Source organism: Brevibacillus sp. B_LB10_24, assembly GCF_046036945.1.
Taxonomy (GTDB): domain Bacteria; phylum Bacillota; class Bacilli; order Brevibacillales; family Brevibacillaceae; genus Brevibacillus_C.
The window spans coordinates 1-57671 of sequence record NZ_JBJQOQ010000005.1; the positions used below are offsets into that span (position 1 = coordinate 1).

Consider the following 57671-nt stretch of genomic DNA (forward strand, 5'->3'; position numbering starts at 1 on the left):
CTTCCTTGCGGCCGATCAGGTTGCCGAAGGAATCTTGCCGAACCGTCATTCCCGCTTCCTGCATCCAGCCGGCGACGAGCTTTTGCGCCTGTTTGTCTTCCGCTGACAAGGCCAGCCGATGGACGCCGTTTTCCGCTGTTTTCCCGATTTCCCCCAACTCGGCAAGGCGTGCTTCCATTCGATTTCCGTTCACTTTGCAAACTTTGTTCATGGTGACCTCCATTGTCTGTCTGTTATGGCTTGTTCCACTTTACTGTCAAGTTAAAGCCAAGCGGCTGGATTTGTCAAACAGAAAATCTCAGTCCGCTTCCCCCGCTTCCAGCCATTGCTCATACAGGCTGTCCAGGAGCTTCCTAAGCCTTTCGCGTTCGGCGGTAAGCTTGCTTTGCTCTTGCTCCGCCGCATCTGACAGACTTTCCTCCAACTGCCGGATGTGCCTTTCCGTCTCAAGGATTTTTCGTTCCCACTGTTGCGCAGGTGACAGGTGGGTTGATTTCTTCGCAGCCTTCCCTTGATCCGCCTTAGGCGCTTCAACTGCCGCCTCTGCCGCCCCTGATGCCTGTGCATGGAGCTTCTCGCGGCACTCATCGTAGTTCCCGTGATGGACAGACAGTTCCCCTTTATTCAACGCCCAGATCTTGCGGGCAACCCGATTGATAAAGTAACGGTCGTGCGAGATGGCCAGCAGCGTTCCGGGGAACGACTCCAGGGCTTCCTCCAAAGCTTCCCTCGATTCAATGTCCAGGTGGTTGGTCGGTTCGTCGAGCAGCAGCAGGTTTGGCATACGGAACATGAGGACAGCCAGGCGCAAGCGGCTCCACTCTCCGCCGGACAGCTGGGATACCCGCTTGAAGACATCGGATCCGAAAAAGAGAAACCGGGCCAGCTGTCCTCTCGCCTCTCCTTCCTCCATTGACAGCTCGTCTTGAAAGTAACGAACCACCGTTTTATCATCTGTCGGCCGGGGTTCGTCCTGGGCCAGATATCCGACCTCCACCCGCGAACCGATGCGGATCTCACCTTCGTCCAGATCGAGCTGGCCGATCATCATTTTCATCAACGTGCTCTTCCCCGATCCGTTCTCCCCGAGAAGAGCGACACGTTCCCCGTAAACGAGCAGCGCGTTGACCCGGTTCAAAAGCCTGCGATTTCCATAAACCTTCCCGACCTGATCGAGCAGAATCACCTGCTGGCCGGACCGGTCCTCCTGCTCAAGCTTCAAAGCGATCGTCTGCCGCTCAAGCAGCGGCCGCTTCAGCTTCACCATCCGGTCCAGCGCCTTCTGCATGGAAGCGGCCCGCCGGTGAAATGTCGGATTGGGCGGCTTTGCGCGGTTTCCCCAGTCTTTCAGCTGTTTGATCGTCTCCTGCATTTTTTTGATCTTCTTTTGCTGTTCCTGATAATCGGCAAACTGCTGCAGCAAGCGCTCCTCTTTTTCCTTTTGATATCCGCTGTAGTTCGTATGGTAGACATGTGCTTCCCCGTCCTCAATTTCGATGGTCTTGCCTGCCACCTTGTCGAGGAAGCAGCGATCGTGCGAGACGACGATGACGGTACCCGGATAGGCGGCAAGATAAGCTTCCAGCCATTCGATTGCGCTCATATCCAGGTGGTTGGTCGGCTCGTCAAGAAGCAGCAGTTCCGGCTGTTTCAATAAAAGCGCCGCCAGCCCGACTTTCGTCTTCTCTCCTCCCGACAGGGAAGAAAAGAGCCTGTCATACTGCTGGGCAGAAATCCCCAATCCCGACGCCACACGGTTGATCGAAGAGGCGATCTCGTAACCGCCCGCCCGCTCGAATCGCTCAAGCAAGTGGCCGTACTTTTCCGCCAGTGCGCTCCATTGCCGTTCGTCCGCTGCAATCGCAGGTTCAGCCATCTGCCGCTCCAATTCCTTCATCTGGCGTTCCCATTCATTTGCTTCCCGGAAGCTTGCCGACAGTACGTCATAAACGGTCCATCCGTCATGCCCCGCCGGCACCTGGGCCAACAAGCCGACACGGGTCCCCTTGCGGATGAAAATTTGTCCCTGATCGGGCAAGATCGCTTTGTCGAGCAGTTGAAAAATGGTCGTTTTTCCCGCTCCGTTGCGGCCGATCAGGCCGACTTTCTCACCCTCCCCGACTTCAAACGAAACATCTGCGAGCACAAGGTTCGCACCGTAGTATTTTTGTACTTGTTGAAAGCTGATGATCATGGAAATCCTCCTAGAGGCATCAGACCTCCCGGACCCGAATCAACTGATGAGACAAAAAAAGGCTGCAGGGAAAAGATCCCCGCAGCCTTAATGAGCATTACCCGTCAGGTCAAGGCAGGAGAGTCTGTTCGCCGTATTGTCTGATTCGTATAAGCGAAAATGGACATACGTATCCCGTTGACCGCTTCAGCATGGGTAATGCCAAATAATGCCATTGGCAATTGGCTAATACGAAAAAGGGCAACACTGCGATTCATCTCCTGCCTCACCTCCTGTTCAGCTCTTGCGATAAGAGCGATTTTGTTCCTACTATTATATACCACTCTAGCGAAAATACAATTATTTTCGTCTTCTTACTCTGCCCCCTGGTCCAACACTTGCTTCACCAGACGCTTCGGCGCCGCCCGCAAATACGCTTCCTTTAGCAATGAGCCAAGCTCGTTCCAATCCAATGGCTCGTCCTTTTTGGTCGAGACCCAGCCGTGTTGGCCGATGTACGGCGTCTTCAAGTACCGGCCCTGCTGCAGCAGAATTTCTTGATTTTCCCGGTCCGACTTGAAGGATAAACCAGGGCTGCCATCGGATTCGCCCATCATGATAAACGATTTACCGCGAACCTTGAAGGTTGTATGTCCGAATCCGTCGATGATTTCCTCCACTTCCGGGAGGGAATTGCAAATCTTGCGGACACGTTCCAACATCTCGGTCCCCTGCTTCGATTTGATGCGTCTATCGTGTTCCAAAAGCCAGTGCCCCTTCCTTTCTATTTCGATCACCTCCTTTTCAGTTTCTCCTTCAAGCGGGAAAATCCTTTCCCCTCCTTCTCAACAATATTCACTCTGAAGGATGCCCATATGGACGATGTCATGCCATGTCCCGTCTCGAAACAGGGCTTGACGGGCTCTTCCCTCGTGCTTGAACCCTATCTTTTCATATAGCTTGATCGCATTTTGATTAAAGGAAAAGACGCGCAGGGAGACTCTGTGCAGGTTCAATTCACGAAAGGCGTAATCCAGCAATAAACGCAGTGATTCTGTACCGTACCCTCTTCCCCAATACTCTTTTTCTCCGATGTCGATGATGCATTCGGCATTGCGATTTTTATAGTCGATGTTGACCAATGAGGTAATCCCGATCGGTTGATCCGACTCCCTGGCATGGATGATGTAGCTTTTAGCGGAGTCGGAACCCAGGATGACGTGCTGGACAAAATCCCTCGTCGCTTCGAAGTGATAGATATCTAAAGCAGGACTTGTCGATCGCATGACTTCCAGATCGTTTCTCCAGCGGTGGTACAGCTCGGCATCATCCGCCGTCATTTTTCGAAACCATACTCGTGAAGATTCAAACAACATCAAGATCGCCTCCTAAAAATGATGACTTGCCTATTCTTCCGTTGCCGGAGCCAACATTGCTTCCAAGGAAACAAGCAGAACCGCAAGCTGCTCGCCCACCTTCGTCTTTTCCGGCCCCAGCTGAAAGGTGTTTAACATCAACCCATCGATAAACGAAACAAAGTAGAGCGCAATGGCTTCGGGGGACATGCGGGGCCGAAATTCGCCTTGTTCCGCTCCTTTCTGGATCAACCGCGCGATGGCGTCTGCTACTCTTTGGTAACGCTCTGCAATATAAGGAAAGTGTGCTTTATTCACCAGGTAATGAGCAGAGAGAAAAAACTCCGCCATCGCGTGCAACAGGGATTGATGAATCTCTTCAATGCTTTTTTGCTGCCCTCTCACCCAGTCAGCCAACTGGCGCCATAGCGATGTTTGGTCATCGGGTTCAAAAATATGGAGCACTTTCTGGTCTTCTTGCCGAAGAACCTCGATAAAAGCGTGCTCAATGTTCTCAAAATAGGAGTAGAGTGCCCCCCTTGACACCCCGGCTTCATCCATGATGTCCTGCATCGTTGCATCCGTGTAGCCTTTTCTGATGAATACGCGCTTGGCCGCCCGCAGCAATTCAAGCTTTTTTTGCGTTCGATACTCCTCGCTTACTTTCGGTGCCACTTACTGTTCAACTCCTTGATGATAAGGATTATATTTTTGTTTAAATAGACACTTATGTCATTTTTATGTTCTTGTTATTATAAACGACATGAATGTCGTTTTTCAAGCAAAAAAAGGACCCCTTAAGAGGAGTCCCATCCATGCGCTTAACCAAATACGCGTATGGCCATGTATTCGATAGTGGCGATCCTGTCGACGTCGTGAAACGGTCTGTAAAAAAAAGCCGGCTCACTTTCAGAGCCAGCTTGTACAAGACGGGTCAACCTTTTACAGCGTCCCTTCCCCTTTATCTGGTGCCGGGGTTGTCGCTACCCGTCTGACGAAAAAGGCGAGAATCAACGCGATCAGCGAGAGGGCAAAGCCAAATGTAAAAGAATGCTCCACCCCTGCAGCCAGAGCAGCAGTCTTCTCAGCCTGACTCGGTTGAGCGATCCCTGCCAAGAACTTTTGTTCGCCCATCGTCATGATGGTGATAAACAGTGCAGTTCCAATCGCCCCGGACACTTGCATCAGGGTATTGGCAATCGCTGCGCCGTGCGGGTACAAATGCGGCGGCAGCTGATTGAGGCCATTCGTTTGGGCCGGCATCATCACCATCGCGACAGAGACCATGAGCAGCGAATGCAAGATGATGATCGTCACCGGTGTCGCCCCTGAGTCGAGCGAGCGGAACAAGAAAACCGTCAGCGTCATCATGACGATTCCGGGAAGCAGCAGCCAGCGGGGGCCGAACTTGTCAAACAAGTACCCCATGACAGGCGAAATCGCCCCGTTGATCAGCCCGCCCGGCAGCATCACCAATCCTACTGTAACCGCGCTAAAGGCGAGAACGTTCAACAGGAACATCGGCATGACGATCATCGTGGCAAACATCGTCATCATCACGATCATCATCAAGACGATAGCCAAGCTAAACATCGGATAAGCGAAGACCCGCATATCAAGCATTGGCGTTTCCAAATGGCGCTGGCGAATAACAAACCACAGGAGCGCGACGAACCCGACGGCGATCGTCGTGAATACGATCGGGTCGGTCCAGCCTCCCGAGCCTTCGCCCGCCGAACTGAAACCGAAAACGATTCCGCCAAATCCCAAGGTGGACAGCACCATCGAGAGCAAATCGATTTTGGGATTCGTCACTTCGGTGACATTTTTTAGCGAAACAATTCCATACCAAATAGAGATGATCGCAATCGGAATCACAAAAAGGAACAGCCACCGCCACGACAGATAGTCGATAATCAGCCCGGAGACGGTCGGCCCGATCGCCGGAGCGAACATGATGACCAGGCCCAGCACTCCCATTACCCGTCCTCTGCGCTCAGGCGGGATGACCGCCAATATCACGTTCATCAACAGCGGGATCAGGATCCCGGTGCCAGCCGCCTGGATTATTCGCCCGAGGAGCAAAAAAGCAAAGACAGGTGCAAATCCCGCAATGGCCGTCCCGATTCCGAACAAACTCATCGATGCGATAAATAGCTGCCTGGTCGTATATCGCTGAATGAGAAAGGCGCTCACGGGCACCAACACCGCGACGACAAGCAAATAACCTGTCGTCAGCCACTGTGCCGTACTTGCCTCTACTCCAAAAGCTTTCATAATCGGTAAAATCGCGACATTCAGCAGCGTCTCGTTTAATATCGCTACAAATGCTCCAGAAAGCAGGACAGCAAGCAGCGGTACGACCTTTATCTTTTGGATTTCGTCTGTCGCTATCGTTTGATCTTGTTCTTTCCGCATATGATGTCCTCCTCTCTTTTTTGTCTATTAAAAATGGATGCCGTACGACGCAAACTCTCCGAACAAAAAACTCCTGGCCGAAGGGTCAGGAGTAGCGTCTCTATCACAAAAAAACAAGATACATCACGTCGAAACGACATATCGATTTTTTGGGAATAGAAAATGCCACACTAATCCTGTCCCGAGACATACGTTCGGTTTCATAGCATACAGGATTAGAGGATCATCTTATCTACACCCTTCCTTTAAATCGATAGTTACTAAAGTAGCAAAAAGCCGTAGCGGTGTCAACCGTAAAATGAAATCAAAAAGAAGATATTGCTCAAGCAAATCTTTTGCTTACGATACATCCTTCGGCCATGCCGCTTCAAGTTGAATGCCATTATTATCCAAGAATATAAAATTACGAATACTTTTCTGGTCGTATATGTCTGTTACCACTACTCCGTGTTCTAGCAATTTTGCACGCAGGGCAAGCCCTTCCTCCTCTCCCGGCAAGGCAAAGGCAATATGTTGCAGGGCCCCCGGCAAAAATTGAAACATGACGGCTGAATCCGGTTCTACCGCCAGACGTTTCAGCTCTTCTGAACTTTGAAAGATCTGTGCGCTTGGATGTTCAAAAAAGTGGATTCCCCACGTTTCGGAGTCACCCGGTTTGATAAAACAGTGCCTGCCCCGCCGTCCTGCAGCCGGCAGTACTTGTCCTGCCTGCATCCCCAGCAAGTTTTGGTAAAAATCCACCGTTTCATCCAAATTCGGCGTTGTCAGGGCAATATGGTGGAACCCTTGCCAATGTGTCAATACCGTTTGCTGCCGATTCTGTGGTTTTGTCATCGTACATATCACTCCTTTTTTGAGTATGTTTTGTACCCTGTCCACACAATTAGAATTCTAACTATATTTCCGAAAAAATCACGATTTCATCAGGAACGTTACTTAAACAGGCCAATCATTTTTTTAAGCAGTTTCTTAAGTGTTTCGAATTCTTCCGGCGTCATTCCTTCCCTCACCCGGCGATCCACTATGTTTGAAAGATCCTGCGTTTGGATGGCCAACTTCGTCCCTTCGTCCGTCAAAAAGATCTGCTTGTACCGTCCGTCAGTGGGATGATCCCGGCGAATAGCCCATCCGTTTTTAACTAAACCGTTTATCAGGCTGGTCACGCTGGGACGTTCAATCAAAAGAATTTGCTCCAGTTCTGATGACGTAATTCCAGGAAAATAGTGGATGATCCCTAGTACACTCCACTGTGTATGCGTAATTCCTATCGGTTTTAATTGAGCTTCGACCTCGCGGCGCAGCGTGACATAGGCCACCTTTACCGTCCGGCCGATCGGTCCCGAGTTCCATTCCCAGGTTAAATGATCAGAATTGTCGTTGTCCACTTTTACACTCACCCTTAAGCAGTTAGAATTCTAATTATCAAATTACCCCGTTTTTTTAAATCTGTCAATCCACACTTGATACATTATTTAGATTCCTTTTGCCAATTACTTACTCTTGTGATAAGATCAGTATGAATTTCAGGAACGGAGGGTTACGTGTGGCGACTCATTATATCCGAGTTAGAACTTTGTGCAACGAATGAAATCGTACAAAGACTCTGCCTGTGCGTGCAGAGGACTCGGGATTGGTCTGCCCATTTTTCGTGATACCTCCAGCTACTATCATATCTGATGAATAACCGTTTGTTGCTCTACAGATGAAGGTGTTATTGTCTGTTGAGTAACTCATTCGTGTATGTCATCCTATGGAAGACCAACGATCCGACCGGTAAGGAACCTCGTTCCTTGCGGTCTTTTGGTGTCCTCTTCCAAGCGAAAACACAGGCAGCATTTAGCCTGTGTTTTTTTTTATTGCTTGCTCATTAGGGACGGAGGGTCACGTGTGGTAGATCAGCATATCTGAGTTCAAACTTTGTGCAACGGATGAAAACTTGCCAAAGGGCTCTGTCTGTGTGCAGAGGACTCAGGATTGGTCTGCCCATTTTTCGAGTTAAGGAATGAATTTCTACCCGCTCATCCCTTCCTTAACCACCTAAAGAAATGCAACGGTCTAAAAAAGTCAATCCGTTTCTTCTTACTTGCAGATCATCTGATGTCCTTTCCGATTAACGAACATACAGCGGCAGCCCAAAAGTATTTTCTATTTTGCCGATAACGGAGGGACTCATATGCAAAGACAAGATAAACGGCGTAAAAAAGGACGGAAGCTTGCAGAAGAGGAAAATTTCAGCGGTCAGCATTTACTGCGTAATAAACGCATTGTTCAGGCAATCATTGGAAAAGCCAGCGTCCATTCCACCGATACCATTGTGGATCTCGGGGCCGGAAAAGGCGCTTTGACTTTTCGCTTGGCAGAAAAAGCCGGTAAAGTCCTGGCGATCGAAAACGATCCCGCATTTGCGCAAAAGCTTAGACGTATGGCGGAAGGGTACTCGAATATCACCATTATCGAAAAAGATATTCTAAAGGCACGTCTTCCGGTAGAGCCCTTCAGCGTCGTGGCCAACATCCCTTTTTCCATCACAACTCCCATTCTGAAGAAACTTCTTGATCCGCCAACGTCTTCATTTCAAAAAGCGATACTCATTGTAGAAAAAGGCGCGGCCAAACGATTTACTGCCCCCTTGATGCGAAATCCGCTCATTTTGAAGTGGCGTATGTGGTTTGACATGGAATTGGTGCAGGTCGTCTCGAAATACAGCTTTTCGCCCCCGCCAAGCGTAGAATCGGCTATCTTCCGGATCACCAGGAAAGAAAATGCCTATGTTACACCCCGTCACCATGATACTTTCGTCGGTTTTGCTGAATACGGACTGAGGTATCCCGACCTGCCGATCTCCGAAGTGCTAAAGGGAATTTTCACGCCGCCGCAACTGAGACATTTGGTTAAAGCCTTGGGAGTTGATCGGCACGCGTCCATTTGCACGTTAAACGAACTTCAATGGGGGATTGTTTTCCATACGATGTTGGAGCGGGTTGAAGCGTTTCGTTGGCCCAAAAGGCGCAGAAGGTAATAAACTGGAAATAGATTTTTGTGAAAACAATCATAAAGGATGGCAGTCTGGAACTTTACCGTTCGGACTGCCATCCTTGCTGTATGTAGTCAAGGCAAGACCGGCAATCTTTCCGCCTCACCTAGTCTCCGATTGAAAATTCAAATGCAGCCAGCGCCAGCTTGTATTCGCGCTCGGCTGCCGGACAACCTGCCTTGGCTTTGTACCAAGCTTCTTCCGCCTGTTCTCGTTCTAGAGGCGTCACGCTACCTTTTTTATATGGCTCGATCGCGGCAGCATAGCTTTCCTCAGCCCGCTGCAGTTCTTCATTCATTTGCGTTTTATTCTCGATCGCCGCCTTCAGTTTCTTGTATTTTTGCGTCATATCCTTTTTCGCTACAGCTTGTAATTTTAACAGCTCCAGTTCTGCTTTTCTTGCTTCACTCCTGGCCATCTGTCCCTTGTACGTTACAAGAGAAGAATACTGGTGCACCAGGTTCACTTTTACTTCCGCCCATTTCAATTCCGCCTGCTTTTTAAGCATTTCAGGACGTTGTCGGTACCCTTTTTCAATCACTTCATCCAGAGGAGGAAGTACATACTCCGTATGGTTATGTCGAAAACCATGCTCACCGTACAGGCTGCAGCCCCTCATTCTTCACTATCTGCCACAGCGAAAGTGAGAATAATTCTCAACACATTAAATGATAAAGATTATCATTAATTGCCAATACTTCCTTTAACGTTGCCATTGCACGAAACATGTATGACCGAAACATTGGTTGAAATTTTCCTACAGTCTGAAAAAAAGGACAGGTCCTCATTATCAAGCGAAGAATCAACCCTTGACCGTTTTCTGTAAAGATCAGGTAAAATAGAAATTAGCAAAACATTCTGCTTATCCTTTGCCCCTGACACTGATGAAAGGTGGAATTGACGTGTTACCCACTTTCTCTACCGAGCGACTGATTATCCGCCCGCGTGAGTTAGCCGATCTCGAAGCCTGCCTCAAGATGGACCGCGACCCGGAAGTGGTTCGCTTTATTAGCGGGCCATGGACAGATGAAGCCAAACACAAGGAATTTGTCTTATCGCGCATGAAAGCCGATTATCCGGAGGGACTCGGATACTGGACCGTTTTGAAGAAGGAAGACAACGCTTTTCTCGGCTGGATCATGCTGATCCCCGTCGATGCTCGCGGCCCGGAAATCGAGATTGGCTGGCGCCTGATCCGCGATGCCTGGGGAAAAGGATACGCTACCGAGGCGGCGAAGCCGATCCTAAGGTATGGCTTTGAGACTGTAGGTATAGACGAAGCCATTGCCGAAATTCACCCCGATAATCTCGGTTCCATGCGGGTCTCCGAGAAGATCGGCCTGCGGGATAGGGGGATCCGGCGAAACGGTGAAGAGAGCGTACGCCGCTACTCCCTGACCCGGATGGAGTACGCGGCGATGAACCATACATAACAGACGACAAAGGCCCTCAAAAATCGATCAGATCTTTAAGGGCCCATATCTATATGTTTTTACCTTCCCGGATTACTTGCGATTCAATCGGTACTGCTCCACAACTAGCTGCGCAATCCCCATCCGCTCCAGCCGGTCGACGGGCACAAGGAAGGTGACGGTGACTACGCCCGGGTGGCGGCCGATCTGGATGGAGCCGGTAATCGTCGCCCGGTTCATCACTTCCGGAACGGTCATGCCCAACAGTTTTGCCGCCCGCTCCATCCCGTTGGTCGTCGCGTCATTCAGATTGGCACCCGTTCCGACGAAGGAGACCGGGGCTGTGTCTTCCAGCTGCTCAAGACCCCACTTGCGGGCGATTTGCAGCGCTCTTGCTTTTTCTTCTTGGGTATACGGACGGGCCAGATACGGCAGGTCCTCTTCTACCGGCAGCAGGATCGGCCCATCCAAGCGGAGCCCTTTGATCACGTGGACCTGAAGGGTCACGATCCCAGCGACATCCGTGGTATGTCCGGCAATCTCGCCGTCTCCTTGCATGGCGTGCATATCGCCCAGGTAGACTCCTCCGCCGGGGACTTTCACGGGGCAGATCAGCACGGCATTCTCGCGGACGCGGTTGATATCCATGTGCCCGTCTGTCCGCTCTTCCAGTTGTTCTGCCGTGAGGGCGTACTCGTGCGGGGCGCCGATCAAAAAGGAACCGAAATCGCCGGCGTTGTGGGAGTCGGGGAACGGACGGGACGGAGTCGTACCCAACTGCCCCAGAAAAGGCCTAACCCTGGCGATGGCGCCGACGATATCGTGGGGAGCGAAAGTAACGATCGGATTTTGGCAGGATCCGCCCGGCGTCGCCATGTACCGCCGGCCGTCGAGGGCGATCCGTTCAGCCGCCTCCTGATGCAGCGTAACGCCAAAGTCATGCTGTTCGTCAAACCCCATCGTATAGGCATTGGTGAAGACAAAGGGAGTCACGTCTGCCCCGCATGTTGTGCAGCGGATGGCCTCCGGGCCGATTCCTTCTATCCGGGTCTCGGGATGCATCGTGCCGCAGTTCGGGCATTTCGCTGCGACGAACGGATCGCCTAAGAACCGCCCTTCAATCGTCCGGTCATTGCCCGATGCCGTAGCCATTGAGGTGACGCGAATCGACTTGATCCGGATGGCGATCGCATCACCTACCTCTGCCCCTTCCAGGTAAACAGGCTGGGTGACTTCATGACCGCCGCGAAGCCGCGGCGTAATCATCGGCCCCCAACATCCGGGGGTCGTATTGGCTACGATGTGCCCCCCATCCCGCACCGGCCCCAGCATCGGCTGGGACGGGTCCAATACGCCATTGGTAAAAGTGTTGACGTAGACGGTTTCTTGCGCTGCATGCTGTTCCATTTTGCTTCCCTCCTGCCCGTATTTTTCCTGATTGCTTCCTATCAGTACAGCCGTTTGGTATAGCTTTCCGCCAATCCCTCCGCCACTTGTTTTTCCGTGACGCCGGGCAGTTTGACGTGATCAGCGAGAATCCGGGCTGCTGATGGCAACTCCTCCTTGGCCGGCCATGTAGCCTCCTGTCACAATCCGGAACGCTTGAAGGCTTTGGCGCAGTGCATAAAACACTCTTCTACTTCTACTCCGATGCCTAAAAGCGGAACGCGGCCGTTTACCTGCATTTGCTCCAAGTACTTCTCATCGCGAATCACACAAGCACGGCCGTTCACGCGCAAGGTTTCTTCCATGCCGGGAATGAGGAAGATCAGACCGACTCTCGGGTTAGACAAAATGTTGCGCAGCGAATCCGTTCTTTTGTTGCCAGGCCGCTCCGGGATGATGAGGTGCTTCTCGTCGACGACCAGCACGAATCCCGGTGAATCTCCGCGGGGCGAGGCATCACAAGCACCGCTGGCATCAGATGTAGCTACCACGAGAAACGGAGATTGTGCGATAAAGCCGCGGCAATGTTGATCCAGATGTTGAATCGCTTTGCGGGAGACGAGTTCGCTCGGCTCGCCAAGCAAGGAACGCAGATCCTCTTCGGATGAAATAACATCATCAAAAAGCTCAAAACTACCCATACGACCACTCCCTCATGGACACTGATCTCTCCGAAAAATCCGACATCAGTGTGAGCTCTATATTGCTTCTCTTCATACTGATTCTATTCTGGCCGGGTCACGGTTTTCCTTCTCTGCCTGGTGTCTATTGAAAAAACAGATTGTCCCGAAAGGATTCTGGCCTTCCGGGACAACTTTGGTTCCAATTAAAGTACCTGATCAAACTGCAGTTAACACTTTCTTCCATTCCTCCGTCAGCAGGGGAATGACTTCAAACAGATCCCCGACGATGCCGTAGTCGGCAATTTGGAAAATGGGCGCTTCCGGGTCCTTGTTGATCGCCACGATGATGCGGGAATTGGACATTCCGGCCACGTGCTGGATGGCTCCCGAAATGCCGGCGGCGATGTACAATTCCGGAGTGACGACCTTGCCTGTTTGGCCAATCTGCAGCGAGTAATCACAGTAGCCGGCATCACAGGCGCCGCGGGATGCTCCGACGGCACCGCCCAACAAGTCAGCTAATTCCTGCAAAGGAGCAAAGCCTTCTGCCGACTTCACTCCGCGTCCGCCGGAGACAATCACTTTTGCTTCCGTCAAGTCGACGCGTCCTGCCATTTTTTGGACGACGTCTTTCACGACGGTGCGCAAATCCTTGCATGACGCGGTAAACGGCAAAACCTCGGCAGACGTGGAGCCGCTCGCATCAATCGGCAGGTTGTTGGGGCGTATCGTGGCAAACATCGTTCCTGCCGTTACCGCACGTTGTTCAAACGCCTTCCCGGCGTAGATCGGACGCGTAAAGACAACCTGTCCGTCCCGAACCTCCACGTCGACGACGTCGGAGATCAGACCGACCCCCAGGCGGGCGGCAATTCTTGGTGCCAAATCCTTCCCGATCGCGGTATGCGGCATGAACACTGCATCCGGATTTACTTCCTGAATCACTTGATAAAGCGCCTGAAAATAAGCATCCGTGGTGTACGTGTCCAACTCGGGGTTGGTGACGGCGTACACCCGGGACGCTCCGTGTGCTCCCAGACTTTCCGCGTAACCGGGTGAGTCACTGCCCAAGGCAACAGCGGTGATCACTCCGCCGTCCGCCACCCGTTTGGCCGCTGTCAGCACTTCATACGAAACATTCCGCAAGCTGCCGCCCCTTGATTCTGCAACAACCAGTATATTTCTGCTCATCTTCCCATCCCCTTACATCACTTTTACTTCGTTGCCAAGGATGTTTACCAGTTCTTTCACCTGTTCGGCGGCACCGCCTTCGATCATTCGGCAGGCTGCTTTTTTCTGCGGCAAATAACGGTTGATCACAGCCGATTTGCTTTCCACTTCATCCTCCTGTACAGACAGATCGGCGATCGTCAATCGTTCCAGCGGTTTTTTCTTGGCTTTCATAATGTTGGGCAATGACGGATAACGCGGTTCGTTCAATCCCTGCTGGGCCGTGACCAAGAGCGGCAATGGCGCTTCGATCACTTCAATATTTCCCTCGACGTCGCGTTCTGCTACCGCCTTGCCGTCCTGCACATCCAGCTTGGTGATCGTCGTGATCTGCGGGATCTGCAGAAGTTCGGCTACGCGGGGTCCGATCTGACCGGAGCCGTTGTCGATGGACATGTTGCCGGCAAGGATCAGGTCATACTCGCGTCCCTGGATCGCAGCGGCGAGAATTTTGGCTGTTCCGTACTCATCGCCGGCCGCTCCCTCATCGTCGATCAACACCGCCTTATCGGCCCCCATCGCCAGCGCTGTCCGCAGCGCGCTTTCCGAGCGATCGGGTCCTACCGTGATGACGGTGACTTCCCCGCCCTGCTCTTCCCGAATTTTCAGCGCTTCTTCGATGGCGTATTCATCGTACGGATTGATGATGAATTCAACCCCGTCTTCGCGAATGTCATTGTTTTCCAAAGAAATTTTTTCTTCGGTGTCAAAGGTCTGCTTCATGAGCACGATCAAGTTCATCGGCTTCCCCCGTCTCCTTTCCGATATTAACCTAGTTTTTTCTTTAACGTATCACAGATGCTGCTGCCAACCTCTTCGGTGGTTGCCCGGCCGCCGAGGTCAGGGGTGACCACCCGTCCTTCCTCCAGTACATCCTGCATCGCTTCCATGATCGCTGCTGCCGCTTTTTCCTCGCCGAAGTGCTCCAACATCATGCTGGCACACCAGATGGCCGCGATCGGATTGGCGATGCCCTTTCCGGCGATGTCCGGCGCCGAACCGTGCACCGGCTCAAACATGGAGGGAAAATTCTTTTCCGGATTGATGTTTGCCGAAGGGGCGATCCCCATACCGCCGACGATAGCCGCACCCAGGTCAGTCAAGATGTCGCCGAACAGGTTGGAAGCGACGACGACGTCGAAGACATCCGGCTTGGATACGAAGAAGGCGCAAAGGGCATCGATATGGACGATGTTGGTCTCGATCTCCGGGAATTCCTGATGGATCTTGTGGACGTATTCATCCCAAAACGGCATGGTGTGGTTGATCCCGTTTGATTTGGTCGCCGCCGTCAGCCGCTTCCGCTTTCCCTTCTCCTGGGCCAGCTTGAAGGCGTAGCGCAGCACCCTCTCCACCCCGGTGCGGGTAAACACGCTGTTCTGGATGGCCATATCCAGGTTGGTGCCTTCGTAGATGCGGCCGCCCATGTTGGAGTATTCCCCTTCGTTGTTTTCGCGAATGACGATAAAATCGAGGTCGCTGGCATCGCGGTTGGCCAGCGGTGACTTGATCCCTCGCAGCAGTTTGACCGGACGGATGTTGATGTACTGCTGGAAGGAACGGCGGATCGGCAAAAGCAGTCCCCACAGCGACACGTGGTCAGGGACGCCAGGATAGCCGACTGCCCCTAAGTAGATGGAATCAAAGCCTTTCAACAGCTCCAGGCCGTTGTCCGGCATCATTTTTCCGTGTTTGGCGTAGTACTCGCAGCTCCAGTCAAAGGTCTCGTAGGTCAGCGAAAAACCGCCGTCGAGCTCACAGATCGTATCCAGCACTTTTTTTCCTTCCCGAATGACATCGACACCGATCCCGTCACCGGGAATTAAAGCGATTGAGTAATGTTTCATCTCTTTCTTCTCCTGTCTTTAGAATCGAGCTTCCAGTACTTCGGGATTGGCGATGTGCTGTGGCCGTTCGCCGGCCAATACCCGCAGCACATTGGTCGCCACCGTCGTCGCGCTGATGTAGTTGCACTCTACCGTTGTGCCGCCGACGTGCGGGGTCACGATCACATTCGGCAGGGACAAGAGCGGCAGGTCGGCTGCGGGCGGCTCCGGATCGAAGACGTCCAGACCGGCGCCGGCGATCGCTCCAGTTTTCAGCGCCTCGTATAAATCATCTTGGTTGACCACTCCGCCGCGAGCCGTGTTGACGAGGTACGCCGTCGGCTTCATCAGTGAAAAATGGCGGCGGTTGATGCTGCCGCTGGTCTCTTGGGTGAGCGGGATGTGCAGCGAGACGAAGTCTGACTCCGCAAAGAGATGGTCCAGGTCGGTGGTGACTTTCAGCCCTAACTCTTCTGCCAGCCCGTGCTTGGCCTTGTCGTACGATCGAACCCAGACCGTGACATCCATGTCCAGACCCAGTTTGAGCCGTTTTGCCACTTCCTTGGCGATCGCGCCAAAACCGACGATGCCGACCGTCTTGCCCTTCAATTCATTTGTTTTCAGTACGGTGCGGGAAGCGTAGTTGCCCTGGCTCATCTCCTGGTGAAAGCCGATAAGCGACTTGCCGAGCGCCATGATCAGCGTCACCGCGTGCTCCGCCGTAGAAACCCCGTTGACAGATGGCGCGTGCAGGACCGGGATCTTTTTCTCAGTCGCGTACCCAACGTCAATATTGTCCAAGCCAACACCCGCACCAGAAATGACCTTCAGCGATGGGGCCGCGTCAATGATTTGCCTGGTTATCTTTGCCGGAGCACGCAGGACAATCCCGTCCACATCGCGGGCCAGTGCGCAGAGATGATCCGGGTCGTACACGTCGGTGCGGATTACCTCGGCCCCCTCTTGTAAAATCGCCTCTCCTGCCTCATGGTACATGGACAAGATTTGCAGGATTTTGGGTTTATTCATAATAGACTCCTTTTTACACGCGCAGATTTTCCACGATGGTCGTCAGTCCCTGGCCTCCGCCGATACACAGGGTTACCAGTCCGTACCGGCTGCCGCGCCGCTCCATTTCATGCATCAGCTTGGTCATCAGGATCGCTCCCGTACCGCCGAGCGGGTGGCCAAGCGCGATCGCCCCGCCGTTGACATTCAGCTTCTGCTGATCGATGTTCAGTTCTTTTACGACAGCCAGGGTCTGCGCCGCGAACGCTTCGTTCAACTCGATCAGATCAATATCATCAAGCGTCAGGCCGGCCTGTTTCAATGCTTTGATCGTCGACGGTACCGGCCCGATTCCCATAATTTCGGGAGATACCCCGGATGCCGCCTGGGCGATAATCCGCAGGCGCGGCTTGATGCCCCGTTTTACCGCTTCTTCCTCCGCCATCACGATGAGGGCAGAGGCCCCGTCGTTACGTCCGCTGGCATTCCCTGCCGTAACGGTGCCGCCCTGTTTGAATACCGGCTTGAGCGCAGCCAGCTTTTCCAAGGAGGTAGGGCGCGGATGCTCATCCGTGTCGAACAGAATCGTCTCTTTCCGCTTCTTGAGTTCATACGGGACGATCTCGCCGGCAAATTTGCCGTCCCGGATCGCGGCTGAAGCCTTCTCCTGGCTGCCGAGTGCAAACTCGTCCTGTTCCTCCCGGCTGATGTCGTACTTTTCTGCCAGGTTCTCCGCCGTCAAGCCCATCGTCAAGTGGCCGTAGACTTCAATCGGCTGGGCCCGCGGCTGGCTTTCCGTGTTGGGGTCGACGAGCTCGGCGTTGCCGGCTTCATACCCGTAACGGGCTTTGCGCAGATAGTAGGGCGCGTTGCTCATGCTCTCCGCTCCCCCCGCAAGCACGATGTCGGCATAGCCGCACATGATCTGCTGGGCTGCGTTGTTGATCGCCTGCAGACCGGAGGCGCACTGCCGATGCACCGTGTAGCCAGGAACCTCGATCGGCAGGCCGGCGCGCAGAGCGGCGAGCCTGGCAAGGTTGGGCTGATCGGAGCTCTGCTTCGCATTGCCCCAGATCACTTCGTCCACATCTTTGCCTTCGATCGCGTTTCGCTGCAATACTTCACTCATCACCCGTGCAGACAGATAATCCACCTCGACGTCTTTGAGCGTCCCGCCCATTCGGCCAATCGCCGTTCTGACTCCATCCACAATCACGACATTTCTCAATGGAAATCACCTCACTGTTTTTTCCGCATAGGAAAGGATCACTTTCCTATCGGCATAAAAAGCTTCCTCTAGGGAAGAACCCGCTCCTTTGAGTAGGCTTCGATTGTAGCTTTTTTTATTTGGAGAACTCTCGTTTCAATTCCGAGGCAATGATATTTTTCTGAATCTGTGTCGTACCCTCGTAGATCTTGGTGATCCGCGCATCCCGGTAATAGCGCTCGATCGGATAGTCCCGCATGTACCCGATGCCGCCGTGAATCTGAACGGCAAGATCGGCGACTTTATTGTAAACCTCCGAGCCGTACAATTTGGCAATTGCAGCCTCCTTTACAACGCGCATGCCCTCGTCGGTCATCCACGCTGTCCGGTACGTCATCGCTCTCAGCACTTCGATCTCCATGGAGATCTCCGCCAACATGTGCTGTACGGCCTGCTGCTCAAAGATCGGCTTGCCAAACTGGACCCGCTGCATCGCATAGTCCATGCAGTGCTCCAGCAGTTTTTCGCAAGAACCCAGGTTTCGTGCGGCAAGTCCGGCCCGTCCGTTGGCGAGGATTTTCAGCGCATTCACATAGCCGTTGCCTTCCTCGCCCAGGACGTTCTCGACCGGCACTTCCATGTCGTCGAAGAACAGCTCGGCGGAATGCGAACCGCGCAGACCCATTTTCCGTTCGACGGCACCCACTTTAAAGCCGGGGAAGTCCTTTTCGACGATGAAGGAAGTAATCCCTTTCGCCCCTTTACTCGGGTCGGTGACCGCCATCACCGTAAAGATTTGCCCGCAAACGGCGTTGGTGATGTAGTGCTTGGAGCCGTTGATGATGTACCGGTCTCCCTTTTTGACCGCCGTCGTTTTCAGATTGGCCGCATTTGATCCAGCGCTCGGCTCTGTCAAGGCAAACGCGCCGATCCATTCGCCCGTCGCCATTTTCGGCAGGTACTTTCGCTTCTGTTCCTCCGTCCCCAGCTCCACGATCCCGACGCTGCCGATGCCGGTATGGGCGCCGATCAATGTGGTAAAGCCGTTGTGCGTCTTGCCCAGTTCTTCATAAATCGCGCACTTCCCGACCATATCCAGTCCCAGCCCGCCGTACTCCTCGGGAATGCTGAGTCCGAACAAGCCCATCTCCTTGGACATCTCGACGATGTGTTCCGGGATTTCGTCGTTCTCTTCGATCTCCATGGCCACCTTTTCTACCTCGGTCTGGACGAATTCCCGCACTGCTTTTCGCAAAACTTCAATGTCTTCTGAAAAACGAAAATCCATGTCAACCACTCCTTCGTCAGTGTGTACGATTATTTTCCTTTAAATTGCGGCGTGCGTTTCTCCAAAAAGGCCAGCGTCCCTTCCCATTTGTCTTCCGAACCGATGAGGATGGTTTGGGCCAGCTTTTCCAGGAAGAGGGCCGTCTCCATCTCCGTATCGGCTCCGTGGTTGACTACCGCTTTGGCCAATCTCACCGCCAACGGACCTTTGGACGCGATCTTCGCGGCGTATTCTTTCGCCGTCGTCAGCAGTTCCGCAAGAGATACGACTTTGTTTACCAGGCCGATTCGCTCCGCCTTCTCGGCCGTGATGATATCTCCAGTCAGGATCATCTCCATCGCCCGGCCCTTTCCGACGATTCTGGAGAGCCGCTGCGTACCGCCCGCTCCCGGCATGATCCCCAGATTTACTTCCGGCAGCCCGACCTTGGCGTGCTCCGCTGCAATGCGAATGTCACAGGCCAGCGCCAGCTCCAGGCCGCCACCGAGGGCGTAGCCGTTGATCGCAGCAATGGTCGGTATCTCGTATTCTTCAATCTTGCGGTAGACTGCCGTCATATTCGGCCGAAGCGCTTCGATCATCGTCCTTTTATGCAGCTGGGAGATGTCTGCCCCTGCGGCAAATGATTTTTCCCCTGAACCTGTAAAAACCAACACCCGTACCTCTTGGTTCTCTCTTGTCTCCTCCAAAGCCTGGACAATCTCTTGCAGCGTCTCCGCACTCAAGGCGTTTCTCACTTCGGGCCGGTTGATCGTGATGATCCCGATTCCCTCTGCAACTTCGACAAGTATGTTGTTGTACACCGCATCCGCACTCCTTCCCGTCATCAAGAATACGATGGCATCCGCTTCAAATCTTCCGCTACCTCATAGCGGGCCTCGGTCATTTCCCTGACTTCTTCCAGGCTGGTATCCTCGGCGATCTCACGCAGCGTCATTCTGCCATTTTCGACAGTAAATACGGCCTTCTCCGTGACGATCATCTCTACCTGACGGATGCCGCTCGTCGGATAAGTCAGCTCCCGCACCAGCTTGGGTTTTCCCTCTTTGGTCACATGGGTAATGGCGACGATGATCTTTTTGGCGCCGGGAACCAGGTCCATCGCCCCGCCGACACCGAGGATGTCTTCTCCAGGCACCGCCCAATTGGCGATCTCCCCGGTTTCGCTCACCTGCAGGGCCCCGAGGACAGCGACGTCAACATGTCCGCCGCGGATCATGACAAAAGAGTCGGCACTGGAGAACAGCGAGGCTCCTGGTCCCAGAGTGACCGGGTGTTTGCTGGCGCTGATCAGATCCATATCGATCTCGTCGGGCGGCGGGGTTGGTCCCATGCCGAGCAGGCCGTTTTCCGACTGGAGAAAAACCTCCTGGTCCGGCTCCAGATAGTCGGGAATCAAGGTAGGAATTCCTACGCCGAGATTGACGACCGACCCTTTTTTCAATTCTTTGGCAATTCGCTTGGCGATGCGAATGCGGAATGGGTCACTGTTTTTCAACGTAGACACCCCCTCTCTTTTCGTACCGGTTCATCACCACGACATCGACGTAGATGTGCGGAGTTACGATGCTTTCCGCATCCAGCTCTCCGACTTCGACGATCTCGTCCACTTCGGCGATCACCAGGTCGGCCGCTGTGGCCATCATCGGATTGAAATTGCGGGCGGTTCGCGAGTAGACGAGATTGCCCAGGGTGTCCGCTTTCAGCGCTTTGATCAAGGCGACCCTGGCGCGAATTGCTTCCACCAGGATGTACCGCTCGCCGTTGAATACTCTTTCTTCTTTTCCTTCTGCCAGCTTGGTCCCGACCGCTGTCTTGATGTAAAACCCGGCAATTCCCGCCCCGCCGGCCCGGACCGCCTCAGCGATCGTTCCCTGCGGAATCAGCTCGATTTCCAACTCGCCGTTTTTCCACGCTTTGACCGCATCACGGTTGGTCGTAAAGTAGGAGCCTACCGCCTTTTTCAAATGCCCCGTAAGCAGCAGCTTGCCCAAGCCCTTGCCGGGTTCGCCGAGGTTGTTGCTGATCACTGTGAGATTGCGGGCCTCATCCTGCTCGGCGATCGCATCGATCATCGTAAACGGCGTACCGCAGAGGCCGAAGCCGCCGACCAGGATCGAATCCCCATCCTTGATCAGCGAGACCGCTTCTTCCGGCGTGCGCAATTTCGGGATATCCAGTACATGGTCCATCCGAGTTCCCCCTTTCACAACCCTGATTTGTTTCAATTATTGAAACGTCATTTCACTAATAGAACTATTTTTTAATCCTATCTGCATGAAATAGGATCATGGTGCATAGCCGCAGCGGCGTGAGATTTCCTCCGCGGTTTCTTTCAGCCTGACGATGAAAAGCTGGATCCGCTCTTCGGGAAAGTGATCACCGGGTACCGCGATCGTCAGCGAGGCGACCACGCTTCCGGAATGGTCGCGGATCGGGGTGGATACGCCCAGTGTCCCGGCGACATTTTCCCCAAAGCTGATCGCGTAACCTCTTTCGCGGATTTCCGCCAAAACACGCTGCAATTTGTCGATCTCGGTTATCGTTTCATCGGTAAACCTCTCCAGCTTGATCTGCTGCAGCAGCGCCTCTCTCTCCGGCTCTGGAGTATACGCAAGCAGCAAACGCGGGGCTGACCCTACGTGCAGCGGCGTCCGCAGACCGATTCGCGTAAACAGCCGCATCGGCCGGTCCGTTACTACCCGTTCCACATAGACGGCTTCGCTGCGTTCACGAATGACCAGATGAACGACTTCATTCAGCTCGTCGCGCAGCCGCTCCATGTATGGCAGAGCAATTTTTCTAACCTCCAGCTGTTCTGCGACCAGGTTGCCCAGCTCCAGTAATCTCAAGCCGAGCTGGTACTGTTTGTCGCCGTGGTCCACTTGGTTTCGAACCAGGAAACCCTCCTCCTCAAGCGCCTTCAGCAAACGGTAGGCTGTGGGCTTTGACAAACCGGAACTTCTCGCGACATCTGCCAGGGAAAGCCTGGAGCGTTCTGCCGTAAATAATCCCAATAACTTTAACGCCTTCCCTACGCTTTGATTCATCTTCCTCTCCTTACCCCCGCTTTTTGTCCAGCACCTGAACCGGATGTATCAGTCTTGATGATACTCGTAAAATCCGCTTCCCGATTTACGGCCCAGCCGGCCCGCTTTCACGTACTTGATCAACAGCGGACATGGACGATACTTCTCACCCAATGTTTGGTAGAGGTATTCCATATTCCGCAGCCGGGAGTCCAAACCGACCAGGTCAGCCAGTTCCAACGGCCCCATCGGATGATTCAAGCCGAGCTTCATTGCTTTGTCGATATCGGCGGCAGAGGCGACGCCCTCCATCAGCATGTTCATCGCTTCGTTTCCGATCAGGCAGTTCATGCGGCTGGTAACAAACCCGGGAAACTCGTTTACTTCCACTGTCTCTTTTCCCAAACGGGCGCCCACTTGTTTGGCGATTGCCACAGTCTCATCGCTGGTGTCCAGACCGCGTACGATCTCGATCAGCTTCATCTTGTGGACCGGATTGAAAAAATGCATGGCCAGACATCTGTCGGGGCGGCTCGTTTGCGCTGCGATTTCTGTTGGACTCATCGTCGATGTGTTGGTTGCCAATACAGTGTGCGGCGGGCAGATCTCGTCCAGCGCTTTGAACACGTTGATCTTCAACTCCATCTGTTCAAAAACGGCTTCGATCACGATATCGGCATTCCTTGCCGCCTCCTCCATGCTCGTCGTATAGCTGAGGTTGGCAAGCGCCCGGTCTACCGCGCCGGGATCTACGAACCCTCTCTCCGCACTTTTGCGCATCTCTTTCTCAATATAATCTTTCGCTTTGTCCAAAGCTTCGGCCTGTACATCTTGCACACAGACCTGAAAATCGGCCAGGGCAGCGGTATAGGCGATGCCTCTTCCCATCGTCCCCGAACCGACGACCGTTAGAAATTTCACAACTGTCACTCCTTTCTGCATGTAACCTAATCATATTATGCCTTTCAGATAATTTCAAATTCTATGTGCAAAATAAACAAAAAAATGTCAATTTCACCTGATTGAATAGGTATTTCTGCTCAATGACATCTGTTCATCCATCCCTCCCCGGCAGCAAAAAAACAAGCATCGCTGTATGCAGCAAATGCTCAAAATCCCATTTTTCCGCTCTATGCTCGAAATTGCTTGTGATGGCCCAGAATATCGGACTTGAGGCCGCTGGTCTCGCTTAAACTGAGGTTTGTTGTCTCGGGGGCCCATGCGATCGCAACGATTAACCCAATTACATTCATCCCCGCCGCCATGAGCATGGTCGGCCCAATACCGTAAGCGTCCAACGCCAATGGCAGCCCAAACGTTCCCAGAAACGCACCGATTCGGCTGATCGTCGTCGCAAAGCCAACGGCGGTAGCCCGCACATCTGTCGGAAACAATTCGTTTGGATAGGTCCATTCCAGTATACTGGGTGCACCCGCAAAAAAAGCATACACCCCAAAGAGCAGGATAATGACCCAGTTGTTCGCATGGGGGAACAGCCCTAATCCAAGCAAGGCGATCGTCGTAAAGACGAATCCCCAAATTAACAGTCCCCTGCGTCCAATCCGGTTGATGTACACAACAGCAATCGAGCAGCCAATCAGGAACAGGAAACTGATTAAAGCTGAACCAATATGGGATAAATCACCATTTCCCAGCCCAAACGTTTCCAACAGCGTCGGGGCAAAAGTGTAAACCGCAAATAACGGAATCAGCTGAAAGTTCCAAAACAGGACGATGAATGCTGTCCGCTTGAGGTAACCGGGGCTAAATATCTTGGACAGCCTTGTTTTTGATTCTTCTTTGGGTATATCATCCAGTGTGGCCGATTCCCCGTAGACTCTCTTCATAATGGCTAGTGCCTTGTCTTTTTGCCCTTTGCTTAACAGCCAGCGGGGAGATTCGGGTGTATTCATTCGCAGGAAGAGCACGATCAAACTGGGCAATGCACTGGAACCGAGCATCCAACGCCAGGAATCGGGGCCCATTTTCAACAAGAAATAGCCCACCAGGTACGCGATCGTGGCACCGACATACCACGCGACGATCATCATTCCCAACATTTGTCCGCGCTGTTTTTTCGGGGCAAATTCAGCCAGCAGAGTGGATGCGATCGGATAGTCAGCCCCAATCGCTATTCCCAGTAGCAAACGGAGAATAAAAATTTGTTCCACACTGGTGGCAAATATCTGAAGAGCAGACAAGACCAGAAATGAAATCAAATTATAGCGGTACATGACTTCCCGGCCGACCTTGTCAGTTACAAACCCAAAAATTATCCCGCCGAGAAACACGCCGATCAAGGCTGAGGAACCAATCAGGCCATTCCACAAAGGAGTGACCTGGAAAGCTTGGTTTAACGGCAAAAGCGCCATTCCGATAATACTCAGCATATAGCCGTCAAGGAAGGGACCTCCTGAGGAAAAGAGCGTGATCTTTTTATGAAAGCTGTTCAATGGAGTATCATCGACAAGACTTCTCCTGGTTATTGACATTCTTTCAACCTCCTTTATATAGGTCTGACTATTCAGAATATTACTTACGATTATTTTCCTTTGATAGGCATACCATGGTCTGACCATATGACCTAAAAATCGAGCCCCGGCTACAGGATATTAGACTGCCCAAAACACACTTGCCGCTTGATTTCTACTTTTTTTGGTAGCCGTTTCATATACAGAACGACAGTTCCTTCTTCCTCGGCTGCCTCATAAGTAAGAATCGATACCTTATCAGGTTGAAACATAGACTTGCCTGTTTTCATGTGAAACTCCCAGCCGTGAAGCGGACATCTGATGAGCTCATTGTCGCAGCCATACTGATACTCCTGGGGTTGGGAAGGCATCATGGTGCCTGTAATCGCCCCAAAAACGAGAGATACCCCTTGATGAGGACAGCTGTTCCGAAATGCATACCACTTTCCGTCGACATTCGTAACCGCTATTTCAATTCCATCCACTTCAACCAACAGACGTTGTCCGGGCTGCAGTTGGTCGGCGGGAATTAATTCAATCCGGTTCAGTTTGACCGCTTTATTCTGTTCCAACAAGGACGTTACCCCCTTCGATTGCGGATGTAAAACGATAAGATCAAAGACGGAAGGTTGCCTTTGCATTTTCATAGAAAATCTTGTTCTTTACTTCTTGCGGGAACTGCAGAAAAACACGGTTTTTAATATCTCCATCCCAATGGGGATAGTCGCTGGTAAACAGCAGCATATCCTCGGCGTTTACCATGCGGATCAGCGCGAGTAAATCTCCCGGCCGGAATGGCTCTTCGATCGGCTGCGTTCCAAGACGCACATTTCTTCTGATGTATTCGCTTGGCTGCATCTTCAGCCAGGGCACTTCTTCGCGGAGTGCTTTCCAATTTTTATCCATTCGCCACATAACGGAGGGCAGCCACGCGACGCCGTACTCGATAAAGACAAACTTCAGATGTGGGAACTTTTCAAACACCCCTTCATAAACCAGACTCATAATTTGACGTTGGGCAATCAGCGATAATGAAGCATGCCACTCGATGTAAGTGGAGGCGGGGCCGACTGGCACAGACGGCGAATACGCTCCTACGTCAATTCCATCGGGATGAACGAGAATCGCCAAACCATACGCCTCGGCAAGCTCATAAATGGGCCAAAAATGCTGTTTGCCCATGGGAATCTGAGTATCGCGCAGGTTGACCGCCACAATTTCGGGGCGCTGGCCAATCCTTTCTATCTCCTGGATACTCAGCTTAGGATCCATCGGCGTCACTTCCATTGACATACGAAAGCGTTTGTCTTTTTTTACCCAGGTATCATACAACCACTCATTGCAGGCACTTGTGTAGGCAGCTGCGAGATCGAAGTTATGATAAGCACTCATCGTTCCGTGTCCAATGTTCAGGATACCGCAGGTAGTGTTATAGCGTTCGAACAAGTCTTTGATGAGATAATCCGGATCGGATCCGGGAACACCGCCATTTGGTGTAACCGCATCTACCCGCAGCACATAGCCGGGATTGGAATACCGGCTTTTCGGGATTTCAAAACTGCCATTGCTCTGATTTTTTAAAAGTGATTTCTCAAAACGCCCAATCTGCAATCGCCGCTGCACCGACTCGTCAAGATAAGGGACAAGTTCGTTCAAAGAGCTGAGGTACGGATGCACATCACAATCGATAAAACCTGTTGCCTCCTCCATGTTGTCGTCCAGCTTCTGCAGAGTCTCGCTCATCAGCCATACTCCTCTCTGTTTTACTCTTCCAAATTAATAAGCATATTCTACGGTTCTGGAAAAAGTCTCCATGCCCCGCTTTGCCAGCTCGCCGAAAAACGTTCTGCTCTCGATGCACTGTTCCGGAGGAAAAACACCTTTCCTTTCAACTTGCCCCCTCGCCAGCATCTGAGCAATGATAGATGGCGGCACAGAAGTCTTTAAGGCACCGGCGGGAATGTTCCACTTTTTTTCAGACCCTACGTACAATTCGACTGTTACCTTTGCTTTGCGATGGTTTTTGGTTCCGATGACGTTCACCCGCGTCACACTGAACTGCTTTCGTTCTGTCTGTTCCCTGGGAAGTTTGCTCAGAACGGCAAGCAGTGCTTGTCGCGGCGATACATGCGCACCCGCCATCTCCATCGGCTCCGTGCTGCCAAAACCGAGTTCAACTAAAAATTTTACCTTTTGATGAAATTCTTCCGGAAGCGCAATACGGAAGCTTGTATTCAGGCAGCCTTGGTTTTTAAAAGACTCGAAGAGTGTAACCGGTTCAGGATGAATCGTATACACAGGATAAGCCAGACCGATCGGGTGGTCGAATTGAACCGGTTCCGACATAAGCGGTTCGATCGTCACCATCTCCCCGTTTTTCACGACAATCGGATTGAGCACGTACTCATCCAGGATGGTGTCCAGCAGATAAGGCCAGACAAAAGGCGATGTGTGCCGGGTAAAGTCTTTCATGGCAATGATGATATCTATATCTGTAACAGTATCCAGCTGCTCCACTCCGTAAAGGGCCATCATGTTGGAAATCCCGGGCGCACTGCCCACCCCGAGAACAGCCGTAATTCCCTTGGCTTCAAACTGGGAAAACAAGCTGAGCTGCTCCTTGGTTTCTTCGGGCCAGGCGCCTAAATCGACATAATGCACCCCCGCTTTCAACGCCGCTCTCGTGGCATGAGGACAGTACTGGGCAGGGCCGCAGTTAATGACGACCTGATAACCCTGCAAAAGAGAAGCGGTTTCATTTTCATCCAAAATGTTTACCTTTTGGGCGGTCAACCGTTCATCGCCGATCAACTCTACCCGCATTTTTGCACCTTCCAGCGAAATATCTGCGATCATTACTTCTTCGACTTGAGGATTCTCCAATAGATCGTAAATCGTCCCAAGCGCCTGAATTCCTGCTCCGCCTATAACTGCTGCCTTCATTCTCCCAACCCTTCCCTGTCTGATTTCTTTCTGCTTCTTTTTAATCCAATTCCACTTCGGTTACACCAGCGTATCTTGGTGGCGTTACCTCCAACCCCTGTTCAATCTGTTTCAGTTCTTCTTCAAGCGAATCCAGATGTATGACGACGCTCTTCTCTGCAAGATTCACATCTCCGTTTTTAATCGCATAAAAAATGTCCAGATGCTGCCCGTAAATCCCTTCGTCCATACCATTAAATTTTCCTAATTCCTTTCGTGTAACTGCTAACACCTGCTGGTATAAATCCGATATGGTTTCCATAAATCGGGTCAACACCTGATTATGGCTGGCCTTCACCAAGTAGTAGTGAAATCGGAAGTCCGCCTCGACGCTTTTCTCGAAATGGTTTTCCTGCAAGGCGTTTTTCATTTCCTTCAAGATTTCCACAAGAATGGCCAAATCTTCACTCGTCCGCCTGACTGCAGCCAATTTAGCCGCTTGGATCTCGATGATCTTTCTAGTCTCCACCAGTTCCTGAACGGTTATCTGATCCAACGCAAGCGAATAAGAAAACGTCTCCAGCACCTGTTTGATTTCAGGAGCCCGGATATAGGTTCCTCTAGCCCTTACTTCCACAATGCCAAGCATTTCGAGCGACTTTAGCGCCTCCCTGATGACCGTCCGACTCACCTTTAACTTTTCTGCAAGCTCTCTTTCCGACTTTAGCCGATCCCCAGGGGAGAGCTTTCCTTCAATAATCACCTCCTTGATCTTATCCACTACCTTTTGATAGGACCTTACAGGCTGATCCTTATCCAGCTTGATCCCTTCTGCCTTCACAAGCGTCATCATCTCCTTTTTGGGCTTACCATGGTCAGACCAAAAAGCGTCAAATAAGAAACTCTCTGCGGTAGACCAATTATCTGTTTTTTCTAAATATTATATACTATTCTTCCCCTTGTCAACAATCTATTGTTAACAATCTGAAAAAAATAAAATACCCCGGCCTAATGACGGCCGGAGATCAGAGCGGCATGCCGCAATTACAGCTCTTTATTGAGGGAATCTGCTGTACCTTTCTCACCTTCGATGTGTTTTTTTCTTTTGATTATGAAAAAGTAGTAATACAGGTAACACAGCGCCGTAAAGCCAAACCCGTAGTAAAGCGAGCTGCGCTGGGTCGGGTCGATGGCGAGGAAAGCGAACATGAAGAGGCAGATCGCCATGCACAGGATCGGCACCAGCGGGAAGAACGGGGCGGCATACGGCAAATCCGCGACCTTGCCGCCCTCCCGGACGAACTTCCTGCGGAATCGATACTGCGCCAGCGCGATGACAAACCAGGTGATGGTGCCCGACATCCCGCTGACAGAGATGAGGATGACGAACAGCGTGTCGGCGGCGACAATGCTGGTCAAAAGCGAGAGCAGCGCAAAGGCCAGGGTAATGATCAAAGAATACAGCGGAACGCCGCGAGAACTCAATTTACTCAGAAGCTTGGGAGCCATGCCGGATTCAGCGAGCGACCAAAGGATCCGGGTGCTGGCGTAAAGCCCGGAATTACCCACAGAGAGAATCGCAGTCAAGATGACAAAGTTCATGATGTCGGCGGCGTAAGGAATCCCCACCATGTCAAAGACGGTGACAAACGGACTTTCCAGCAAACCTGCTTCCTTATAAGGAACAATCGCGGATAAAACAATAATGGCAAGCACGTAGAACAGCAGGACGCGAAAGACGATGTTGCGGATCGCTCTGGGAATGTTCTTCTGCGGGTTCTCTGTCTCGCCCGCGGCCACTCCCATGATTTCCGACCCCTGAAAAGCGTAGACCACGGTCATCATCGTGACAAAGACGGCGGAAAACCCATTCGGGAACAAGCCGTCGCCGGCAAAATTGGAAAGGAAGGGAGCCGGCTTTCCTCCGAGGCTGATCATCCCAAAAATCGCCGCTCCTCCAATCAGGATAAACAAGATGACAGCAAAAACTTTAATTCCGGCAAACCAGTACTCTGTTTCTGCAAACCCCCGTGCTGAAAGCGCATTCAAAGAAAACAACAAGACGACGAAGATGCAGCACCAAATCCAGATGGGCGTATCGGGGAACCACCTTTGCATGAGAATTCCCGACGCGGTAAACTCCAAGCCAACCGTAGAGGCCCAGCTCATCCAGTACACCCAGCCAATCATGAATCCGGTTCCCGGTCCGATGAACTTGGCGGCATGGGCTTGAAACGACCCCGACACCGGCATGATGACGGACAGTTCACCGAGACATACCATGACCAGGTACATCAGCAGGCCGCCCACCAGATAAGCGAGGACAGCCCCGCCAGGACCCGCTTCGCCAATCGTGAAGCCCGCCCCCAGAAACAGGCCGGTTCCAATAACTCCGCCCAATGACAGCATAAACAAGTGGCGGCTCTTCATCGACCGCTTCAATTCGGTCCCCAATTCCTGCTCTGTAATCATTCGATCCACCTTCCTTCCCAGCTTGATTCGCCCCCATTTTCAGTTCATTGAGGGCGCCGTTTCCCGTTCACGGCCCTTCTTTTTCCTTCAAGTTACTGCCATTCCCCCTTCCCGATCAGATGGATTGATTTTTTGGGACAGATTCCTCATAATTATGAGTACGATTTGATTGTATAGTGGGAATTGCGCGAAAACATATATCTATATTAAACAAAAATTCGGAATAATCTTTCGGCGATTTTGTTCTGTTTAACCAGTCTGTCATTACGTACATCATGGACCTGGAGGGAGATTCGTCATGAAAATTCTCGATCATATCGCGCAGGAAATAGCCGAAAAAACCACAGCGATCCTGGGATACCCGATCAGCATTACTGACAAGGAAGGGTATATCATCGGTTCAACCGACCGAAGCCGCTTGGGGATTTTTCACAGACCCTCTCTCGAAGTACTTCACAAGAACAGCATGGTCAATTGCGAAATGGAAGAGGAAAACAAAATTCTACCCGGAGTATCTGTTCCGCTCATGTTCAACAACAAGGCAATCGGGGTGCTCGGAATCGTTGGCGAACCAGCCGAAGTGGAAACGTATGTGCAGCTGGTCAAAAGCCAGGTAGAGATGATGTGCCAGGAGGCCTTCCGCAAAGAAATGCTGGATCTGGAATCGAAAATGATTGAGGTGTTCGTCCAGCAGATGATTCTGGAGAGCAGGGATAATCCGGAGAGGATCCTGCAATTCGCCAGAACCCTGGGGTACAACCTCGACCTCTACCGAGCCTGCATCCTGATTGATGTCAATGTTCCGTCGATGGATCTGCTCGACCAGAAGTCAAGCGAGGAGCAATACGATAAATTTTCCCTGTCGTTTTTCCAGCGCGAGGTGCTGGACTACCTCTCGCTGATTTTCCGCGAGTCGAAGGATGACATCATCTCCGCTGTCAGCATGGAACGCTTCATCGTGATCAAGTCGATGAAGACCGAGAGAGAAAGCGGCATATTCGTCTCCGGGCTGGAATCAAAGTGGAACAAGCTGAACAAATTCCTCCAATCCAAGTACCAAATGTCTGCCTGGATTTCCATCGGCAACACAAAAAAAGGCGTTGACGGTATCGCCGAATCGTACCGCAACGCCGCAAAAGCGATGGCTGTTGGCAAAGGAACCGTCAGAGACGCCAATATCATTCACTACAACGACTGGCTCATTACCCTGGAGCTTTTGCCGAAGGAGTTGTCCCCTGACTTGCAGAAAAAACTGATGACGATCATCCAGCCGCTGATCGAGCAAGACAACTATGACGTTTTGTCGTCAACCTTTCTGACGTACTGCAAGTACAGCATGAACCTGAGCGAAACAGCCCGCAACATGTACATCCACCGCAATACGATCATCTACCGATTGGAGAAAATCAGCGAATGCACCGGTCTTGTGACCAGTAATTTTGAGCACTGCCTATTGCTCTACATGGCCATTCGCTATTACGGTAAAAAGTAACCCTCACCCTTTAGCTGATGCCCTCATCGATCTGCCGATTCGGGCGCAGCCGGCGATCGTAGAAGTAGTAACAGATCGCGGAAAACAGGGAAAAACCGCACATGCACAAAAACATCCACTGCGGCGACAAATGCTCGAACAATATGCCGCCGAGCAGCGGCCCGAGCATTTTACCCGTCGTCGCAGCCCCTGAGATAATCCCCTGGAATTGACCTTCACGCCCCGCCGGCGACATCTCGGCCACAATCACCGGAATCGCCGGCCAGACGATCATCTCGGCGACAGTCATGATCAGCATCGCTGCAATAAATCCGGCGTAGCTTCCGGTGAATGCCACGATCAAGAAACTGAGCAGAAAAATCATGCTGCCGATGATGATCTGCCGTTTAAACGTCGGCGCCGCTCTCTGCGTAAACCACTTGACCAGGGGCTGCCCCAGTACGATCATCCCGCCGTTTACCGTCCACAAGATGCTGTAAAAAGCGAGCGGGATGCCGAGTGACTGCAGGTGAACGGGGATGGTCGAGGCCCACTGGGAATAGGGCAGCCAATTGATCAGGAACCCGACGCTTAAGATCCCGAGCGAAACCATCAGCTTGCCGTCAGGGACCGTCATGCGGGGCTTTATCTTGACCGCGGCAGCAGTGCTCCCCTCCTCTCGGGATTCGGGAACCTCCGGCAGATACTCTTGTTCGCGCACGAACGCGATCAGGATGAGAAAGATGACATAGGCGATGGCGTTGCTAAAAAATGCCCACTGAAACGAGATCGCTGCTACGAATCCGACGGCGATAGACCCGAGCGCGACGCCGAGGTTTTGGGCGACGTAAATGACATTGATCGCCTTTCTTCCGCCCTGCGGCCACAAGACGTAGGCCATGGCATTCATCGCCGGATAGATCAGTCCGTTGCAAAATCCAAGGAATCCCAATAGCATAGCGTAGATGGAAAAGTCCTGGAAGAAGCCCATAGCCACCACCGCCGCAAACGAGAGACATATCCCGGCCACGATCGTCTTTTTCCCGTCCCACCGATCAAAGATCATTCCCCCAAGAAAGTTGCCGATCAATGCCGCCGCCTGGTGGCAAACCAGGACAAGGCCCGCGACCGTTACCGTTTGTCCTAAAACCTGGGTAATGTAAATCGTCGTGACCGACCAGACAAAAGTGGTGCCCAGCAGAAACACAACGGCGGACAGGGATAAAATCTTTAGGGGAAACGGGGCTTGCTTCCAATCAGCTATCATTTGTTAATACTTCCTTTATTTAGAATATCATTGCAAAACAGTTCCTGAACTTCCCTTTCTATCAGTAATGTACCTGTTCTATTTTCGCCGATTGTATGTGAAGTTTCAACAAAAATCGATCCGTAAATTCAACAATGTTTGTAATGTTTGCACATTTAACGACACCCCTTTTTTCTATATCTTAATGGTGAGGTGCACTTTTTACTCAACCGGCGGGGTCATACTTGCCACCGAGTGGGACAACCCTTCTGCGGGCAAGCGGAGTACGTCCGGAAAACGACAATATGTACAATTAACGGGTATGAGGAGGCAAAAAAATGAGACGTATCGTGAAGCCGTTTTTTGCGAGTCTGGTTGCACTCTTGCTTTTGGCCGGCTGCGGAACACAGCAGGCGGCTAACACATCCCAGCCGGACAGCAGCAATGCAAGCACCCAGGCGCCTGCGAGTGAAGCGCCTAAGGAAGGCGACAAGCCGGGGGCGGGAGAAGTGCTCGCCAGAGTAAAACAAAGCGGGATCCTTCGGGTCGGCTTTGAGGGAACCTATTCTCCCTTCAATTTTCTGAATGATCAAAATCAATTTGACGGATTCGATGTCGACATTTCCAACGATCTTGCCAAGCGGTTAGGAGTAAAAACGGAGTTTATCGCTACGAAGTGGGACGGGCTGATCGGCGGACTTAACTCGGACAAGTTCGACATCATCATCGCCCAGATGAGCATCACCGAGGAGCGGAAAAAAAGCGTCGATTTTACCGACCCCTACGTCATCACCGGCGGAGTGCTCGCTACCCGGACTGAAACCGAAGGCATCACCAAATTGGAGGACCTGAAGGGCAAGAAGGTCGGCGTTGGTGCCGGGACGACCTTTGACGAAGTGGTAAGCAAAGTGGAAGGCGCGCAAATTCAGCGGTACAAAGCCATGAACGATTACGTCCAAGACCTGGCGAACAAAAGACTGGACGCGATCATGAACGATCAACTGGTTCTGGGCTACAACATCAAGGAGAAAAACCTTCCGATCAAAATTGTCAGCGACATCATCAACGAAGACCAGATCGGCATGGAAATCAAGAAAGGAAATCCCGATTTTGTGGAAGCCGTCAACAAGGCCCTGGCCGACATGAAGCAGGACGGCACATATGAAACGATCTACAGAAAGTGGTTTGGCGTAAGCCCAAAACTCTGATTTTCAGGGGGGAATGATATGGAACTCGTCTTACAATCATTGCCGGTCCTTTTATGGGCTGCCCTTATCACGCTTGCATTGGCTGTCGGCTCCATGATCATCGGTCTGCTTATCGGCGTATTCACAGCGCTCGCCCGAATCTCGAAAAACCGGGTCTTGCAAAAAACCGCTGCGTTTTACATTTCCGTCATCCGGGGCACTCCCCTGCTCGTTCAGATCTACGTCGTCTACTACGGCCTGCCGCAGATCGGCATCGCCCTGGACCCGGTGACTTCCGGGATCATCGCGCTGAGCCTCAATGTCGGCGCCTATTTGTCAGAAAGTTTTCGCGCCGCCATCCAATCTGTCGACAAGGGCCAGATGGAAGCGGCCGCATCACTCGGGATGACCTACGGTCAAGCGATGCGGCGGATCATCATTCCGCAAAGCATTCGCACGGCCATCCCCACAATTGGAAACACTTACATCGGTTTGTTGAAAGATACTTCACTCGTCTCCGTCATCACGGTCACCGAGCTTTTGCAGATGACTTCCTTGCTGATCGCCAAAACGTTCGAGCCGTTGACACTCTATTTGACTGCCGGTGCGATCTACTGGGCGCTAAGCGCGATCTTTACCGCCTTGCAGGCCCGCGTTGAAGTCAGAGTCGCGCGCCATGTGCGGCAGTAAATGAGGGGAGCAGATGGACATGATCACATTACAAGGAATTGCCAAGCGTTTCGGCGACAATCACGTGTTAAAAGGCGTCAATTTGACGGTGAACAAAAGCGAAGTGGTTGTCATTATGGGGCCGAGCGGCTCCGGCAAATCCACACTGCTTCGCTGCACCACTTTCCTCGAAGAGCCGGACGAGGGCATCGTGCGAATCGGCGATTACGAAGTGAAGGCGGGAGAGCCTACCCGCCAGCGCCAAGCGGAGATCAGGCAACTCCGCCAGCATACCGGTTTTGTCTTTCAGCAATTCAACCTCTTTCCGCACAAGACCGCCCTGCAGAACGTGATGGAGGGACCGGTCGTGACCAAAAAGATGCCGCTTGACCAGGCGAAGACGATCGCCACCGAGCTGTTGACAAAGGTCGGGTTGGCCGATAAATGCGAGCACTACCCCTCCCGCCTCTCAGGAGGACAGCAGCAGCGGGTCGCGATCGCCCGCGCTCTGGCAATGGAACCGATGGTCATGCTCTACGATGAGCCGACTTCCGCGCTCGACCCCGAATTGGTCAGAGAGGTCCTCCAGGTCATGAAGAACTTGGCCAAAGAGGGGATGACGATGGTCGTCGTCACTCACGAAATGGGCTTTGCCCGCGATGTGGCCGACCGGGTGATCTTTATGGACGGCGGCGTCATCGTGGAAGAAGGAACAGCCGAGGAGATCTTTAACAACCCGCAGGAAGAGCGGACACGTCGTTTTCTCGCTAATGTCCGCCACTGAACAGCCCCGCGCGAAAACAGAACAGGAGGAATGAACATGCGTGCAGTCGTATTGGGAACGGGAATGATCGGGAACATGGTCGTCGGTGAACTGGCGAAGAGTCCCGTGATCGATGAAGTCGTAGCCGTAGATGGATTTGCCGCCAGCCTGGACCGCTGCCTGTCTCAGGTGAAAAGCACAAAGGTAACAGGCAAGGTAGCGGCGCTGGATGATCAAAACGTCATGCTTGAAGTCTTGCAAGGGGCAGATGTTGCCGTCGCCTGTCTCCCCCACTCCCTCAGTTTGCCGGCCATCGAGGCGGCTATTCAAGCGAAATGCCACCTCGTCGACCTGGTCGGCTCAAGGTACGAAGAAAAAGCCCAATTGAATGAAGCGGCCAAGGAGGCTGACGTACTGATTGTCCCGGGAGCCGGCGTGGCGCCGGGGATTACCAACTTTTTGGCTGCACGGGGCATCGAATTGCTGGATGAGGCAGAGGAAGCCGTGATGATCTGCGGCGGCATCCCCCGTCATCCCCTCCCCCCGCTCTGGTACCAGGTCGTTTTCCGCCTGGAGAGTGTGCTCGGTCTTTACACACGTCCGGCATTGGCTGCTGAAGGCGGCGAGTTGGTCCAGCTCCCCCCTCTGTCGGGTCTGGAAGAACTGCATTTTCCCGAGCCTGTCGGTGAATGCGAGGCAGTGATTACAGACGCACACAGCGTCGCGCACACATTGAAAGACAAGGTGAAGCGCCTGTATGAGAAGACGGTCCGCTACAAAGGACATTGGGCAAAAATGGGCGCATTGGCAGAACTGGGATTTTTGGACGAAGCACCGGTCGAAGTAGACGGAACCCCGGTAAGCCCGCGCAAGCTTGCCATGGTTCTGTTGGAGTCCAGGATGAAAGGCGGATCTGATGAAGATGTCACCGTCGTGCGGGTAACCGTCACAGGTACCAAAGGAGGAAAACCGGCCAAACTGCAATGGGACATGGTCGACCTCTACGACCGCGACCGCTCGCTTACTTCCATGGCCAAGACAACCGGCACGCCGGCCGCCATTCTCGCGGAATGGCTGGCTTCCGGAAAAGTGGCCGCGCGCGGTGTCACTGCAATCGAACAGATTATCATCGGGGATCTGTTCGATCCGTTTGTCCAGGAACTGGACCGGCGCGGTGTCCACATCAGCTTTACAGAAGAATAGTCCGGCCTTCATGATAAAGCCACACCCTTTTATGAATAACGGGTGTGGCTTTGTCTACCTAATCCTCTGATTCTCGTAAACACTTTCGTGTCGTTTCCAAAAACTTTTTTAGTGCGTGGGAAACAGGATCATCATAACGTCTGATAAAAACCGTGGTAACATTTTTGAATTTATCAGGCACTGGAAAAGATCTTATACTGCCCTCTTTTTCCAATTGCTTGGCAATGCGTTTTGAAACAAGGGCAGTCCCTAATCCTGCCTTAGCGCAGCCTAACATTCCTTCGATTGTTCCAAATTCCATTTTCTTGACAGGAAATATCCCTTCCTCAAGCAACCATTGTTCCAACTTGGCCCGATAGGTACATCCTGGCCGAAATACGAGTATCGTTCTGTTTTTCAAATCCTGCAGTTTTTCAATTCGAGGATGTGAAGAAGCCATGATGAAAACTAATTCCTCTTCTATTAATGGTTCTTGCACGATTTTAGGATGATCAATGGAATCCGTTATAAATGCGCCATCAAGATTATATAGTAATACTTCATGAACCAACTCGTCAGTGGATCCGGTTTTTATTGATAATAGGACATCAGGATATAATTGATGATAGACGGACAGAACGGAAGGTAACCGCACTGCGGTAGTAATGTCTGTTGCCCCTATTGACAATGGCCCGGAAGGCACTTCTTGATCTTTTACGGCATCTTTTGCCTCTTTAAACAAATGTAAAATTTTCCCTGTATAAGCCAATAGTATTTCTCCGGCTGATGTTAATACCATCCCCCGATTGGTCCGGTAAAACAACATGGTTTCAAGTTCAGATTCCAATTTGTTAATTCGATTCGTTACATTTGATTGTACATAATTTAGCTGTGCGGCTGCTTTACTAACACTATTGTAATTGGCTACGGTTTGAAAAATTACAAGATCCTTAACATCCATCCGATCCTCCCCTCCTCTTCTTGATATTCATTTAAATAATACCCATTATCTTTTCTGTTCATTTTACATGATAACAATACAAGAATAAAATGGAATTGCAAAAACAATGTAAATGCTAGGAAGTGGCGATATATGATGATTTTATTAGATGTGGTTTTACCGGTTTTTGCTATTATGCTGTGTGGATATCTAGCCGGCACCTTTGGAATTGTGTCAAAATCGGGGTCTAAAAGCTTAAATAATTATGTCTTTTTTGTTGCATTGCCTGCATTGCTCTTCCTTTCTACCGCGACTGCCCCTGTCGAGCAACTAACCAATTGGGGGTTTATCGGGATCAATTTAGGTGGAATCATGATAAGCTTTATCGTAGCGATTTTAATTGGGAAAATCATCTTTAAACAGGACTTTCCGTCATCGTCCATATATGGAATGAATGTCTCGTATGGTACGACTGGTTATATGGGAATACCCTTAGTCATTACGGCCTTTGGAGAAAAGGCTGCTTTGCCCGCAGCACTTGCCACTTTACTTCACAATATTCCTGTTATAACAATCGTCCTTCTGACATTTGAGACCTCCAGAATGATGGCTAACCGGGAAGGTAAGAATATCCCAAAAATAATCCGGGGGATCTTGAAACCTGTCATAACGAACCCGTTAACGATTTCGGTGATCGCGGGGATCGTCGTGGCCGTCTTACACATCAACTTGCCTCACTCTGTTAAAACTTTCTCAAAATTACTGGCAGATGCTTCTGGACCAACAGCTCTTTTTGCTTTAGGGTTAAGTCTGGTTGGCCAAACCCGCCGTATCAAACAATCTGGAGTTCATACATCTGAGATAGCAACGATTGTCGTGTTAAAACTATTATTTCAGCCGGTGATGACTGGCCTATTCATGATATATGTCTTTCAAATTGATACGCTTTGGGGAATTGTATCCGTAGTCATGTCTGCCTTGCCGGTAGGAGCAGGGGTGTATGTATTCGCGCAAAAATACGGAAAGCTTATCAAAGAAACATCTGTTGCTATATTGATATCGATGTTTATATCCGTTCTTACCGTTTCCAGTCTACTTATCTTTTTTAGCCAAAAGATCTCCCTGTAAATGGATCCCTATTTCCCTAATCCCGGTCTAGCAGGGGTTTTCATGCCATACCAAAGCCGGTTGTTCTGGCCATCGAAGTGATGTTTCGCTCGATGTCGTACATGTCGACCATTTCCCATTCCAGACGCTTGTTTTGCCCGTCTTTGACGCCGTTTACGTAGACTCGCACCACCGTGACGTCCTCCTCAGTTCCCCTGTCTGGTGCTATGTGAAATTCAACAAAAAGCATCCTCCCAGAAGCGAGAAATATGGTGATTGTGTATAATACGGTGCCGGACGATGCCGTGAGTAAACAAAAATCCGCCCGATTGTCGGGCGGAGCCGAGATTTTGTCCTATTCCGCTTTGCCGATATACACCTGCTGGCCGTTTTCGAATTTGTACATGAAGATGTTGGCGTATTTGTTATCCCCTTTCTCGTCGAACGAGACCTTCGTAAACATCCCCTGGAAATCAGTCGTATGGTGAACCGCCTCGAGAACCTGTTCACGGCTGGGCTTTTTGCCCCCGTTGGCGTCGATCGCTTCTTTTAAACCGTGGAGGACGACCTGCATCGCATCGTAACCATAAATCGAGAAGCTTTCCGGCTCTTTGCCGAACTTCTCCTTGTATTCGGCAGCCCACTTCTTGCCCTCATCTGACTGTGTAACGTCCCCGGCAACGGAAGAAAATACGACTCCCTCCGCTGCAGCTCCGGCGATCTTGGGAAGCTCGGACGACGCCAGACCGGCACTGCCCATAAAGTGCCCCTTGAAGTTTTTCTCGCGTGCCTGCTTGACGAGTATGCCGCCTTCCGGATACAGACCGCCGAAGAATATCATGTCCGGATTTTTCGATACGACTACGTTGATGACGGAGCTGTAATCCTTTTCTCCCGGGGTGATTCCTTCGTAGCCAAGGATCTGTACGCCGTCTTTTTCGAACTGGGCTTTTACCTCGTCTGCCACTCCTTGCCCGTACGCCGTTTTATCATGGATGATAAAGGCCGATTTTACACCGAGTTGATTCTTCGCATACTGCGCGCCCTTCGGTCCTTCCAGATCGTCACGTGCGCAAATGCGGTGCACGGTTTTCTTGCCTTCCTCGGTCAGCTGCACACCAGTGTTCGCCGGACCGACGACGACCAGATTGCCCTGTTCGTACTTGACCGAGGCCGGGATAGCCACACCTGTGTTGTAATGGCCCACGACTCCGAGTACGTCCGGATTGGACACCAGCTGCTCGGCGTTTGCCACGCCTTGCTTCGGATCCCCCTGATCGTCCTGGGGGAAGAGCTGCAAATCAAAACCTAATTTTTTGAAATCTTCTTTCTGCTTCATCAATGCCAGCTCCGCGCCCAATTTGATCGCTTCTCCAACATTGGACTGCGGACCGGAGAGAGGGGTCTGAGTCGCGATCAAAATTTTCCCGCCGCCAGCCTCCTGAGCGCCTCCTGCGCTGGTCTCCGCACTGCCGCTGCTGCTGCTTGCCGTGCCGGTTTGCTGCGCGGACTGCCCGCCGCCTCCTGCCAATCCTCCCCCGCTGCTGCCGCATCCGGCGGCAATCAAGCACACCGCTACCACGGCAGCAAGCAGACTCGTTCGCTTTCTCCTCTTCAAATCGAACTCCCCCTTTTCCTGCTTTCCTATGTCATGTTCATAGAACGGACATGGCTCGGATGACGCTACACGATTGCATCCTCGATAACCAAATCATTCTCGGCAAACCGCTCGACACGCAGGGGCGACAAATCAAGCGTCTGGTACTTTCCGGTACGAATCAGCTCGGACAAGCCTTTTCCTACCGCCGGCGCTTGCTGCATGCCGTGGCCGCTGAACCCGAATGCCACGTAGTAGCCTTTTTTCCCTGGATGCTTGCCCAAGATGGCATTGTGGTCGGAAGTGTTGAAGTCGTATAATCCGCTCCAGCCCCGCTCGATTTTTGCCTGCTCAAAATTGCTGATCCGATGGGCCAGCACCGGCCAGATTTGTTCAACGAAAAAGGAGCGTTTCCAATTGAAGTCAAAGCCTGGTTCCCTGTCGTCTGAATAGCCGGCGATCAGCTTTTCGCCTTCGTGGCGGAAGTAGACGCCTGTCGGGTCAATCGTCAGCGGCAGGTATTGTTTCAACGGCTCCTCGATATCAAATTGAAACACCTGTCTGGGCAGCGGAACGACCGGCAGGGCATGTCCCATTTTCTCGCTGAGGGCAGGGCCCCAAGCCCCCGCGCAATTCAACACATTCGGAGCGTAGTATTCGCTGCCATCCGACAAGCGAACCCCTTTTACCTCCTCCTGATCGCAGAGAATCGCCTCTACCTCCTGGTAGATATACTCGGCACCCAGCCTTTTGGCATGGCGAATGTAGCCCTGCATGACCGAATACGGGTCGAGATACCCGTCCTCCGCACAGTAAAGTCCGCCGGCAAGGTCGTCGATCGTAAGTTCCGGGATGATATCCAGGAGCTCGTGTTTTTGCAGCAGCTGCGACGGCACACCATGCTTGTGCTGGAGTTCGACATGCCGCTCCAAGCGCGGCAGCATCTCTTCGGTGGCCAGAAACAAGTATCCGCGCTGCTTAAAATCGATCTTGGCCGGTTCCCCGTCCAGAGCCATCGTCTCAGGAAAATCTTTGTACACCTGCAAGCTAAATCTGCTCAACTGTATGTTGATGTCTGTCGTATACAGTTGACGGATTCCCCCGGCACTTCTGGGAGTAGAGGAGTATTCGTAGATTTTGTCCTTTTCGAATACGAGGATCTTTCCGGTGTATCCGTCATGCAGGAGATTGTAGGCTACACTCGAACCGATGACGCCGCCACCGATGATAATGAGGTCTGCTGTGTTGTTCATCTGGATTACCCCTTTTCGCAGGATATAAAGGAATTCATCTTAAATGTAACGTCTTGTAACGTCGGTATACTATGGCAAGTTTCTACAAAAATAGCCAGCGTATCGCGATAGATATTTGTATATTGTGTATAATCAGAATAATATAGCCAAAAAAGATCCGAACCAACTGTCCGGTATGCAGTCGATTCGGATTTTCTCTCTTGGCGGAGGGTTAAGCTTACTTGTTGTCGATTTGCGCCCTTTGCAATTTTCCGCTGTAATCCACGTAAATGGATCTCCACTCGGTGAATACGTCCAGTGCCGCAACTCCGGAATCGCGATGCCCATTCCCGGTGCCCTTGGTTCCGCCAAACGGCAGGTGGATCTCGGCGCCAGTCGTTCCCGCATTGACGTAGACAATCCCCGTATCCAGATCCCGCATCGCCCGGAAAGCGCGGTTGATGTCTTGAGTGAAGATCGAGCTGGAGAGTCCAAACTCGACACTGTTGTTTACCTCGATAGCCTCCTCGATGCTCTTCACTGGGATGATCGAAGCCACCGGGCCAAAGATCTCTTCCTTGGCGATCCTCATGTCCGGTTTTACATCTGTAAACAATGTCGGCAGGTAGAAGTTGCCCTTACCCAATTCTCCATCTGTGGCAATCTCGCCGCCGCACAGCAGCTTCGCGCCCTCTTCTACGCCAATTTTGACGTACTCGTCAATTTTCTCCAGGGAAGCGCGATTGATCACCGGGCCGACATCAACGGACGGATCCAGCCCATTGCCCAGCCGCAAATGTGCGATTCGCGCCAGCAATTTGCTCTCCAGTTCTTCCTTGACCGCTTCATGTACGATGATCCGGCTGCAGGCCGTGCAGCGTTGGCCGCTTGTACCGTAGGCGCTCCAGATAATCCCGTCCACGGCGAGATCGATATCGGCATCGTCCAGGACGGTAACGGCATTTTTGCCGCCCATTTCCAGGGAGGTGCGCTTTAACATGCCTCCGGCGCGGGCGTTGATTTCCCTGCCTACTTCGTTAGAGCCGGTGAAGGAGATCAGATCGATCTGGGGATGGTCTACCATTGCATTTCCGACGACGCTGCCCGATCCGTAGACAAGGTTGATCAACCCTTTGGGCAGGCCTGCTTCCTCGTAAATCTTGGTGAATTCCGACGCGATCATCGGCGTCTCAGAAGCCGGTTTCCAGACGATCGCGTTCCCCGCAACGAGAGCAGGCAGCGATTTCCACGAGATGATGGCGATCGGGAAGTTCCACGGCGTGATCAAACCGGCAATCCCGACCGGGACCCGCACGCTCATGGCAAACTTGTCGCGCAGCTCCGACGGGACCGTATCGCCGAACAGTCTCCGCCCTTCGCCAGCCATGTAGAAGGCCATGTCGATCGCTTCCTGTACTTCTCCTCTGGCTTCTTCGATCACTTTTCCCATTTCACTGGTAAGGATTTGCGCCAGCTGTTCTTTTCGCTCTTTCAAGAGCAGGCCGACCTTGTAAAGCACTTCCGCGCGCTCCGGTGCGGGGACGAGTCGCCACGCCTTTTGCGCCTGCCTCGCCGCTTGTACGGCCCGATCGACATCTTCTGCGGTCGATTGGGTTACTTCTGCCAGGACTTCGCCGGTTGCCGGATTCGTATTCGGCAGAAATTTGCCAGATGCGGATGCGATCCATTCGCCATTAATGTAATTCACGTACTGTTTCATCGTTTCCTCTCCTTTAGCGGTTTCCTTGCTGAATTCGCAATTTTGCCTTAATTCTTTCTACAGCTTCGTTCAGACGGTCGCTCGGTACAGACATCGAGATGCGGAAATACCCCTCGCCGGACGGGCCAAATGCACTACCGGGGGTCACGATAACGCCGGTCTGCTCCAAGACATTTGCAGCAAATTCACTGGAAGTATAACCCCCAGGCACAGGCGCCCAAATAAAGAAACTGCCTTTGGGCGGCTCGACCCGAATTCCAATGGAGGCCAGCCCTTCGAGCATGGTTTTCATCCGCTCGCAGTAAATCTGGTTGTGACGCGCGATACAGCTCTGGTCGCTGGTGAGCGCAAAAGCGGCCGCTTTCTGAATTGGGGTAAACTGGCCTGTATCCGTGTTGCTCTTGTAGACGGAAAGCGCTTTAATCATTTCTCTGTTTCCGACAACATAGCCAATCCGCCATCCCGTCATGTTGTACGTCTTGGAGAGCGAACCGAATTCAACGGCTATCTCCTTCGCTCCTTCCACCTGCAGGATGCTCGGCGCCTGGTAGCCGCCAAACGTAACCATATTGTAGGCGGAGTCGTGGGCGATGGGGATTTGATGGGCCGCTCCGAAAGCGACGGCTCGCTGGAAAAAGCCGAGGTCAACGGTGGCAGTCGTCGGATTGCCCGGATAGTTTAAAAACATCAACTTGGCTTGTTGGATGACACTTTCAGGTATGTCCGAGAAGACGGGCTCAAAGTTGTTCTCCTGCTTGAGCGGCATGTCGTAGTACCTGCCGTTCGCCAGGTAAGTTGCCATCCGATAGACTGGATAGCACGGATCCGGCAGCAGCACGTAATCATCAGGATCGATCATGGTCGGAATCAAGTGGGCGATCCCTTCTTTTGTTCCAATCAAAGCCAGAACTTCGGTTTCCGGATCGAGTTCGACGTCAAACTGACGCCTGTAAAAATCGGCAACGGCCTGCCGAAATTCCAAACACCCGACAAAGCTGGGGTACTTCATGTTTTCCGGACGCCTGACTTCCTCTATGAGTTTTTCTACGATGTGCTCCGGGGTCGGCAGATCGGGATCTCCGATTCCCAAATCAATGACATCGATCCCCGCCTTTTGCATCGCTGCTTTCTTTTTATTTAGTTCCGCAAACATATAGGGCGGGATTTGCCCGATCCGTCTGGATTGGAAATTCACGTCTGATTTCACCCTCTTTCTGAATGAATTCCCGTTTGGCGACAGGCAAAGCCGTAAACGGTTCAAGGATGGCACAAATTAAATGTATATCGTTTCAAAAGCAGAAACCATGTCTCTTTTACACAAAAATCAGGCTGCCGTTTCATGAATAATCAGTATAATTTCAACAAAATGACTAAAACCTGAGGCAACTGCCCCAGGTTTTTGCTGTACGGCCGCGGTTGGATTATCCCCCGATATGGGACATCTCCACCTTTTTTCGCTGTGTCAATTCCGGCGTATGCTTGAGCCGCTCCTCTGAATACCGGTCGCTCCTGCGGCTCCAGATGCCGCCAATCAATTGCCGCAGGTCTTCATCCGTATAACCGCTCCTCAGCGGTTCGCGCAGGTCTTCTCCGTCAGCGGCAAACAGGCAGGTGTAGAGCTTCCCTTCCGCCGATAGTCTCGCCCTTGTACAGGTGGAACAAAATGCTTGCGTGACAGACGAGATGAAGCCGATTTCCTGCTCTGTGCCCTGATAGCGGTAACGGGAGGCGACTTCTCCGTAGTAATTGGGCTCTGCCGGCTCAAGGGGCATTTCCGCATGAATCAGCGCAGCAATCTCCCTGCTGGGGACGACCAGGTCAAGCCGCCAGCCGTTGCTGTTTCCGACATCCATGTATTCAATAAAACGCAAGATATGCCCCTTTTCCCGAAAGTATCTGGCCATGGGCAGGATGTCTTGTTCATTCATCCCGCGCTGCACGACCATGTTGATCTTGACCTGCAATCCCGCGTCCGCCGCCGCCTCGATCCCCGAGAGGATCGTCTCCACCCGGAAGCCTCTGCCGTTGATTTGCCCAAACCGGTCGTCATCCAGACTGTCCAGGCTGACGGTTACCCGTTTTAACCCGGCCGCTTTCAACGCTTTGGCATGCTTGGCGAGCAGCGAACCGTTGGTCGTCATGGCGATATCGCGGACACCCTCCACCTCGCTGATCATCTGAATCAGTGTCGGAAGATCCTTTCGCATCAAAGGCTCGCCGCCGGTGATCCGGATTTTTTCCGTCCCCATGGAGGCGAAGATCTTCGTCAGGCGAGTGATTTCCTCGAAGCTCAGGAGCTTGTCATGAGGGAGAAAAGCGTAGTCAGGGCCGAATATCTCCGCCGGCATGCAGTAGGTGCAGCGAAAATTGCATTTATCGGTAACGGAAATTCGCAAGTCACGGAGAGGACGCTTATATGAATCCAAGAAACGTTCTGACATACGGGATCACTCTCCTGTTCATCTTCTCTCTACCTGCGATTGCTCTCATAGACCATATTACCTGAATCACGGCAGCTGTATCCACCCAAAGATTCTACCTGCTCTCTAAACCGCGGGGAACGGATCAGCTCAAGCAAGGTCTGACCCTGCTCGCTCTGGTAAAACTTCCGGCTCATCAAGAGGTCATAGCGCTCTTCTGCGACCGGGATAAAATCGAGATCCATCGCCGCGGCGGCCGAATAGATGCCAAGCCCGGCGTCAGCCGTACCGCCTGCGACTGCCGCAGCCACGCTCAAATGGGAGACGGCTTCGCGCGTATACCCGTATATCTGCTCGCGGCTGATCCCTTCCTGTTTCAACAGATAGTCAAACAACAGCCTGGTTCCCGCTCCGCGTTGTCTGTTCATGTAGGTCAATCGCTTGTTGGCGATGTCGGCGGCCGACTGCAGCTGGTGGGGATTGCCCTTCTTGACGATCCACCCCTGCTGACGGTAAACAAGCTGCAGAAGAACGACGTCCTGCGCCGGCAAGTACTTTTCGATAAAAGGCACGTTATAGGTTCCGCTCACCTCGTCAAACAGGTGCACGCCCGCGATGTGGGCTTCTCCCTTCTGGATCGCCAAAATCCCCCCCATACTCCCTATATGTGAGGAGATGAGGAACTGTTCTGGATGAATCTCCCGCAGCAGAGAGTGCAGGATGTCGACCGACAGATCGTGGCTGCCGGAAGCGACGATCGTCTGGCGGATGTGCTCGATCGGCCGGTACAATTCGATCTCTGCCTCTTCCCCTTGCTCGTAACCCAGGTGACCGGCCGGGATGCGGAGCAGCCCATCCGCCCGCACCATCGACATGGTCACCCCCGCCGCTCGCGTCAGGGGGTTGGCGATATACTGGCCGTCGATACAGCCGATGTTCATCCGCACAAAGTCTTCCGCCCCCATGACCGAGACGACCCGCCGTCCCATTTTCGCGGTGATTTTGGGCCGCTGCAATTCGATCTGGCCCAAGTACTGGTGAACGAGCGGGCGGACGAACCACTCCAGCGCCAGATAGGCCGAGACCGGGTAGCCGGGCAAGCCGATGACCGGCTTGTCCTCTACCAGTCCGATGACGACGGGTTTGCCCGGCCTGGTTGCCACGCCGTGTGTCAGCACCTCTCCCAGTTCATCGATGACGTGAACGGTATAATCCTCGGTGCCGGCTGACGATCCCGCATTCAGGAGAACGATGTCCGCTTCCCGAACAGCCTGCTGCAGTGCTGCCTTGATCAGGTTGTAGTCGTCTTTGACGATGCCGCGGTAGAGCGCCTCTGCTCCCCACTCCTGCAGAAAAGCAGAAAACACCGTTCCGTTAAACTCGATAATCTCCCCTTCCGCCACTTCTTCCGCCGGCGGAATCAACTCGGTGCCGGTGGGAATTATCGCCACCTTGGGCTTGCGCAAGACCGGAACCTGCAGAATTCCTCCCGCCAAGAGCGCTCCCAGATCGACGGGGCGGAGTTTGTGCCAGGCAGGTACGATCATGTCCCCGACCACTACGTCTTCGCCGATCGGCCGGATGTGCTGCCAGGGGGCGACGGCCTCCATGATCTCGACCGTCTGTTCATCGATTTGGTGAATGTGCTCGATCATGATCACCGCATCAAACCCGTTCGGTATGGGATCCCCGGTGTCAACGGTGACGTAATCCTCTCCCAGTTTCAAGCGAACCGGACGCTGTTCGTCCGCTCCGTACGTTTTCTCCGCCTTGACCGCGATTCCATCCATCGCCGAAGCGTTGTAATTCGGCATGGACACTTTGGCCAAGACTGCCTCTGCGGTGACTCGGCCGAGTGCGGCCCCTGTCGGGATCAACTCTGTTTCCGCCGTAAATGGCACCCTTTGCAGAAGGTTGTGCTGGGCTTCCCGCAGCGGTGTATCTTCCAAGTAGATTTTACGCATTTCCATCCTCCCCATGGGCGTCTCCCTTTCGACGAACTTTCCTTTTTAACGGAAAAGCTGCACCTTGACGATTTCGCCTTCCAGTATCCCTTCTTTGTTGGCGGAAATTTCTACCATCCCGTCGCTGGCCACCAGCGTAGAGATCAAACCCGACTTGCCGAATACAGGCTCCGCCCATAAGCCGTCCGCCCGCTGTTCGATCTTGACCCGAATGTAATCCGAACGCCCCACAGCGGAAGCGACATTGCGGGCAATCCGCGCTTCCAGCCGCAGATCGGCCTTTGCAGTACGAGTACCGCTCAACTTTTCCAGGATCGGGATGCCAAACAAATGAAACACGATCAGAGCCGATGCCGGATGCCCGGGCAGCCCCATCACCGGCTTTGTTCCCGCTTTGGCGATGATCGTCGGTTTTCCCGGCTTGATCGATACGCCGTGAACCAGCACTCCTGGTTTCCCCAAAGCTTCCAGCACCTGTACGGTAAAGTCGCGCGTCCCTACTGAACTGCCTCCCGACAAAAGCAAGAAATCTGCCTCCTGATACAGCTGGCTGGCTTTTTTGTAGAAGGAGTCGTAGTCATCCTTCACCACCCCGCCGTAAATCACGTCCGCGCCAAACTGTCTGGCTGCTGCAGCAATCGTAATGCTGTTAATATCTCTCACTTCGCCCGGAGCCAGCTGCTGCACGTCAGCCGGGACGATCTCATCGCCCGTAGACAATACGGCGACAACCGGTTTTCGATACACGGTGATTTCGGTTTTCCCGACCGAAGCCAGGACACCGAGATCCTGTGGACGGAGCCTGTGTCCGGCGGCGATCACCAGTTCTCCCCGGTCGACGTCGTCTCCGGCGCGGATGACATTCTCGCCTGGGGCAATCTGGCGGAACACGTTCAACAGCTCGCCCACTTCCTCGACATGCTCGATCATCACGACGCTGTCGGCCCCCGGGGGCATCATCCCGCCCGTCGGAATGTACTGGGCACATCCCTCGTCCAGGAAGTGCTCCGCGGCCTTCCCCATTTCGATCGTGCCGGTAATCTCCAGAAACGCCGGAAGCGATTCCGAGGCCCCAAATGTATCCGCCGCCCGCACCGCGTAGCCGTCAACGGTAGAGCGGGAAAAAGGCGGCACTTGATCAGCAGAGATGACGTCTTCGGCCAGCACCAGACCGACCGCGTCCGCTGCCGGAATACGGCATGTCTGGCCAACCGGGCCAAAATGCTCTTCGATAATGGACAATGTCTCCTGTACTGTTTTTACATTGAAGAACTTCATAATGATCCTCCAGCATGGCGACTTTGAATATTCGTGCTGCACGCCCAATTGTCAGGGTAATGGGAATATTGTATTTTCTCTTGGGTGAAATCTTACTATAATAGAAAGAAAAAAGGAGAACGAATAGATGATGAAGGTGAAAGTGTTTGCCAACTTTCGCGAAATATGCCAATCAAAAGAAGTAACCGTTCCCTATCAAGCAGAAAACAACCGCGTTATCGATATACTGGAAACGCTGATCCAAATGTTTCCCCCGCTTGAAGATGAGGTCTTTACACCGGACCGCACCCTAAAGCCATTCGTTCACGTTTTTATTAACGGCCGAAACATCATCCACGAGGACGGGCTTCAGACCAGGGTAGGGGCTGACGATCAATTCGCTCTGTTTCCCCCCGTTGCAGGAGGCTGACGTGCACCACAAAAACCTGGAGATCCGCGGCATCCCGCTCTCGCAGCTGACCAGCTACTTGCGTGAATTGGGCGGGGAGCAGCACACCGATCGGTTTCCCGTGTTGATCAGCGGGGATAAGTGGCAGGCCGAGCTGTTGGGCCAGGAAGAGGTAGCCATCACCTCCCGCTTTCGGGTGAACGCTGTATTCCTTGTGTTCAAATCACCCAGTGAAGTGGTGCTCGATCAAGTTGTCGCCCGGTTTCGCAAAAAAACCATGCGCGTCGGCGGATGATTTAAAATGGAAGAAAAAGGTGGAGGTTCGCTCCACCTTTTTCTCGTCCGATCAGACGATTTCCAGCTCCTTCAGTTTGCTCTCCGGCACGACTCCGTCGACCCAGCCGCGTACTTGGTAGTATTCATTGAGCATAGTGTCCAACTGGCTGACGTGTCCGGCGCTGTTGCCGGTGCCGGCTTCTTCCGTAAAGCGCTTGGGCAGGAAGTCGTCCTCGCGTTTATTGAAGCCGGCAAGGTTGTTGTAATGACGCTCCAGATTGTAGATTCTTTCGCCAATTTTCAGAACGTCATCAGCGGTAATCTGCACGCCGGTCATCGCCGAATACTGTTCCGCGTAGTTTTCCGCATTCTCGGAGAACGAGGAGAATTTGCAGATGTCCAACGAATCGGAGAAGGCGAACAGGTCTTGGAAGACCTTCAACAGCTCGCCTTTGCCTTCCGGCTTCAAGCGGTCAGTCGGCTCCGGTATCCCGGCGATTTCGCTGGCGACCGTGTATCCGCGCAGATGGCAGGCTCCCCGGTTGCTCGTCGCGTATCCCAATCCGATGCCCTGTATGCCGCGGGGGTCGTATGCCGGGATGGCCTGCCCCTTGACCACCATGGCCAGATCGGCATTGCCGAACCTCTTGGCTGCTCTCGCCGTGCCTTCCGCCAGAATATCGCCAATGCCCTGCCGGAATACCAGCATCTCGGTGAGCTCGATCATGCGGTCGGCATCTCCCCAGGCGAACGGCTCTTCGACGAGACCTTGTTCGACTGCTTCCATCATACAGGACAGCGTGTTGCCAAGTTCGATCGTATCGATCCCGTATTCATTGCACAAGTTGATCAGATAGGAGATCGCCGCAGCATCGCTCAGGCCGCAGTTGGCGCCGAGCGCCCAGCCCGATTCGTATTCAAAGCTCTCTACCCGAGTCTTGTACTTGCCTTCCTTCACTTCTACTTCTTTCTTACAGGCGACCGGGCAGGCGTGACAGGTGTTGTCTGCGACCAGCAGCGTGGCATTGACGGTCTCGCCGCTGTGCCCCTCTGCCCCTTCCCAATGAGTATACTTGGAGTTCATCGTCGGCAGAGCGCCCACTTCGTTGATAATGCTCGTCAAGACGTTCGTACCGTAGACGGAGAGGCCGCCTTTTTTCGGAGCGGTGAGACCGCCCTCCATGATCGCCTTCAACGCCTTCTGATTTGCCGATTTGTACTCGTCATCCCGTGCCGGCTGCGGCATATTCCCTTTTTGCGGGCCTTTGATCACAATCGCCTTCAGGTTTTTATATCCGGCCACCGCACCTGTCCCGCCGCGGCCGGCTGCGCGATCGTTTTCATTCATAAAACCGGCAAAGCGCACCTGGTTTTCTCCCGCTTGTCCGATGCACATGACACTCAGGTCTTCCTTGCCGTGACGCTCTTGCATGGCTTTCACCGTCGCCCGGGTGCCTTGTCCCCAGAGGTCGGCGGCGTCGTGCAGCGTTCCCTCCCCATTTTCGATGTAGAGGTAAACGGGTTTGTCGCTCTTTCCGGAGATCAGGATATTGTCGATCCCGGCCCATTTTAACCGGGCGGCCGTCCATCCCCCCATGTGCGAGTCAGTCACGGTCCCGGTCAGTGGCGATTTGGTCACGACACACAGCCGGCCGCTCATCGTCGACCGCGATCCGGTCACCGGGCCAGTCATGATGCATAAGAGATTTTCCGCTGACAGCGCTTCCACATCCGGCCCGTTGTCAAACACGTACTTGACTCCCAGCCCCCGGCCGCCGATGTACTTCTTGGCCAACTCCTCGTCGATCTCACGATAGCTGACCGTTCCAGTTGATAGATCAATTAAAATTTCCCTGTTTTTAAAGCCGCCCAACTTCATCTGTCCGCCTCCTCCTCCTTCAATACTTGATAAAAAAACGCCGTTGCAGCCATCGCAAGGAAATGGCTGAACCCGCATCGGAAAGGGAAGTCATCATGGATGCTTCTTTCCGAAAGGCTTCATTGCCGTAATTACAGATACCTATTCGACTTTTATGAAGCAACTCCTGCTATTATTCTATGCCAAAACGGAAAATTGTCGATATTTCGATTATTTGCCGGATACGCACTTTTGAAAAAATGTATTGCCTTTATTCCTGTGATCAAGTATTTTGTACATATACTAACTCAACCTAACAAAACCCAATCAAAACCAATGAAATACGATGAAGGGACTGGGAAGCTTGAAAGAGGAGTACATGACTCCGGAGGAAGCGGCCGCCATCTTGAAACTGTCCAAATTCACCGTGTATGAAATGATCAAACGAGGAGATCTTCCCGCCGTCAAGCTCGGCCGGAGCCTGCGTATTTTGCGAAGCGAACTGGACAACTTCGCTAGCGGGAAGAAACCCCAGGTCGGCGCAAAGGATTTTTCGCATGATGTCCCCGCCCCTTTTTTGCCGCAGGAGATGCCGCACGAGATCTACTTTACCGGCAGTCACGACCTTGCCGTCGACCTGTTGACCCAGCATCTCAGCACTCGGGGCATTACGCTATTTTCGGCGTTTTCCGGCAGTTTGAAGGGGTTGATCGACCTGTTCCACGGACGGACGGAGATGGCCGGCTGCCATCTGCTGGACGTGGAGGAGAAAGAGTACAACCTCCCCTTCATCACCCGTCTGCTGCCCGGCGAACAGTTGACGGTGATCCATTTCGTCTACCGCTGGCAAGGCTTTATCCTCCCCAAGGGGAACCCCCGGATGATTACCAGCTGGTCGGACTTCCTCTCTGGAGAACACCGCATCGTCAACCGACAAAAAGGCTCGGGCACGCGCGTTCTGCTTGATCAGAAAATTCGCGAAATGGGCGCCGATGCCGGCATGCTGCCCGGCTATGACCACGAATGTGTCAATCATTACGCCACGGCGGCGGCCGTGCTGAACGGCGCAGCCGATGTCGCACTCGGCATCGAAAGCGTGGCCCGCAATCTGGGACTGGACTTCTTTCCGATTCATCAAGAACGGTACGACCTGGTGCTGCCTACCGGGCTGATGCAGCAGGAACGGTTTCAGATCATGTGCAGCGTGCTGCGGGACGTTCCGTTCCGCCAATCCATCGTGGCGCTTGGCGGCTACGATATCTCACAGATGGGCGAAATCATTGCCACATATACATAATCTTAAAAGGAGGATACAAGATGAAACACGCAAGCAGGACAAGCTTCTTTCTGATTTTGGCGGCCATTTTGCTGTTGGCCGGCTGCAGTACGGCTGCACCGGCACCGGCTTCTGCTCCCGCTTCGGAGGCTTCGGAAGCGCCGGCCGCTTCCGACGCCAAGCCGAGTACGGATAGCCAAACCAAGGAGATCGTTCTCGCGACCACGACCAGCACACAGGATTCGGGTTTGCTGGACGACATGCTCCCTGCCTTTGAGACAAAGACCGGCATTAAGGTAAAAGTCGTCGCGGTCGGCACCGGCCAAGCGATCAAGCTTGGCGAAGACGGCAACGCCGATGTCGTGTTGGTGCATTCCCGGCCGGCGGAAGACGAGTTTGTCGAAAAAGGATTTGGCGTCGATGCCTACGACGTCATGTACAACCAGTTTTACATCGTCGGACCAGAGAGCGATCCTGCCGGAGTGAAGAACGCCAAAACAGCTGAAGAGGCGCTGCAGAAAATCGCCGAGAAACAGGCGACCTTCGTCTCCCGCGGTGACGACTCCGGTACAGACAAAAAGGAAAAAAGCATCTGGAAAAGCGCCGGCATCACCCCTACCGGCAGCTGGTACCTCTCCTCCGGACAAGGCATGGGAGACACGCTGCAGATGGCCGATGAAAAGGATGCTTATACGCTGACCGATGAAGCTACCTTCCTCTCCCGGAAGCTCGGCTTGGTCGTGCTGATGCAGGGAGACAAGGCGCTGTTGAATCCTTACGGCATCATCAAGGTAAAATCCACCGGCAAACCCGAGCTGGCAGATGAGCTGATCTCGTTTTTCGTCGGTGAAGAAGGCCAGAAAATGATTGGCGAATTTGGCAAAGACAAGTACGGAAAAGGCTTATTTGTACCTGACGCGAAAAAGCGTTAAGGGGTGAAGCATGGGTTTGCCAACCGAGGTTCTGGAAATTATCTGGCTGTCCCTGCAAGTGACGACCTCTGCTGTGTTCTTCGGGGCGCTGATCGGTATACCCGCCGGCGCCCTTCTCGGCTTGTACGCTTTTCCCGGCAGAAGACTGGCCGTCACGATCGTCTACACCCTGATGGGGCTGCCTCCGGTGTTGATCGGGGTCATCGTCTATCTGCTCCTCTCCAAACACGGTCCCCTCGGCTCGCTGCAATTGCTGTTTACACCGGAAGCAATGGTGATCGCCCAGTTCGTCCTAGTAACGCCGATCCTTGCGGGGTTGACCATGTCCGCAGTCCAGGCCAAAGAACGCACCTATTCCGAGACGGCGAAGAGCCTGGGGGCCACTCCGGTCCAATTGGTCTGGACAATCGTCAAGGAGTCGCGAAAAGGCATCTGGGCGGGAATCGCAGCTGCTTACGGACGGGCGATATCCGAAGTCGGGGCCGTCATGCTGGTCGGCGGAAACATCGAACACCACACCCGCGTGATGACCACGGCCATCATCCTGGAGACGCGGATGGGCCACTATGAAACAGGCCTCTATCTAGGGCTTGTCCTTTTATTGATCAGCTTTGTCTTCAACAGCTTTCTCATGATGGGAGTCCTTGAACAAATCAACGCCAAACGGAGAAAAATGTGAGATGGAGCAACTATACCTGAAACATCTGAACGTTGTCATGGAAAAAAAATCCATCCTGATCGTCGAGCAAATCAGCCTTTCCTGTGGTAAAATTTATGGCATCGTAGGTCCGAGCGGGTCAGGCAAAAGCACGCTGCTCAGGGTGGTCAACCTGCTGCAAAAGCCGCATGCGGGCACGATGAACTACTGGGGCGAAGAAGTGGACCTCGCGTCTCTCCCCCATGCCAAGGCCTTGGCGATCCAACGCCAGATGGCCTTTGTCGCCCAACAGCCGGTCATGTTCCACACCTCGGTGTTCGACAATGTGGCGATGGGGCTTCGTTACCGCAAGCTGGATCGCAAGACGATCAGGCAGCGGGTGAGCGAAGCATTGGAGCTCGTCGATCTAGGCGACCGCATCCACCAGCAGGCCGCCACCTTGTCCGGAGGCGAAGCGCAGCGGGCCGCCCTGGCCAGAGCGATCGTGCTGAAGCCGCGGCTGCTTTTGCTGGATGAGCCGACGGCAAGCCTGGATCCGGCCAACGTCTCCATTTTCGAGCAGGTCATCAAGGGGATCCATCGGCAAACGGGCATGACGATCATGATCGTGACCCACAATCTGCCCCAGGCCAAGCGGCTTGCCGATCACTGCTTGTTCGTTCACAAGGGACGAATTGTCGAGTCGGCCGATACCTCAGACTTTTTTGCCCAACCAAAAAGCCAGGAACTGGAAGATTTCATCTCCGGGCGGATGATCTATTGATCGTATCCAAGCCCCGAGGACGGAGGGATCGCTTCACATGGATACAGAAATACACCAGCGGTATTCGCGGCAAATCCTGTTCGCTCCGATTGGCAAAGACGGCCAGTTGAAGCTGCTGCAAAGCAGGGTGGTCATCGTCGGGATGGGAGCGCTCGGGACTGTTCTTGCCAACCACATGGTCCGCGCCGGTGTCGGTTTCGTCAGGATCATCGACCGCGACTTTGTCGAAGAAAGCAACTTGCAGCGCCAGATGCTCTACGACGAGGAGGATGCCCGCGCCCACCTGCCAAAGGCCGTTGCCGCCGCCGCCAAACTGCAGAAGATCAACTCGACGGTCACGGTGGACCCCATCGTCGCCGATCTGAATGCGACCAATGCCGAAGCGTACCTGACCGGATTTGACCTGATCCTGGACGGCTCTGACAACTTTCAGGTCCGCTATCTGGTCAATGACGTGGCGGTCAAGCACAAGATTCCCTGGATCCACGGCGCGGCTGTCAGTTCCAAGGGGATGTTTGCGGTCATCCGACCGGGTGAGACGCCTTGTTACCGCTGTCTCTTCCCCCACCCTCCCGAAGGCCGCGGGGAGACGTGTGACACGACAGGCGTGATCGGTCCGATCGTGCATGTCATCGCCTCGTACCAAGCCGTCGAAGCGCTTAAGCTGCTGCTCGGCGCCACCCAGCAGCAAAACCCCAATCTGGAGCAGTTTGAGCTTTGGCAAAACGACCATCTGCAGATCAACATCGCCAAAGGAAAGAATGCCAATTGCCCGGCCTGCGGCCAAGGGGTTTTTGAGTATCTCGACCTGACTGCAGAAGCGCAGCAGGAATTCACGTCTCTCTGCGGGAGGGATACGGTGCAGATCACCCCGGTTCAGCCAAAGCAAGTGGATCTGGAGGAATTGTCCCGGCGGTTTGAGCAGCTCGGGGGTGTGGAAAAAAATCCCTTTTTGCTTCGGTTTCATATCGATGCTTATACGCTTGTGTTCTTTAAGGACGGGCGGGTGCTGGTTCAGGGTTCGCAGGACATCTCCACGGCCAGGTCGCTGTATGCGAAATATGTGGGGTATTAGAGGCAATAAGAAAAGACGCGGGGAAATGTGCTACATTGCACTCCGCGTCTTTTTTGATGTGGTGAACATTGTCCAGGGAAGCAGAGAAAAATGGGCTCGCTCCGTTCGTGGCACGCCAGCGGGGAAGTTGGACTGGCCGTCTGCACTCCAAAAAACGGCACGTCGACCAAAAATGACTGGGAGTATTTCAACGTAGCATTTGGTCGACAAGCGTGTGCCGTTTTTTTCCGTTCCGACTGGGTGGGCGTTGCCAAGGCCTTCGTTCGCTCCTTTTTTCTCTGCTTCTCGTAACTTTGCTGCATGAAACAGGAAACAGCGATGATGTACGCCCCCTGCATGTTTTGATATTACGGCAATTCCCTTACCAGATTTGCGGCATATTGGATCAGTTCCTCCACGTTGAGCGTGTCCGTACCGCCGCCTTGGGCGATGTTGGGGTTTCCGCCGCCTTTGCCGCCGATCTGGGCTAATGTCGACTTGAGAAGTTGGTTGGCGTCGGCTTGGACTTCTTGGCCTCGGGCGAAGACCATCTGGATGTTGGCGCCGGATGTGAACAGCAGACAGACAGCGGATGACTCCCGTTCGATGATCTGTTTGGCAAGCCGTTGAAGTTCAGGCATCGGCCTGTTTTCCCACGAAGAGGACACTAGCTTGATCGTGCGGAGCGCTTCGGCACGCGAAAGAAGCTCTTGGGCCTCAAATTGCATCAGCTGTTCACGGGCTGCCTTTAACGATTCCCCCAGCTCAGTTTTCTCCGAGAGCAGGCGTGTTATTTGCGAGGTTAATTCCTGCTGGCTTGTTTTCAATTCACTGCTTGCCTGTTGCAGGATGCTCCGTTGCTCGCTCACCGCTTTTCTCGTTCGCTGCCCGCAGACGAAGCGAACGCGCACTTGGCCCTTGTAGCGCTCCCAGTCCAGCACCAGAATGGGGCCAACCTCTCCCGTCCGGGCGGGATGGATGCCGCCGCAGGGGCTGTAATCAAAATCGGCGATCGTCACGATTCTGATATTCTCATCTACGGTCGGTTGTTTGCGGAGCGGCAGGCTGGCCAGCTCAGCCGGTTCGACAAAACGGGCACTAATTTGCCTGTTTTCAAAAACGATCCGGTCGGCCAGCCTCTCCACCTGTTCTACCTCCTCCCAGGTAAGGTCGGGAACGGCCAAATCGATGGTGACATGCTCCCGTCCCAGGTGAAAGCCAACCGTCTCTGCCTGCAACAGTTCGGCGAAGGCGGCTGACAGAATATGCTGTCCCGCATGCTGCTGCATAAAATCAAAGCGTCGTTCCCAATCGATCCGGGCATGGACCGGCATATCAGGATGCAGCTCCCGTTTTTCTCCCAGGTAATGCCTGATCTCGCCGTTCACGAGCTCGACGCCGACTACCTCCACTCCCGCGATCTGCCCGAGGTCAGAGGGCTGACCTCCGCCCGTCGGGTAGAACAGCGTGCGGTCCAGCAGGACGTAATCCCCGTGTTCATCGCTTCCTGTCTTGATGATCCGAGCTTGAAAATCCCGGCTATAGGCGTCTTGGTAATACAATTTTTCCGTCATCTCGATCTCCTGTCTCGTCCAGCGATATGTTCAGCGATCAGCCGGCCGTGAAATCTTCCATTCTCGATGAAGATCGCGTTGGCCTGTTTGTTGTCTGCGGCGACCACTCCCGCGATGTAAACGCCAGGAACATTCGTTTCCATCGTTTCCTCATCGTACAGCGGAGCGCCTGTCCCCGGGTCTTCCCCGACACCGAGCGAAC

The 57671-nt window shown here is 52.9% G+C and carries 56 protein-coding genes and 2 pseudogenes (1 of these 58 running past the window's edge); 16 read left to right on the top strand and 42 right to left on the bottom strand.

Features of this window, described 5'->3' with window-relative positions; translation table 11 throughout:
* From ACI7RC_RS06690 to ACI7RC_RS06730, 9 genes and pseudogenes are all read right to left on the bottom strand, one after another.
* Window positions 1–211, bottom strand: a pseudogene (locus tag ACI7RC_RS06690) (Zn-dependent hydrolase); the annotation flags it as partial.
* 87 nt (window positions 212–298) lie between these two features.
* Window positions 299–2194 carry a ribosomal protection-like ABC-F family protein gene (gene abc-f, locus ACI7RC_RS06695; protein ID WP_408107462.1) on the bottom strand — a complete coding sequence of 632 codons (1896 nt, stop codon included), beginning with the start codon at window positions 2192–2194 and terminating at the stop codon, window positions 299–301.
* Window positions 2195–2298: 104 nt separating this feature from the next.
* On the bottom strand, window positions 2299–2451 hold the full coding sequence (locus ACI7RC_RS06700; RefSeq protein WP_408107463.1) for an RAxF-45 family protein: 153 nt from the start codon (window positions 2449–2451) through the stop codon (window positions 2299–2301).
* Window positions 2452–2547: 96 nt separating this feature from the next.
* Entirely contained in the window at window positions 2548–2937 is a 390-nt protein-coding gene (locus ACI7RC_RS06705) for an MmcQ/YjbR family DNA-binding protein (protein ID WP_408107464.1), read from the bottom strand.
* An 81-nt stretch (window positions 2938–3018) separates the two neighbouring features.
* Entirely contained in the window at window positions 3019–3549 is a 531-nt protein-coding gene (locus ACI7RC_RS06710) for a GNAT family N-acetyltransferase (protein WP_408107465.1), read from the bottom strand.
* 30 nt (window positions 3550–3579) lie between these two features.
* On the bottom strand, window positions 3580–4203 hold the full coding sequence (locus tag ACI7RC_RS06715) for a TetR/AcrR family transcriptional regulator (RefSeq protein WP_408107466.1): 624 nt from the start codon (window positions 4201–4203) through the stop codon (window positions 3580–3582).
* A 267-nt stretch (window positions 4204–4470) separates the two neighbouring features.
* The gene (locus tag ACI7RC_RS06720) at window positions 4471–5946 is read right to left on the bottom strand and encodes an MDR family MFS transporter (RefSeq protein WP_408107467.1); all 1476 of its coding nucleotides are present in this window, start codon (window positions 5944–5946) and stop codon (window positions 4471–4473) included.
* A gap of 339 nt (window positions 5947–6285) precedes the next feature.
* Complete coding sequence (locus ACI7RC_RS06725) at window positions 6286–6780, bottom strand: VOC family protein (protein ID WP_408107468.1); 495 nt, start codon at window positions 6778–6780, stop codon at window positions 6286–6288.
* 98 nt (window positions 6781–6878) lie between these two features.
* Window positions 6879–7331 (bottom strand): MarR family winged helix-turn-helix transcriptional regulator, encoded by a 453-nt coding sequence (locus tag ACI7RC_RS06730; RefSeq protein ID WP_408107469.1) that lies wholly within the window; start codon window positions 7329–7331, stop codon window positions 6879–6881.
* A gap of 788 nt (window positions 7332–8119) precedes the next feature.
* On the opposite strand from ACI7RC_RS06730, the gene erm reads away from it, so the two are divergent.
* Window positions 8120–8965 (top strand): 23S ribosomal RNA methyltransferase Erm, encoded by an 846-nt coding sequence (erm, locus tag ACI7RC_RS06735; protein ID WP_408107470.1) that lies wholly within the window; start codon window positions 8120–8122, stop codon window positions 8963–8965.
* A gap of 121 nt (window positions 8966–9086) precedes the next feature.
* On the opposite strand, the gene ACI7RC_RS06740 is transcribed toward erm, so the two are convergent.
* Window positions 9087–9488: an HlyD family secretion protein gene (locus ACI7RC_RS06740; RefSeq protein ID WP_408107471.1), complete on the bottom strand. Its 402-nt coding sequence runs from the start codon at window positions 9486–9488 to the stop codon at window positions 9087–9089.
* 394 nt (window positions 9489–9882) lie between these two features.
* Here ACI7RC_RS06740 and ACI7RC_RS06745 point away from each other — a divergent pair, with 394 nt between their 5' ends.
* A complete protein-coding gene (locus ACI7RC_RS06745) occupies window positions 9883–10413 on the top strand; it encodes a GNAT family N-acetyltransferase (RefSeq protein ID WP_408107472.1) in 531 nt (176 codons plus the stop codon).
* Window positions 10414–10485: 72 nt separating this feature from the next.
* On the opposite strand, the gene ACI7RC_RS06750 is transcribed toward ACI7RC_RS06745, so the two are convergent.
* The 19 genes and pseudogenes from ACI7RC_RS06750 to ACI7RC_RS06840 all read right to left on the bottom strand — a co-directional run bounded on the left by ACI7RC_RS06750 (window position 10486) and on the right by ACI7RC_RS06840 (window position 29914).
* Window positions 10486–11799 carry an acetamidase/formamidase family protein gene (locus tag ACI7RC_RS06750; RefSeq protein WP_408107473.1) on the bottom strand — a complete coding sequence of 438 codons (1314 nt, stop codon included), beginning with the start codon at window positions 11797–11799 and terminating at the stop codon, window positions 10486–10488.
* A gap of 41 nt (window positions 11800–11840) precedes the next feature.
* Window positions 11841–12479: pseudogene (locus ACI7RC_RS06755) on the bottom strand (pyridoxamine 5'-phosphate oxidase family protein).
* A 198-nt stretch (window positions 12480–12677) separates the two neighbouring features.
* Window positions 12678–13652, bottom strand: a complete 975-nt coding sequence (locus ACI7RC_RS06760; protein ID WP_408107474.1) for an electron transfer flavoprotein subunit alpha/FixB family protein — start codon at window positions 13650–13652, stop codon at window positions 12678–12680.
* 12 nt (window positions 13653–13664) lie between these two features.
* Entirely contained in the window at window positions 13665–14432 is a 768-nt protein-coding gene (locus ACI7RC_RS06765; RefSeq protein ID WP_408107475.1) for an electron transfer flavoprotein subunit beta/FixA family protein, read from the bottom strand.
* A 26-nt stretch (window positions 14433–14458) separates the two neighbouring features.
* Complete coding sequence (locus tag ACI7RC_RS06770) at window positions 14459–15538, bottom strand: tartrate dehydrogenase (RefSeq protein ID WP_408107476.1); 1080 nt, start codon at window positions 15536–15538, stop codon at window positions 14459–14461.
* Window positions 15539–15556: 18 nt separating this feature from the next.
* A complete protein-coding gene (locus ACI7RC_RS06775) occupies window positions 15557–16546 on the bottom strand; it encodes a hydroxyacid dehydrogenase (RefSeq protein ID WP_408107477.1) in 990 nt (329 codons plus the stop codon).
* Between the two features lie 13 nt (window positions 16547–16559).
* A complete protein-coding gene (locus ACI7RC_RS06780) occupies window positions 16560–17753 on the bottom strand; it encodes a thiolase family protein (protein ID WP_408107478.1) in 1194 nt (397 codons plus the stop codon).
* Between the two features lie 115 nt (window positions 17754–17868).
* Window positions 17869–19020 (bottom strand): acyl-CoA dehydrogenase family protein, encoded by a 1152-nt coding sequence (locus ACI7RC_RS06785; RefSeq protein ID WP_408107479.1) that lies wholly within the window; start codon window positions 19018–19020, stop codon window positions 17869–17871.
* 29 nt (window positions 19021–19049) lie between these two features.
* Complete coding sequence (locus ACI7RC_RS06790) at window positions 19050–19823, bottom strand: enoyl-CoA hydratase/isomerase family protein (RefSeq protein WP_408107480.1); 774 nt, start codon at window positions 19821–19823, stop codon at window positions 19050–19052.
* A 23-nt stretch (window positions 19824–19846) separates the two neighbouring features.
* Window positions 19847–20518: a 3-oxoacid CoA-transferase subunit B gene (locus tag ACI7RC_RS06795; RefSeq protein WP_408107481.1), complete on the bottom strand. Its 672-nt coding sequence runs from the start codon at window positions 20516–20518 to the stop codon at window positions 19847–19849.
* Entirely contained in the window at window positions 20505–21212 is a 708-nt protein-coding gene (locus tag ACI7RC_RS06800; protein WP_408107482.1) for a CoA transferase subunit A, read from the bottom strand. Before ACI7RC_RS06800 ends, ACI7RC_RS06795 begins: the two co-directional genes overlap by 14 nt.
* 96 nt (window positions 21213–21308) lie before the next feature.
* Window positions 21309–22070, bottom strand: a complete 762-nt coding sequence (locus ACI7RC_RS06805; RefSeq protein ID WP_408107483.1) for an IclR family transcriptional regulator — start codon at window positions 22068–22070, stop codon at window positions 21309–21311.
* Window positions 22071–22118: 48 nt separating this feature from the next.
* Window positions 22119–22970 carry a 3-hydroxyacyl-CoA dehydrogenase gene (locus tag ACI7RC_RS06810; RefSeq protein WP_408107484.1) on the bottom strand — a complete coding sequence of 284 codons (852 nt, stop codon included), beginning with the start codon at window positions 22968–22970 and terminating at the stop codon, window positions 22119–22121.
* Window positions 22971–23179: 209 nt separating this feature from the next.
* Entirely contained in the window at window positions 23180–24541 is a 1362-nt protein-coding gene (locus tag ACI7RC_RS06815; protein ID WP_408107485.1) for an MFS transporter, read from the bottom strand.
* A 110-nt stretch (window positions 24542–24651) separates the two neighbouring features.
* Window positions 24652–25095: a Rieske (2Fe-2S) protein gene (locus ACI7RC_RS06820; RefSeq protein WP_408107486.1), complete on the bottom strand. Its 444-nt coding sequence runs from the start codon at window positions 25093–25095 to the stop codon at window positions 24652–24654.
* A 40-nt stretch (window positions 25096–25135) separates the two neighbouring features.
* Window positions 25136–26263 carry an amidohydrolase family protein gene (locus ACI7RC_RS06825; protein WP_408107487.1) on the bottom strand — a complete coding sequence of 376 codons (1128 nt, stop codon included), beginning with the start codon at window positions 26261–26263 and terminating at the stop codon, window positions 25136–25138.
* Between the two features lie 33 nt (window positions 26264–26296).
* Window positions 26297–27463 carry a saccharopine dehydrogenase family protein gene (locus ACI7RC_RS06830; protein WP_408107488.1) on the bottom strand — a complete coding sequence of 389 codons (1167 nt, stop codon included), beginning with the start codon at window positions 27461–27463 and terminating at the stop codon, window positions 26297–26299.
* A 40-nt stretch (window positions 27464–27503) separates the two neighbouring features.
* Entirely contained in the window at window positions 27504–28283 is a 780-nt protein-coding gene (locus ACI7RC_RS06835) for a FadR/GntR family transcriptional regulator (protein WP_408107489.1), read from the bottom strand.
* A 203-nt stretch (window positions 28284–28486) separates the two neighbouring features.
* Window positions 28487–29914, bottom strand: a complete 1428-nt coding sequence (locus ACI7RC_RS06840) for an amino acid permease (RefSeq protein WP_408107490.1) — start codon at window positions 29912–29914, stop codon at window positions 28487–28489.
* A 298-nt stretch (window positions 29915–30212) separates the two neighbouring features.
* Here ACI7RC_RS06840 and ACI7RC_RS06845 point away from each other — a divergent pair, with 298 nt between their 5' ends.
* Entirely contained in the window at window positions 30213–31406 is a 1194-nt protein-coding gene (locus ACI7RC_RS06845) for a CdaR family transcriptional regulator (RefSeq protein WP_408107491.1), read from the top strand.
* A 10-nt stretch (window positions 31407–31416) separates the two neighbouring features.
* Here ACI7RC_RS06845 and ACI7RC_RS06850 read toward each other — a convergent pair whose 3' ends face one another.
* Entirely contained in the window at window positions 31417–32652 is a 1236-nt protein-coding gene (locus ACI7RC_RS06850) for an MDR family MFS transporter (RefSeq protein WP_408107492.1), read from the bottom strand.
* A 317-nt stretch (window positions 32653–32969) separates the two neighbouring features.
* On the opposite strand from ACI7RC_RS06850, the gene ACI7RC_RS06855 reads away from it, so the two are divergent.
* Genes ACI7RC_RS06855 through ACI7RC_RS06870 form a run of 4 tightly spaced genes read left to right on the top strand, consistent with a single transcriptional unit; the run spans window position 32970 to window position 36453 of the window.
* Complete coding sequence (locus ACI7RC_RS06855; protein WP_408107493.1) at window positions 32970–33839, top strand: ABC transporter substrate-binding protein; 870 nt, start codon at window positions 32970–32972, stop codon at window positions 33837–33839.
* An 18-nt stretch (window positions 33840–33857) separates the two neighbouring features.
* Entirely contained in the window at window positions 33858–34508 is a 651-nt protein-coding gene (locus ACI7RC_RS06860) for an amino acid ABC transporter permease (RefSeq protein WP_408107494.1), read from the top strand.
* 19 nt (window positions 34509–34527) lie between these two features.
* Complete coding sequence (locus ACI7RC_RS06865) at window positions 34528–35271, top strand: amino acid ABC transporter ATP-binding protein (protein ID WP_408107495.1); 744 nt, start codon at window positions 34528–34530, stop codon at window positions 35269–35271.
* Window positions 35272–35307: 36 nt separating this feature from the next.
* Window positions 35308–36453 carry a saccharopine dehydrogenase family protein gene (locus tag ACI7RC_RS06870; RefSeq protein ID WP_408107496.1) on the top strand — a complete coding sequence of 382 codons (1146 nt, stop codon included), beginning with the start codon at window positions 35308–35310 and terminating at the stop codon, window positions 36451–36453.
* A 58-nt stretch (window positions 36454–36511) separates the two neighbouring features.
* Here ACI7RC_RS06870 and ACI7RC_RS06875 read toward each other — a convergent pair whose 3' ends face one another.
* Window positions 36512–37393, bottom strand: a complete 882-nt coding sequence (locus tag ACI7RC_RS06875) for a LysR family transcriptional regulator (protein ID WP_408107497.1) — start codon at window positions 37391–37393, stop codon at window positions 36512–36514.
* A gap of 132 nt (window positions 37394–37525) precedes the next feature.
* On the opposite strand from ACI7RC_RS06875, the gene ACI7RC_RS06880 reads away from it, so the two are divergent.
* On the top strand, window positions 37526–38500 hold the full coding sequence (locus tag ACI7RC_RS06880) for an AEC family transporter (RefSeq protein WP_408107498.1): 975 nt from the start codon (window positions 37526–37528) through the stop codon (window positions 38498–38500).
* A 40-nt stretch (window positions 38501–38540) separates the two neighbouring features.
* Here ACI7RC_RS06880 and ACI7RC_RS06885 read toward each other — a convergent pair whose 3' ends face one another.
* The 8 genes from ACI7RC_RS06885 to ACI7RC_RS06920 form a co-directional block, all read right to left on the bottom strand.
* Entirely contained in the window at window positions 38541–38672 is a 132-nt protein-coding gene (locus ACI7RC_RS06885; RefSeq protein WP_408107499.1) for a hypothetical protein, read from the bottom strand.
* A gap of 162 nt (window positions 38673–38834) precedes the next feature.
* Window positions 38835–40097, bottom strand: a complete 1263-nt coding sequence (locus ACI7RC_RS06890; protein ID WP_408107500.1) for a branched-chain amino acid ABC transporter substrate-binding protein — start codon at window positions 40095–40097, stop codon at window positions 38835–38837.
* A gap of 65 nt (window positions 40098–40162) precedes the next feature.
* Window positions 40163–41329, bottom strand: a complete 1167-nt coding sequence (locus ACI7RC_RS06895) for an NAD(P)/FAD-dependent oxidoreductase (protein WP_408107501.1) — start codon at window positions 41327–41329, stop codon at window positions 40163–40165.
* A gap of 217 nt (window positions 41330–41546) precedes the next feature.
* Window positions 41547–43028 (bottom strand): aldehyde dehydrogenase family protein, encoded by a 1482-nt coding sequence (locus tag ACI7RC_RS06900; RefSeq protein WP_408107502.1) that lies wholly within the window; start codon window positions 43026–43028, stop codon window positions 41547–41549.
* A gap of 13 nt (window positions 43029–43041) precedes the next feature.
* Window positions 43042–44223: an LL-diaminopimelate aminotransferase gene (locus tag ACI7RC_RS06905; protein WP_408107503.1), complete on the bottom strand. Its 1182-nt coding sequence runs from the start codon at window positions 44221–44223 to the stop codon at window positions 43042–43044.
* A gap of 226 nt (window positions 44224–44449) precedes the next feature.
* Window positions 44450–45469 (bottom strand): GTP 3',8-cyclase MoaA, encoded by a 1020-nt coding sequence (moaA, locus tag ACI7RC_RS06910; RefSeq protein WP_408107504.1) that lies wholly within the window; start codon window positions 45467–45469, stop codon window positions 44450–44452.
* Between the two features lie 29 nt (window positions 45470–45498).
* Window positions 45499–47412, bottom strand: a complete 1914-nt coding sequence (locus tag ACI7RC_RS06915; protein WP_408107505.1) for a molybdopterin biosynthesis protein — start codon at window positions 47410–47412, stop codon at window positions 45499–45501.
* Window positions 47413–47457: 45 nt separating this feature from the next.
* Complete coding sequence (locus ACI7RC_RS06920) at window positions 47458–48690, bottom strand: molybdopterin molybdotransferase MoeA (RefSeq protein ID WP_408107506.1); 1233 nt, start codon at window positions 48688–48690, stop codon at window positions 47458–47460.
* 130 nt (window positions 48691–48820) lie between these two features.
* On the opposite strand from ACI7RC_RS06920, the gene ACI7RC_RS06925 reads away from it, so the two are divergent.
* Together ACI7RC_RS06925 and ACI7RC_RS06930 are read left to right on the top strand one after the other, a co-directional pair.
* Window positions 48821–49099, top strand: a complete 279-nt coding sequence (locus tag ACI7RC_RS06925; RefSeq protein WP_408107644.1) for a ubiquitin-like small modifier protein 1 — start codon at window positions 48821–48823, stop codon at window positions 49097–49099.
* 1 nt (window position 49100) lies between these two features.
* The gene (locus tag ACI7RC_RS06930) at window positions 49101–49373 is read left to right on the top strand and encodes a MoaD-like domain-containing protein (protein WP_408107507.1); all 273 of its coding nucleotides are present in this window, start codon (window positions 49101–49103) and stop codon (window positions 49371–49373) included.
* 51 nt (window positions 49374–49424) lie between these two features.
* Here the strand turns inward: ACI7RC_RS06930 and ACI7RC_RS06935 are convergent, their stop codons facing one another.
* On the bottom strand, window positions 49425–51233 hold the full coding sequence (locus ACI7RC_RS06935) for an aldehyde ferredoxin oxidoreductase family protein (RefSeq protein WP_408107508.1): 1809 nt from the start codon (window positions 51231–51233) through the stop codon (window positions 49425–49427).
* Window positions 51234–51576: 343 nt separating this feature from the next.
* Here ACI7RC_RS06935 and ACI7RC_RS06940 point away from each other — a divergent pair, with 343 nt between their 5' ends.
* The 6 genes from ACI7RC_RS06940 to ACI7RC_RS06965 all read left to right on the top strand — a co-directional run bounded on the left by ACI7RC_RS06940 (window position 51577) and on the right by ACI7RC_RS06965 (window position 56207).
* The gene (locus ACI7RC_RS06940; RefSeq protein ID WP_408107509.1) at window positions 51577–52509 is read left to right on the top strand and encodes a substrate-binding domain-containing protein; all 933 of its coding nucleotides are present in this window, start codon (window positions 51577–51579) and stop codon (window positions 52507–52509) included.
* 20 nt (window positions 52510–52529) lie between these two features.
* Window positions 52530–53420, top strand: a complete 891-nt coding sequence (locus ACI7RC_RS06945) for an ABC transporter substrate-binding protein (RefSeq protein WP_408107510.1) — start codon at window positions 52530–52532, stop codon at window positions 53418–53420.
* Window positions 53421–53430: 10 nt separating this feature from the next.
* A complete protein-coding gene (locus ACI7RC_RS06950; protein ID WP_408107511.1) occupies window positions 53431–54099 on the top strand; it encodes an ABC transporter permease in 669 nt (222 codons plus the stop codon).
* Window position 54100: 1 nt separating this feature from the next.
* Window positions 54101–54841 (top strand): ABC transporter ATP-binding protein, encoded by a 741-nt coding sequence (locus tag ACI7RC_RS06955; protein ID WP_408107512.1) that lies wholly within the window; start codon window positions 54101–54103, stop codon window positions 54839–54841.
* A gap of 37 nt (window positions 54842–54878) precedes the next feature.
* Window positions 54879–55916: a ThiF family adenylyltransferase gene (locus ACI7RC_RS06960; RefSeq protein ID WP_408107513.1), complete on the top strand. Its 1038-nt coding sequence runs from the start codon at window positions 54879–54881 to the stop codon at window positions 55914–55916.
* A 90-nt stretch (window positions 55917–56006) separates the two neighbouring features.
* Window positions 56007–56207 carry a hypothetical protein gene (locus tag ACI7RC_RS06965; protein ID WP_408107514.1) on the top strand — a complete coding sequence of 67 codons (201 nt, stop codon included), beginning with the start codon at window positions 56007–56009 and terminating at the stop codon, window positions 56205–56207.
* 56 nt (window positions 56208–56263) lie between these two features.
* Here the strand turns inward: ACI7RC_RS06965 and ACI7RC_RS06970 are convergent, their stop codons facing one another.
* Together ACI7RC_RS06970 and ACI7RC_RS06975 are read right to left on the bottom strand one after the other, a co-directional pair.
* A complete protein-coding gene (locus tag ACI7RC_RS06970) occupies window positions 56264–57469 on the bottom strand; it encodes an alanyl-tRNA editing protein (protein ID WP_408107515.1) in 1206 nt (401 codons plus the stop codon).
* Window positions 57466–57671: the final stretch of a YpdA family putative bacillithiol disulfide reductase gene (locus ACI7RC_RS06975; protein WP_408107516.1), read on the bottom strand. 781 nt of this gene lie beyond the right edge of the window; 206 of the gene's 987 nt are visible here — the last part of the coding sequence; the start codon falls outside the window, past its right edge — the gene reads right to left on this strand; it ends in the stop codon at window positions 57466–57468. The genes ACI7RC_RS06970 and ACI7RC_RS06975 overlap by 4 nt, the downstream gene beginning before the upstream one ends.

Bases quoted from the DNA above. Each gene is read 5' to 3' on its own strand.
- abc-f (WP_408107462.1), bottom strand. From the start codon at position 2,194: ATGATCATCAGCTTTCAACAAGTACAAAAATACTACGGTGCGAACCTT.
- ACI7RC_RS06700 (WP_408107463.1), bottom strand. From the start codon at position 2,451: ATGAATCGCAGTGTTGCCCTTTTTCGTATTAGCCAATTGCCAATGGCA.
- ACI7RC_RS06710 (WP_408107465.1), bottom strand. From the start codon at position 3,549: ATGTTGTTTGAATCTTCACGAGTATGGTTTCGAAAAATGACGGCGGAT.
- ACI7RC_RS06720 (WP_408107467.1), bottom strand. From the start codon at position 5,946: ATGCGGAAAGAACAAGATCAAACGATAGCGACAGACGAAATCCAAAAG.
- ACI7RC_RS06725 (WP_408107468.1), bottom strand. From the start codon at position 6,780: ATGACAAAACCACAGAATCGGCAGCAAACGGTATTGACACATTGGCAA.
- erm (WP_408107470.1), top strand. From the start codon at position 8,120: ATGCAAAGACAAGATAAACGGCGTAAAAAAGGACGGAAGCTTGCAGAA.
- ACI7RC_RS06740 (WP_408107471.1), bottom strand. From the start codon at position 9,488: ATGCTTAAAAAGCAGGCGGAATTGAAATGGGCGGAAGTAAAAGTGAAC.
- ACI7RC_RS06750 (WP_408107473.1), bottom strand. From the start codon at position 11,799: ATGGAACAGCATGCAGCGCAAGAAACCGTCTACGTCAACACTTTTACC.
- ACI7RC_RS06760 (WP_408107474.1), bottom strand. From the start codon at position 13,652: ATGAGCAGAAATATACTGGTTGTTGCAGAATCAAGGGGCGGCAGCTTG.
- ACI7RC_RS06765 (WP_408107475.1), bottom strand. From the start codon at position 14,432: ATGAACTTGATCGTGCTCATGAAGCAGACCTTTGACACCGAAGAAAAA.
- ACI7RC_RS06770 (WP_408107476.1), bottom strand. From the start codon at position 15,538: ATGAAACATTACTCAATCGCTTTAATTCCCGGTGACGGGATCGGTGTC.
- ACI7RC_RS06775 (WP_408107477.1), bottom strand. From the start codon at position 16,546: ATGAATAAACCCAAAATCCTGCAAATCTTGTCCATGTACCATGAGGCA.
- ACI7RC_RS06785 (WP_408107479.1), bottom strand. From the start codon at position 19,020: ATGGATTTTCGTTTTTCAGAAGACATTGAAGTTTTGCGAAAAGCAGTG.
- ACI7RC_RS06800 (WP_408107482.1), bottom strand. From the start codon at position 21,212: ATGGACCATGTACTGGATATCCCGAAATTGCGCACGCCGGAAGAAGCG.
- ACI7RC_RS06805 (WP_408107483.1), bottom strand. From the start codon at position 22,070: ATGAATCAAAGCGTAGGGAAGGCGTTAAAGTTATTGGGATTATTTACG.
- ACI7RC_RS06815 (WP_408107485.1), bottom strand. From the start codon at position 24,541: ATGTCAATAACCAGGAGAAGTCTTGTCGATGATACTCCATTGAACAGC.
- ACI7RC_RS06825 (WP_408107487.1), bottom strand. From the start codon at position 26,263: ATGAGCGAGACTCTGCAGAAGCTGGACGACAACATGGAGGAGGCAACA.
- ACI7RC_RS06830 (WP_408107488.1), bottom strand. From the start codon at position 27,463: ATGAAGGCAGCAGTTATAGGCGGAGCAGGAATTCAGGCGCTTGGGACG.
- ACI7RC_RS06840 (WP_408107490.1), bottom strand. From the start codon at position 29,914: ATGATTACAGAGCAGGAATTGGGGACCGAATTGAAGCGGTCGATGAAG.
- ACI7RC_RS06845 (WP_408107491.1), top strand. From the start codon at position 30,213: ATGAAAATTCTCGATCATATCGCGCAGGAAATAGCCGAAAAAACCACA.
- ACI7RC_RS06850 (WP_408107492.1), bottom strand. From the start codon at position 32,652: ATGATAGCTGATTGGAAGCAAGCCCCGTTTCCCCTAAAGATTTTATCC.
- ACI7RC_RS06855 (WP_408107493.1), top strand. From the start codon at position 32,970: ATGAGACGTATCGTGAAGCCGTTTTTTGCGAGTCTGGTTGCACTCTTG.
- ACI7RC_RS06860 (WP_408107494.1), top strand. From the start codon at position 33,858: ATGGAACTCGTCTTACAATCATTGCCGGTCCTTTTATGGGCTGCCCTT.
- ACI7RC_RS06865 (WP_408107495.1), top strand. From the start codon at position 34,528: ATGATCACATTACAAGGAATTGCCAAGCGTTTCGGCGACAATCACGTG.
- ACI7RC_RS06870 (WP_408107496.1), top strand. From the start codon at position 35,308: ATGCGTGCAGTCGTATTGGGAACGGGAATGATCGGGAACATGGTCGTC.
- ACI7RC_RS06875 (WP_408107497.1), bottom strand. From the start codon at position 37,393: ATGGATGTTAAGGATCTTGTAATTTTTCAAACCGTAGCCAATTACAAT.
- ACI7RC_RS06880 (WP_408107498.1), top strand. From the start codon at position 37,526: ATGATGATTTTATTAGATGTGGTTTTACCGGTTTTTGCTATTATGCTG.
- ACI7RC_RS06895 (WP_408107501.1), bottom strand. From the start codon at position 41,329: ATGAACAACACAGCAGACCTCATTATCATCGGTGGCGGCGTCATCGGT.
- ACI7RC_RS06900 (WP_408107502.1), bottom strand. From the start codon at position 43,028: ATGAAACAGTACGTGAATTACATTAATGGCGAATGGATCGCATCCGCA.
- moaA (WP_408107504.1), bottom strand. From the start codon at position 45,469: ATGTCAGAACGTTTCTTGGATTCATATAAGCGTCCTCTCCGTGACTTG.
- ACI7RC_RS06915 (WP_408107505.1), bottom strand. From the start codon at position 47,412: ATGCGTAAAATCTACTTGGAAGATACACCGCTGCGGGAAGCCCAGCAC.
- ACI7RC_RS06920 (WP_408107506.1), bottom strand. From the start codon at position 48,690: ATGAAGTTCTTCAATGTAAAAACAGTACAGGAGACATTGTCCATTATC.
- ACI7RC_RS06925 (WP_408107644.1), top strand. From the start codon at position 48,821: ATGAAGGTGAAAGTGTTTGCCAACTTTCGCGAAATATGCCAATCAAAA.
- ACI7RC_RS06935 (WP_408107508.1), bottom strand. From the start codon at position 51,233: ATGAAGTTGGGCGGCTTTAAAAACAGGGAAATTTTAATTGATCTATCA.
- ACI7RC_RS06945 (WP_408107510.1), top strand. From the start codon at position 52,530: ATGAAACACGCAAGCAGGACAAGCTTCTTTCTGATTTTGGCGGCCATT.
- ACI7RC_RS06950 (WP_408107511.1), top strand. From the start codon at position 53,431: ATGGGTTTGCCAACCGAGGTTCTGGAAATTATCTGGCTGTCCCTGCAA.
- ACI7RC_RS06955 (WP_408107512.1), top strand. From the start codon at position 54,101: ATGGAGCAACTATACCTGAAACATCTGAACGTTGTCATGGAAAAAAAA.
- ACI7RC_RS06960 (WP_408107513.1), top strand. From the start codon at position 54,879: ATGGATACAGAAATACACCAGCGGTATTCGCGGCAAATCCTGTTCGCT.
- ACI7RC_RS06965 (WP_408107514.1), top strand. From the start codon at position 56,007: ATGGGCTCGCTCCGTTCGTGGCACGCCAGCGGGGAAGTTGGACTGGCC.
- ACI7RC_RS06970 (WP_408107515.1), bottom strand. From the start codon at position 57,469: ATGACGGAAAAATTGTATTACCAAGACGCCTATAGCCGGGATTTTCAA.